The 57671-nt window shown below is 72.0% G+C and carries 52 protein-coding genes and 2 tRNA genes (1 of these 54 running past the window's edge); 34 read left to right on the top strand and 20 right to left on the bottom strand.

Annotation, left to right across the window (positions count from 1 at the left end; genetic code table 11):
- From AB0C78_RS24475 to AB0C78_RS24455, 5 genes are all read left to right on the top strand, one after another.
- Nucleotides 1–2618, top strand: partial view of a DUF6049 family protein gene (locus AB0C78_RS24475; protein ID WP_360751668.1) — the 3' portion only. 145 nt of this gene lie to the left of the window's left edge; the window shows 2618 of its 2763 coding nt (coding positions 146–2763); its start codon lies off the left edge, out of view; the stop codon is at nucleotides 2616–2618.
- Between the two features lie 43 nt (nucleotides 2619–2661).
- Nucleotides 2662–4335 carry a murein biosynthesis integral membrane protein MurJ gene (gene murJ, locus AB0C78_RS24470; RefSeq protein ID WP_360751666.1) on the top strand — a complete coding sequence of 558 codons (1674 nt, stop codon included), beginning with the start codon at nucleotides 2662–2664 and terminating at the stop codon, nucleotides 4333–4335.
- Between the two features lie 179 nt (nucleotides 4336–4514).
- Nucleotides 4515–6200, top strand: coding sequence for an AMP-binding protein (locus tag AB0C78_RS24465; protein ID WP_360751664.1), 1686 nt, complete (start codon nucleotides 4515–4517; stop codon nucleotides 6198–6200).
- Between the two features lie 208 nt (nucleotides 6201–6408).
- Nucleotides 6409–7032, top strand: coding sequence for an RNA polymerase sigma factor SigM (sigM, locus tag AB0C78_RS24460; RefSeq protein ID WP_190857618.1), 624 nt, complete (start codon nucleotides 6409–6411; stop codon nucleotides 7030–7032).
- Nucleotides 7029–7811 carry a hypothetical protein gene (locus AB0C78_RS24455; RefSeq protein WP_360751661.1) on the top strand — a complete coding sequence of 261 codons (783 nt, stop codon included), beginning with the start codon at nucleotides 7029–7031 and terminating at the stop codon, nucleotides 7809–7811. The genes sigM and AB0C78_RS24455 overlap by 4 nt, the downstream gene beginning before the upstream one ends.
- A 60-nt stretch (nucleotides 7812–7871) precedes the next feature.
- On the opposite strand, the gene AB0C78_RS24450 is transcribed toward AB0C78_RS24455, so the two are convergent.
- On the bottom strand, nucleotides 7872–8216 hold the full coding sequence (locus AB0C78_RS24450; RefSeq protein ID WP_360751659.1) for a TfoX/Sxy family protein: 345 nt from the start codon (nucleotides 8214–8216) through the stop codon (nucleotides 7872–7874).
- 49 nt (nucleotides 8217–8265) lie between these two features.
- The gene (locus AB0C78_RS24445; protein WP_360751657.1) at nucleotides 8266–8838 is read right to left on the bottom strand and encodes a dienelactone hydrolase family protein; all 573 of its coding nucleotides are present in this window, start codon (nucleotides 8836–8838) and stop codon (nucleotides 8266–8268) included.
- A 197-nt stretch (nucleotides 8839–9035) separates the two neighbouring features.
- Between AB0C78_RS24445 and trxB the strand changes: the two genes are divergently transcribed.
- Together trxB and trxA are read left to right on the top strand one after the other, a co-directional pair.
- Nucleotides 9036–9989 (top strand): thioredoxin-disulfide reductase, encoded by a 954-nt coding sequence (trxB, locus tag AB0C78_RS24440; protein ID WP_151542878.1) that lies wholly within the window; start codon nucleotides 9036–9038, stop codon nucleotides 9987–9989.
- Between the two features lie 89 nt (nucleotides 9990–10078).
- Nucleotides 10079–10393, top strand: a complete 315-nt coding sequence (trxA, locus tag AB0C78_RS24435; protein WP_360751654.1) for a thioredoxin — start codon at nucleotides 10079–10081, stop codon at nucleotides 10391–10393.
- 198 nt (nucleotides 10394–10591) lie between these two features.
- Here the strand turns inward: trxA and AB0C78_RS24430 are convergent, their stop codons facing one another.
- Nucleotides 10592–11209, bottom strand: coding sequence for a GNAT family N-acetyltransferase (locus AB0C78_RS24430; protein WP_151542874.1), 618 nt, complete (start codon nucleotides 11207–11209; stop codon nucleotides 10592–10594).
- A gap of 262 nt (nucleotides 11210–11471) precedes the next feature.
- Here AB0C78_RS24430 and AB0C78_RS24425 point away from each other — a divergent pair, with 262 nt between their 5' ends.
- Nucleotides 11472–12764, top strand: coding sequence for a PLP-dependent aminotransferase family protein (locus tag AB0C78_RS24425; RefSeq protein ID WP_360751651.1), 1293 nt, complete (start codon nucleotides 11472–11474; stop codon nucleotides 12762–12764).
- A 96-nt stretch (nucleotides 12765–12860) separates the two neighbouring features.
- A complete protein-coding gene (locus AB0C78_RS24420; RefSeq protein WP_360751649.1) occupies nucleotides 12861–13802 on the top strand; it encodes a D-alanine--D-alanine ligase in 942 nt (313 codons plus the stop codon).
- 1708 nt (nucleotides 13803–15510) lie between these two features.
- On the opposite strand, the gene AB0C78_RS24415 is transcribed toward AB0C78_RS24420, so the two are convergent.
- From AB0C78_RS24415 to rsmG, 3 genes are all read right to left on the bottom strand, one after another.
- A complete protein-coding gene (locus AB0C78_RS24415; RefSeq protein ID WP_360751647.1) occupies nucleotides 15511–16521 on the bottom strand; it encodes a ParB/RepB/Spo0J family partition protein in 1011 nt (336 codons plus the stop codon).
- On the bottom strand, nucleotides 16518–17333 hold the full coding sequence (locus AB0C78_RS24410; protein ID WP_151542893.1) for a ParA family protein: 816 nt from the start codon (nucleotides 17331–17333) through the stop codon (nucleotides 16518–16520). Before AB0C78_RS24410 ends, AB0C78_RS24415 begins: the two co-directional genes overlap by 4 nt.
- 371 nt (nucleotides 17334–17704) lie before the next feature.
- Nucleotides 17705–18394 (bottom strand): 16S rRNA (guanine(527)-N(7))-methyltransferase RsmG, encoded by a 690-nt coding sequence (rsmG, locus tag AB0C78_RS24405; protein ID WP_360751645.1) that lies wholly within the window; start codon nucleotides 18392–18394, stop codon nucleotides 17705–17707.
- 200 nt (nucleotides 18395–18594) lie between these two features.
- Here rsmG and AB0C78_RS24400 point away from each other — a divergent pair, with 200 nt between their 5' ends.
- Nucleotides 18595–19086 (top strand): DUF6458 family protein, encoded by a 492-nt coding sequence (locus tag AB0C78_RS24400; protein WP_360751643.1) that lies wholly within the window; start codon nucleotides 18595–18597, stop codon nucleotides 19084–19086.
- Nucleotides 19087–19707: 621 nt separating this feature from the next.
- Here the strand turns inward: AB0C78_RS24400 and AB0C78_RS24395 are convergent.
- From AB0C78_RS24395 to rpmH, 5 genes are read right to left on the bottom strand one after another with little or no spacing between them, the layout of a single operon-like run.
- Entirely contained in the window at nucleotides 19708–20193 is a 486-nt protein-coding gene (locus tag AB0C78_RS24395) for a R3H domain-containing nucleic acid-binding protein (protein WP_151542869.1), read from the bottom strand.
- Nucleotides 20194–20229: 36 nt separating this feature from the next.
- Entirely contained in the window at nucleotides 20230–21270 is a 1041-nt protein-coding gene (gene yidC, locus AB0C78_RS24390) for a membrane protein insertase YidC (RefSeq protein WP_360751640.1), read from the bottom strand.
- On the bottom strand, nucleotides 21263–21634 hold the full coding sequence (gene yidD, locus AB0C78_RS24385) for a membrane protein insertion efficiency factor YidD (RefSeq protein ID WP_360751638.1): 372 nt from the start codon (nucleotides 21632–21634) through the stop codon (nucleotides 21263–21265). Before yidD ends, yidC begins: the two co-directional genes overlap by 8 nt.
- Nucleotides 21631–21999, bottom strand: coding sequence for a ribonuclease P protein component (gene rnpA / locus AB0C78_RS24380; RefSeq protein ID WP_360751635.1), 369 nt, complete (start codon nucleotides 21997–21999; stop codon nucleotides 21631–21633). Before rnpA ends, yidD begins: the two co-directional genes overlap by 4 nt.
- Nucleotides 22000–22011: 12 nt before the next feature.
- Complete coding sequence (gene rpmH, locus AB0C78_RS24375; RefSeq protein WP_151542862.1) at nucleotides 22012–22149, bottom strand: 50S ribosomal protein L34; 138 nt, start codon at nucleotides 22147–22149, stop codon at nucleotides 22012–22014.
- 721 nt (nucleotides 22150–22870) lie between these two features.
- Here rpmH and dnaA point away from each other — a divergent pair.
- From dnaA to AB0C78_RS24330, 9 genes are all read left to right on the top strand, one after another.
- Entirely contained in the window at nucleotides 22871–25150 is a 2280-nt protein-coding gene (dnaA, locus tag AB0C78_RS24370; RefSeq protein WP_360751633.1) for a chromosomal replication initiator protein DnaA, read from the top strand.
- Nucleotides 25151–25802: 652 nt separating this feature from the next.
- Entirely contained in the window at nucleotides 25803–26945 is a 1143-nt protein-coding gene (dnaN, locus tag AB0C78_RS24365) for a DNA polymerase III subunit beta (protein WP_360751632.1), read from the top strand.
- Nucleotides 26946–27044: 99 nt separating this feature from the next.
- Nucleotides 27045–27965, top strand: a complete 921-nt coding sequence (gene gnd / locus AB0C78_RS24360; RefSeq protein ID WP_151542856.1) for a phosphogluconate dehydrogenase (NAD(+)-dependent, decarboxylating) — start codon at nucleotides 27045–27047, stop codon at nucleotides 27963–27965.
- A 73-nt stretch (nucleotides 27966–28038) separates the two neighbouring features.
- The gene (gene recF / locus AB0C78_RS24355; protein WP_151542854.1) at nucleotides 28039–29163 is read left to right on the top strand and encodes a DNA replication/repair protein RecF; all 1125 of its coding nucleotides are present in this window, start codon (nucleotides 28039–28041) and stop codon (nucleotides 29161–29163) included.
- Between the two features lie 162 nt (nucleotides 29164–29325).
- Nucleotides 29326–29838 (top strand): DciA family protein, encoded by a 513-nt coding sequence (locus AB0C78_RS24350; protein WP_360751628.1) that lies wholly within the window; start codon nucleotides 29326–29328, stop codon nucleotides 29836–29838.
- A gap of 468 nt (nucleotides 29839–30306) precedes the next feature.
- Entirely contained in the window at nucleotides 30307–32244 is a 1938-nt protein-coding gene (gyrB, locus tag AB0C78_RS24345; RefSeq protein WP_151542852.1) for a DNA topoisomerase (ATP-hydrolyzing) subunit B, read from the top strand.
- A gap of 88 nt (nucleotides 32245–32332) precedes the next feature.
- On the top strand, nucleotides 32333–34840 hold the full coding sequence (gene gyrA / locus AB0C78_RS24340) for a DNA gyrase subunit A (RefSeq protein WP_360751625.1): 2508 nt from the start codon (nucleotides 32333–32335) through the stop codon (nucleotides 34838–34840).
- Nucleotides 34841–34882: 42 nt separating this feature from the next.
- A complete protein-coding gene (locus tag AB0C78_RS24335; RefSeq protein ID WP_360751622.1) occupies nucleotides 34883–35833 on the top strand; it encodes a DUF3566 domain-containing protein in 951 nt (316 codons plus the stop codon).
- 88 nt (nucleotides 35834–35921) lie between these two features.
- Nucleotides 35922–35995, top strand: a tRNA-Ile gene (locus tag AB0C78_RS24330).
- 449 nt (nucleotides 35996–36444) lie between these two features.
- Here AB0C78_RS24330 and AB0C78_RS24325 read toward each other — a convergent pair.
- Nucleotides 36445–36741 (bottom strand): hypothetical protein, encoded by a 297-nt coding sequence (locus AB0C78_RS24325; RefSeq protein ID WP_360751620.1) that lies wholly within the window; start codon nucleotides 36739–36741, stop codon nucleotides 36445–36447.
- A gap of 157 nt (nucleotides 36742–36898) precedes the next feature.
- Here AB0C78_RS24325 and AB0C78_RS24320 point away from each other — a divergent pair, with 157 nt between their 5' ends.
- A complete protein-coding gene (locus tag AB0C78_RS24320; RefSeq protein WP_360751617.1) occupies nucleotides 36899–38134 on the top strand; it encodes a helix-turn-helix transcriptional regulator in 1236 nt (411 codons plus the stop codon).
- Between the two features lie 370 nt (nucleotides 38135–38504).
- Nucleotides 38505–39245 carry a hypothetical protein gene (locus AB0C78_RS24315; RefSeq protein ID WP_360751614.1) on the top strand — a complete coding sequence of 247 codons (741 nt, stop codon included), beginning with the start codon at nucleotides 38505–38507 and terminating at the stop codon, nucleotides 39243–39245.
- Nucleotides 39246–39316: 71 nt separating this feature from the next.
- Here the strand turns inward: AB0C78_RS24315 and AB0C78_RS24310 are convergent, their stop codons facing one another.
- The gene (locus tag AB0C78_RS24310) at nucleotides 39317–40018 is read right to left on the bottom strand and encodes a hypothetical protein (RefSeq protein WP_360751611.1); all 702 of its coding nucleotides are present in this window, start codon (nucleotides 40016–40018) and stop codon (nucleotides 39317–39319) included.
- Nucleotides 40019–40057: 39 nt separating this feature from the next.
- Nucleotides 40058–41368, bottom strand: a complete 1311-nt coding sequence (locus AB0C78_RS24305; protein WP_360751608.1) for an MFS transporter — start codon at nucleotides 41366–41368, stop codon at nucleotides 40058–40060.
- Between the two features lie 60 nt (nucleotides 41369–41428).
- Between AB0C78_RS24305 and AB0C78_RS24300 the strand changes: the two genes are divergently transcribed.
- Nucleotides 41429–41887 carry a helix-turn-helix domain-containing protein gene (locus tag AB0C78_RS24300; RefSeq protein ID WP_360751606.1) on the top strand — a complete coding sequence of 153 codons (459 nt, stop codon included), beginning with the start codon at nucleotides 41429–41431 and terminating at the stop codon, nucleotides 41885–41887.
- A 6-nt stretch (nucleotides 41888–41893) separates the two neighbouring features.
- On the opposite strand, the gene AB0C78_RS24295 is transcribed toward AB0C78_RS24300, so the two are convergent.
- A complete protein-coding gene (locus AB0C78_RS24295) occupies nucleotides 41894–43417 on the bottom strand; it encodes an MFS transporter (RefSeq protein ID WP_360751603.1) in 1524 nt (507 codons plus the stop codon).
- Nucleotides 43418–43667: 250 nt separating this feature from the next.
- Between AB0C78_RS24295 and sigJ the strand changes: the two genes are divergently transcribed.
- From sigJ to AB0C78_RS24270, 5 genes are all read left to right on the top strand, one after another.
- Entirely contained in the window at nucleotides 43668–44600 is a 933-nt protein-coding gene (gene sigJ / locus AB0C78_RS24290) for an RNA polymerase sigma factor SigJ (protein ID WP_360751600.1), read from the top strand.
- 202 nt (nucleotides 44601–44802) lie between these two features.
- Nucleotides 44803–45687 carry an alpha/beta hydrolase gene (locus AB0C78_RS24285; RefSeq protein WP_360751598.1) on the top strand — a complete coding sequence of 295 codons (885 nt, stop codon included), beginning with the start codon at nucleotides 44803–44805 and terminating at the stop codon, nucleotides 45685–45687.
- 306 nt (nucleotides 45688–45993) lie between these two features.
- The gene (locus AB0C78_RS24280) at nucleotides 45994–46854 is read left to right on the top strand and encodes a CPBP family intramembrane glutamic endopeptidase (protein ID WP_360751595.1); all 861 of its coding nucleotides are present in this window, start codon (nucleotides 45994–45996) and stop codon (nucleotides 46852–46854) included.
- 107 nt (nucleotides 46855–46961) lie between these two features.
- Nucleotides 46962–48050 carry a histidine kinase gene (locus AB0C78_RS24275; RefSeq protein ID WP_360751770.1) on the top strand — a complete coding sequence of 363 codons (1089 nt, stop codon included), beginning with the start codon at nucleotides 46962–46964 and terminating at the stop codon, nucleotides 48048–48050.
- Nucleotides 48047–48706: a response regulator transcription factor gene (locus AB0C78_RS24270; protein WP_151544804.1), complete on the top strand. Its 660-nt coding sequence runs from the start codon at nucleotides 48047–48049 to the stop codon at nucleotides 48704–48706. The genes AB0C78_RS24275 and AB0C78_RS24270 overlap by 4 nt, the downstream gene beginning before the upstream one ends.
- A 1014-nt stretch (nucleotides 48707–49720) precedes the next feature.
- Here AB0C78_RS24270 and AB0C78_RS24265 read toward each other — a convergent pair.
- Entirely contained in the window at nucleotides 49721–50071 is a 351-nt protein-coding gene (locus tag AB0C78_RS24265) for a VOC family protein (RefSeq protein WP_360751591.1), read from the bottom strand.
- Between the two features lie 236 nt (nucleotides 50072–50307).
- Between AB0C78_RS24265 and AB0C78_RS24260 the strand changes: the two genes are divergently transcribed.
- Genes AB0C78_RS24260 through AB0C78_RS24250 form a run of 3 tightly spaced genes read left to right on the top strand, consistent with a single transcriptional unit; the run spans nucleotide 50308 to nucleotide 52534 of the window.
- Nucleotides 50308–50541: a hypothetical protein gene (locus AB0C78_RS24260; protein ID WP_151544802.1), complete on the top strand. Its 234-nt coding sequence runs from the start codon at nucleotides 50308–50310 to the stop codon at nucleotides 50539–50541.
- Nucleotides 50498–51556 (top strand): AraC family transcriptional regulator, encoded by a 1059-nt coding sequence (locus tag AB0C78_RS24255; protein WP_360751588.1) that lies wholly within the window; start codon nucleotides 50498–50500, stop codon nucleotides 51554–51556. Before AB0C78_RS24260 ends, AB0C78_RS24255 begins: the two co-directional genes overlap by 44 nt.
- Nucleotides 51557–51607: 51 nt before the next feature.
- Nucleotides 51608–52534, top strand: coding sequence for a DMT family transporter (locus AB0C78_RS24250; RefSeq protein ID WP_360751585.1), 927 nt, complete (start codon nucleotides 51608–51610; stop codon nucleotides 52532–52534).
- Here AB0C78_RS24250 and AB0C78_RS24245 read toward each other — a convergent pair.
- The 3 genes from AB0C78_RS24245 to AB0C78_RS24235 form a co-directional block, all read right to left on the bottom strand.
- Nucleotides 52515–54305 carry a M64 family metallopeptidase gene (locus tag AB0C78_RS24245; protein WP_360751583.1) on the bottom strand — a complete coding sequence of 597 codons (1791 nt, stop codon included), beginning with the start codon at nucleotides 54303–54305 and terminating at the stop codon, nucleotides 52515–52517. The genes AB0C78_RS24250 and AB0C78_RS24245 overlap by 20 nt on opposite strands.
- A gap of 135 nt (nucleotides 54306–54440) precedes the next feature.
- Complete coding sequence (locus AB0C78_RS24240) at nucleotides 54441–55232, bottom strand: SDR family NAD(P)-dependent oxidoreductase (protein ID WP_360751581.1); 792 nt, start codon at nucleotides 55230–55232, stop codon at nucleotides 54441–54443.
- 18 nt (nucleotides 55233–55250) lie between these two features.
- On the bottom strand, nucleotides 55251–55460 hold the full coding sequence (locus tag AB0C78_RS24235; protein ID WP_151544798.1) for a hypothetical protein: 210 nt from the start codon (nucleotides 55458–55460) through the stop codon (nucleotides 55251–55253).
- 231 nt (nucleotides 55461–55691) lie between these two features.
- Between AB0C78_RS24235 and AB0C78_RS24230 the strand changes: the two genes are divergently transcribed.
- The 4 genes from AB0C78_RS24230 (at nucleotide 55692) to AB0C78_RS24215 (ending at nucleotide 56947) form a co-directional block, all read left to right on the top strand.
- On the top strand, nucleotides 55692–55811 hold the full coding sequence (locus AB0C78_RS24230) for a DLW-39 family protein (protein WP_211238580.1): 120 nt from the start codon (nucleotides 55692–55694) through the stop codon (nucleotides 55809–55811).
- A 25-nt stretch (nucleotides 55812–55836) separates the two neighbouring features.
- Complete coding sequence (locus AB0C78_RS24225) at nucleotides 55837–56520, top strand: HAD-IA family hydrolase (protein ID WP_360751577.1); 684 nt, start codon at nucleotides 55837–55839, stop codon at nucleotides 56518–56520.
- Between the two features lie 95 nt (nucleotides 56521–56615).
- Entirely contained in the window at nucleotides 56616–56777 is a 162-nt protein-coding gene (locus tag AB0C78_RS24220) for a hypothetical protein (RefSeq protein ID WP_360751574.1), read from the top strand.
- Nucleotides 56778–56874: 97 nt separating this feature from the next.
- A tRNA-Ala gene (locus tag AB0C78_RS24215) sits at nucleotides 56875–56947 on the top strand.
- A gap of 107 nt (nucleotides 56948–57054) precedes the next feature.
- Here AB0C78_RS24215 and AB0C78_RS24210 read toward each other — a convergent pair.
- On the bottom strand, nucleotides 57055–57471 hold the full coding sequence (locus tag AB0C78_RS24210; protein WP_360751571.1) for a hypothetical protein: 417 nt from the start codon (nucleotides 57469–57471) through the stop codon (nucleotides 57055–57057).
- Nucleotides 57472–57671: the final 200 nt, after the last annotated feature.

Raw genomic sequence — 57671 nt, 5'->3', positions numbered from 1 at the left:
CGGGCGCCACGGTCGCGCAACCCGAAGCGGCCGAACCCGACGCCGCCGAGCCCGACGCCGCCCAGCCCGGCTCCCCCGGCGCGCCGGAGACCCCCGACCAGGGGCGCAGCCGCAGCCAGGTCGGCATCGCGCTGACCAAGGTCAGCCCGAAGCCGCTGAAGGCGAACTCCACCCTCGACATCCGCGGCACGGCGCAGAACCGGTCCGGGCACGCGATCGGCGGGGTGACCGTCCGGCTGCGCTACGGCCGGCAGCCCGTCACCAGCCGCAGCCAGCTCGACCAGTACGCCGGGATGACCGCGAACCAGCTCCCCGTCCCCGGCCAGGCCAAGCAGATCCCTCAGGCCGACGCCTCCGGCGGGCGGCAGGACTGGCAGTTCAAGCTCCCCGTCTCGGCGCTGCACCTGGTCCCGCCGGGCGCCACGCCCGGCGTCTATCCCGTCGGCGTCGAGGTCCTCAACTCCGCGCAGCAGGTCGTCGGCGGCGTGACGACGTTCGTCACGTTCATGCCGAAGCAGACGCACTTCAAGCCCGTCGCGGTCGGCTGGGTGCTGCCCCTCGCCGACCAGCAGCACCGGGCCGGCGACTCGGTCTTCCTCGACGACCGGCTCGCCGGGGAGGTGGCCGGCACCGGGCGGCTGAACGACCTGGTCGGCGCGGCGGCGGCCAACCCGAAGACCCCCGTCACCTGGGCGATCGACCCGGCGCTCCTCGACGACGTCCAGCAGATCGCGCAGCACGACTACCACGTGCTGACGCCCGGCGCGAAGACGTCGACGAAGACGGTGAAGAAGAGCACCGCGGCGGGCGCCTGGCTGACGGCCCTGCGCAACGCCGCGAAGGGCGACCACCGCTACTTCACGCTCCCGTACGCCGACCCCGACGCCGTCGCGCTCGCCCGCAACAAGACGACCGGGCCGATCGCGACCGCGTTCGACCCCCGCAACACCCGCGTCGCGTCCGACGTCATCGGGCGCGCGCCCGACGCGCGCTACGCGTGGCCGCCGTACGGCGTCGCCGGCCCCGACACGCTCGACGCGCTCGCCAGGTACGGCCTCAAGGGCGGCGGCTCGTTCCTGATGAGCGACCTGCAGTTCGGCGACCTGCCGGCGGGCGAGGCGGCCAACGCCGCCAGCGCGATCCAGACGGCGCACCAGGGCACCCGCAAGACGCTGATCTACGACTCGGGCCTGAACGACATCGTCAGCGCGAACTCGCGGGCCCCCGGCGGCGCGGTGCTCACCGAGCAGCGGTTCCTCGCCGAGACCGCGGTGATCGCCGGCGAGGCGCCGAACGTCCAGCGCACCCTCGTCATCGCCCCCGACCGGAACTGGAACCCCGCCCCCGGCCTGGCCGGCGACCTGCTGAAGTTCACCAAGGGCGCGAGCTGGCTGCGCGCCACCGGCCTCGACAAGATCGAGCGGACCCGCGCGCAGCCCCGCGAGCTGCGCGCCTACAACGACGAGTACCAGAAGTACGAGCTCGGCGCCGCCTACCTCGACCAGGTCGCCGCCATCGCCCGCCGCGCCGCCCGGTTCCGCGCGATCATGACGGAGCCGATCGGCATCTCCTACGAGCGGGCCCTGCTGCGCGTCCAGTCGGCGTCGTGGCGGACGAGCCCGTCCCGCGCCCGCAACGCCAGGATCGAGCTGTCGGACGAGGTGGACCACGAGATGGCGCGGGTCCGCATCGTCACGACCAAGAACCGGCGGGCGAACATGGCGGGCAGCTCCGGCAAGCTGCCCGTCACCGTCAAGAACACGCTGCACGGCCAGGCGGTCCGGGTGCGGCTGGTCGCGACGTCGGTGAACACCGCCAAGCTGCAGCTCGGCAAGCTCGACAAGGGCGATGACGTCATCGACCTGCGGCCGGGGGAGCAGGTGCAGCGCTGGTTCCCGGCGCAGGCGGCGGGCAACGGCAACTTCGACGTCCGCCTCGAGTTGCGGGACCCGGGCTCGGGCAGGGTGTTCAGCAGCGCCACCATCACGGTCCGCACCACGGGTTACGGGCGGCTCTCCCTGCTCATCACCGGTGGCGGACTTGCCGTACTCTTCGTGGGCGTCGGAGTGCGGGCCATCAGAGCGAGGCGCCGCCGGAAAGCGGAGGCAGCCGGTGACGGGTCGACCGGAGTGGGACCAGCAGAGACCGGAGGACCGGGGAACGGATTCCCCGGTCCCGGGTTCCCCGGGTCCGGGTTCCCGGGGTCCGGCTTCCCAGGGTCCGGAGTACCGCCCGCAGGGGCCTCCGCCGCAGAGCCCTCCGCCGCAGGGTCCCCCGCCGGGCCCGCGGCAGGGCCCTCCGCAAGGCCCCCCTCCGGCGCGTCCGCCGCAGGGCCCGCCGCCGGGGCGGCCTCAGCCGGGATATCCGGCGCGGCCGGGTTCCCCGGGGCCGCAGGGCCATCCAGTCCGGCCGGAGCAGGCGCCTCAGGGGTACCCGGCGCCGGGCCGGCAGGCTCCGTACCCCCCTCAGCCTCCCCGGCAGCCGCGCCATCAGCGGCCCCCAGCGCCCCCGCAGGTCCCGGGGGGTCCGGCGGCGCAGAACCCGGCGGGCCGCCCGGTCCCGGAGCCGACGGGCCGGCCGCGCACCGCGGCGAACATCGCGGCCGAGACCGCGATTGACATCCCGCTCCCCGGCGGGGGCGGCCCCGTCGGCGAGACCGTCGTGGACGTCCCGCCCCCCGCGGAGGGCGGCGGCGAGGCCGCGTCCGGCGGCGTGCTGCGCTCCGGCGCGATCATGGCGATCGGGACGCTGGTGTCCCGCGTCACCGGGTTCCTGCGCACGGCCGTCATCGTCGCCGCGCTCAGCACCGGCCTGCTCGCGAACGCCTACAACACCGCGAACACGATCCCGAACCAGATCTACGACCTGCTGCTCGGCGGCATCCTGACCAGCGTCGTCGTGCCGCTGCTGGTCCGCGCGAAGGAGCGCGACCGCACCTACGGCGAGCAGTACGAGCAGCGCGTCTTCACGCTCGCGGTCATCGGCCTCGCGGCCCTGACGGTCGTCGCGGTGATCGCGGCGCCGCTGTTCATCGACGTCCTCGCGGGCAGCTACAAGGGCGACCAGCGGCACATCGCGATCATGTTCGCCCGGTTCTTCCTGCCGCAGATCTTCTTCTACGGCGTCGGCGCGTTCGCCGGCGCGATCCTCAACACCCGCAACAGCTTCGCCGCGCCGATGTGGGCGCCGATCCTGAACAACATCGTCGTGATCGGCGTCGGCGGCGTGTTCCTCGCGATGGCGTCCGGCAAGGTCGACCCGTCGAGCATCTCCGACACCGAGTTCCTGGTGCTGGCCGCCGGTACCACCGGCGGCATCGTGCTGCAGACGGTCGCGCTGTGGCCGTCGCTGCGCCGCGTCGGGTTCCGGTGGCGGCCCCGGCTGGACTTCAGGCGCGGCGAGGTCGGCCAGGTCGGCCGGATGGCGGGCTGGACGCTGCTGTACGTCGTCGCCACGCAGGCCGGGCTCGCCGTCGTCACCGCCCTCGCCAACCGGGCCGGCGACCTCGGCCACGCCAAGGGCCTCGGCGACGGCTACGGGTACACCCCGTACTTCACCGCCTACCAGATGTTCCAGCTGCCGTACGCGATCGTCGGCGTCTCGGTGATCACCGCGCTGCTGCCCCGGATGAGCCGGTTCGCCGCCGAGGGGAAGGTCGCCGACGTGCGGTCGGCGTTCTCCAGCGGGCTGCGCCTCTCCTCGGTGATCATCATGCCGGCGGCGGCGCTGATGCTGGTGCTCGGCCCGGAGATCACCACCGTGCTGTTCGCGCACGGCAACACGCACGCCTCCGACGCGCTGGTGATCGCCCGCGTCATGCAGATGTTCGCGGTCGCGCTGGTGCCGTTCTCCACCTACCAGCTGATGCTGCGGGTCTTCTACTCCTTCGGCGACACACGGACGCCCGCGCTGATCGGCGTCGTCTCCGTCACGGCCAACATCATCCTCGCGTTCGCCGCGTACAACGTGCTCAGCGTCAAGTGGATCGTGGTCGGCATGGCCGGCGGCTACGCCGTCACCAACGCCGTCGGCACCTTCGTGTGCTGGCTCGTGCTGCGCCGCAAGCTCGGCGGCATGGACGGCCGCCGCATCATCGGCGGCCACCTGAAGCTGCTGGTCGCGATCTGGCCGCTGATCGGGTTCGCGTACGCGGTGCACGCCGTCGCCGACGCCGCGCTCGGCACCGACACGCTGGGCCCCGCGCTGATCACGCTGGTCGTGGGCGCGGGCGGCGGCGGGCTGCTGTACCTGGTGTTCGCGAAGCTGCTGCGGGTCGACGAGGTCCAGGCGACGATCGCCACGTTCGCGCGCAGGTTGCCGGGCGGACGCCGGTAAGTCGTGGCAAAGTGAGGGGGACGCGCCCGGATCACGCCGCCATTCCCGTGTTCGAACCACTACCATGTGGGGGACTACGGCTTGCGGGCTGACACCCTGGGGAACGCAAAGAGGAGGGTCGGAGGCGTAAGCTGCCACGCCACGAACATGGGATCTGACCACCTGCGCAGGACGTTGCCGTGAGCACGTCAGTGATCGAACCCGGCACGCGTCTCGCCGGCCGCTACCGGCTCGAGGAGCGCATCAGCGACTCGGGCGGGTCCTCGCTCTGGAAGGCCATCGACGAGATCCTGGCCAGGGCCGTCGCCGTCCGCACCTTCGACCCCGAGTTCCCCCGCGTCGGCGAGGCCGTCACCTCCGCCCGCGCCGCCAGCCGCCTCACCGACCCCCGCGTCACCCAGGTCTTCGACGCCGACGACAGCGGCGAGAGCGCCTACGTCGTCAGCGAGTGGGTGGCCGGCGAGACGCTGGAGCAGATGCTCGCCAAGGCCCCGCTCGAACCGGGCCGCGCCGCGACCCTGCTGTACGAGGCCGCCGAGGCGATCTCCGCCGCGCACGCGGCCGGGCTCGCGCACCTCTGCCTGTCCCCGCGCGACCTGGTCTGGACGACCGGCGGCACTGTCAAGCTGCTCGGCGTCGCCACCGACGCCGTGCTCGGCGACCGCTACTCCGACGACCCCGCCGCCGAGGACGTCCGCGGCCTCGGCCGGATGCTGTACGCGGCGCTCACCGCGCACTGGCCCGGCGACGAGGAAGGCTCCGGCCTGCCCGCCGCGCCCACGGGGGACGACGGTGCCCCGCAGGCGCCCCGGCAGGTGCAGGCGGGCATCTCGCACGCGATCGACGCGATCGTCTGCCGCTGCCTCGGCATCGGCGCGGCCGAGCCGCTCACCGAGCCCGCCGAGCTGGCGAAGGCGCTGCGCGGCGTGCCGCGCACCCCGCTGCCGCTGTTCGCGGGCCTCGGCACCGCCGCGCCGTCACCGCGTCCGGCGGCGCCGAAGCGTCCCGCGACGCCCTCGACGGCCGCGACGACGCAGCCGCACCAGCCCCCCGTGCAGGACCCGACCCGTCCCGCCCAGCCCCAGGACGCGCGCGGACCGGGACGGCGCGGGCGCGGTGCGCACGCCCAGCACGGCCAGCACGCGCAGCAGCACGCCCAGCCGGCGCCGTCCGGGCAGGTCCCGCCGCCGCGCGGCCGGTACGACACGCCCCCGCCGGCGCCTCCGGGCAACGCTACGACGGTCGCGGCGCACGCCCGCAAGCCCGCGAACCGGGCCCTGCTGGGCATCGCCGCCGCCGCGCTCACCGTCATCGTCGGCCTCGGCGCCTGGGCGCTGTCCGGCGGCGGCTCCGACGGCGACAAGGGCGCCGCGGGCAAGAAGACCGACCAGGGCCACCAGAGCCAGCCCCCCAAGCCCGCGACCGTGAAGCTGAAGATCCAGGACGCGTCGGCCACCCAGAAGCCGGCCGACCAGCACCCCGACGGGACCAGCCGGAAGAACCCGTCGGCGGTCATCGACGGCGATCCCGGCACGGTGTGGGAGACGCAGACCTACACGTCCGAGCAGTTCGGCAACTACCTCAAGGCCCTCGGCGTCACGCTGACCCTGAGCGCCCCGGCCAAGGTGTCGACGATCAAGGTCGACTGCCCGGTGTCCGGCGGCACCCTCCAGGTCAGGATCGGCAACTCGCGCGCCCCGGGCGCCATGAAGGCGATCGGCGAGCAGTCCTGCAGCGGCGGCGAGCTGACCTTCGCGGCGAACCCGGCGGCGCAGGGCCAGTACGTGCTGGTCTGGTTCACCCGGCTGCCCGCCGGCCTCAAGGGCAAGCTCAACGAGATCTCCGTCAACGGGACGGCCGGCTGACCGCGCCGCGCGCGGGCCGGCGCCGGCCGTGCCCGCGGGCGGCCCGGAGCACCGCGACCTGTGACGTGAGCTGCCCGTTGTCTGTATCGTGCCTGTGAGCATCCATGTCCCCTCGCCCCCAGGAAACCGTGGTGACCACCCGAGCAGCCGCCGCCGGTCGCAGCCGCCCGGCACCGGCAGGGCGGCCCGTACGAGAAAGCGGTCGCTCATGACGTCGGTGAGCATGCGTCGAGTCGACGAGGTCCCCGACAAGGAGCTCCTCGCCCGCCACGCCCAGGGGGACCCGCACGCCTTCGCGGAGCTGGTGCACCGGCACCGGGACCGGATGTGGGCGGTCGCGCTGCGCACCCTCGGCGACCCGGAGGAGGCCGCCGACGCCCTGCAGGACGCCTGCCTGTCGGCGTTCCGCGCCGCCGGCCGGTTCCGCGGCGACGCCGCCGTCACCACCTGGCTGCACCGGATCGTGGTGAACGCCTGCCTCGACCGGATCCGCCGCAAGTCCGTCCGGCCCGCCACCCCGATGGGCGACGACGCGACCTTCGACGCCGTCGCGCCGAAGATGCCCGACCCGACCGACGCGCACGGCGTGTCGCTGGACGTCCGCACCGCCCTGGAGCAGCTGCCGTTCGAGCAGCGCGCCGCGCTCGTGCTGGTCGACATGATGGGCTACTCCGTCGACGACGCCGCCGAGGTGATGGAGGTCCCGCCCGGGACGATCAAGAGCCGGTGCGCGCGGGGCCGCGCGCGGCTCGCGCCACTTCTGACCCACCACCGGAACCGACGCGACTCCAAAAACGTCGGAGGTGTGGAAGGAGGTGGCATGCCCAAGTGAACCCCGCACATCTTGACTACGACATCCTGGCCGACCTGGCCGAAGGACTGCTCGAAGACGACCAGGCCGCCTCCGTCAACGCGCACCTCGAATCCTGCGCCGAGTGCCGGGACCGCTCCGCCGACCTTGCGGACGTCTCCCGGATCCTGGCGGAGGCGCCCGCGCCGTCCATGCCGCCCGAGCTGGCCGAGCGCATCGACACCGCCATCGCGGCGGAGTCGATGCACAACGCCACCGTGGTGAGCATGGAGCAGCGGCGCGGAAGGCGGCATTGGCGGATACTGTCCGCCGCGGCGGCGACGATCGTCGTCCTCGGCGGCGGAGCGACGGTCGGCAAGATCGCGCTGGACGGATCGGACGGCAGCGGCAGCCAGGCGTCGACCCCGCCGCAGGGCGACAACGCGCGGCGGCTGTCGGCCGGTGCGGCGCCGCACGGGGCCGCGCCGTCGGAGTCCGCGCTGGCCGCGGGTGCCTTCAAGGTCACCCGCAGCGGCACCGAGTACCGGGCCGGGAAGATCTCCGGCCAGATCGGCCGGCTGCTCGGCAAGGGGCAGGAGCTGCGGCTCCAGGGCGTCCCGCCGACCGCGCAGATGTCCGGCTGCGTCACCGGCGTCGCCCATGGCCGCACGCCCGCGCTGGTCGACCAGGCCAGGTACGACGGGCGGGCCGCGACGGTGATAGCGCTTCCGGGCGACCGGGACGGCAGCTGGGACGTCTGGGTCGTCGGCCCGGACTGCAGCGCGCAGGACCCGCACGTGCTCGAGCACGAGCCGGCCTGACCCGCCCGTCGCGGGAAGTCCAGGGGGCGGCTTGGGGACCCGCCCCCGCGGCGCCTGGGATCAGCGGCGCCGTTTCTTGACGGGAAGCGACCGCGCGTAGGAGACGCCGCGGGCCACCCACTGCCCGACGTCCCCGGCCTCGTCGGCGGCGTCGGCGTCGACGTGGAGCCAGCCGTGCATCTCCCGGCCGCCCATGACCATCGGGCGCACCCGGTCGCCGTCCTCCAGCTCCGCGGCCTCCCGCGGGTCCGTCCGGACCAGCAGGCCGCCCTGCCTGCTCGCGGCGACCGCCATGTTCCCGCCGACGAGGAAGGCCAGCCCGCCGAACATCGGCCGCTCCGTGACGCCTTCCTCGCCGGCCGTCAGCTCGCGGACGAGCTCGGCGAGATCCCGGTCATATCCCATGGCCGGATTATGCTCCGGGCCTCCGACGGTTCACCGCCGCTACCGCCCGCTACAGCGACGCCAGGAAGTCGAGGGCGATCGTCCAGGCGCGCTCGGCGGCCTCCGGCTCGTAGTCGGCCAGGTCCGGGTCGGTGAACAGGTGCCCGGCGCCGCGGTACCGGAAGACCTCCACGTCCGCGCCCGCCTTGCGCATCCGCAGGTACCAGGCGTTCAGCCAGTCGACCGGCTCGTAGGTGTCGGGGTCGGCGACGTGCAGTTGCACCGGGATGTCGGTGGACGCGTCGTCGGGCAGGTCGGACGTCCCGTGCATCAGCAGCAGGCCCCGCGCCCCCTCGTCGCCGAGGGCCAGGTTCTGCGCGATCGACCCGCCGAGCGAGAACCCCGCGTACACGAGCCCGTCCCCGCCCAGCAGCGGCGCCGCCGCCGCGACCGCCCGGCGCAGCAGCTCGTCCCGGCCGATCTCCTCCTTGATCTCGACGCCCTCGTCCGGCGTGTCGACGACCCGGCCGCCGTACAGGTCGGGGACGGTCACGTCGTGCCCCGCGGCGCGGAGCCGGTCCGCCGCCTGGTGCACGGCGGGACGCAGCCCGTACATCGAGTGGAGAAGCAGAATGCGTGCCATGGTCACCACCCTATGGCCGTCCCGCCCGCCCCACGGGCCGCCCGGGCGAGGCTCCGAAGAGGGGTCGGCGGCGCATTGCGGGGCAGGTCACGGGACGGGCCGCGCGTGCCGGGAATCCCCTGGCCCTAGGATCGGTTGACGCGACTGGCAGGCCGTGCGGTGAGGCCACCGAAGGCCAAGAGGAGAGGCGCACAACAGTGAGCGACGTCCGTAACGTCATCATCATCGGCTCGGGCCCCGCGGGCTACACGGCCGCGATCTACGCGGCCCGCGGCGACCTCAAGCCGCTGCTGTTCGAGGGGTCGGTGACCGCCGGCGGCGCGCTGATGAACACCACCGACGTGGAGAACTTCCCCGGCTTCCCCGACGGCGTCATGGGCCCCGACCTGATGGACAACCTGCGCAAGCAGGCCGAGCGGTTCGGCGCCGAGCTGGTCACCGACGACGTCACCGAGGTCGACCTCGCCGCCGACCCGAAGGTCGTCAAGGTCGGTGACGAGACGTACCTGGCCAAGTCGGTCATCGTCGCGACCGGGTCCGGCTACCGCGAGCTCGGCCTGCCCGACGAGAAGCGGCTCTCCGGACGCGGCGTCTCCTGGTGCGCTACCTGCGACGGCTTCTTCTTCCGCGAGCAGGACATCGCCGTCGTCGGCGGCGGCGACACCGCGATGGAGGAGGCGATCTTCCTGACCAAGTTCGCCCGCTCCGTCACCGTGATCCACCGCCGCAGCGAGCTCCGCGCCTCCAAGATCATGCAGGACCGGGCGTTCGCCAACGACAAGATCCGCTTCCTCTGGGACAGCGAGGTCGTGAAGATCGACGGCGAGGACCGCGTCACCGGCGTGCAGGTCCGCAACGTCACGACCGGCGAGCAGAGCCCGCTGGAGATCACCGGCCTGTTCATCGCGATCGGCCACGACCCGCGCAGCGAGCTGTTCACCGGCCAGCTCGAGACCGACGCCGACGGCTACCTCCTCGTGGACGCCCCGACCACCCGGACGAAGATTCCCGGCGTGTTCGCCTGTGGCGACGTGGTCGACCACATCTACCGTCAAGCCATCACCGCGGCCGGCAGCGGCTGCTCGGCGGCCATCGACGCCGAGCGCTGGCTCCAGGACCAGGACGCCGCGGAGACCGTCCCGCAGGCCTGACCGTGGCCCGCGGACGACCCGACCGCACGGCCCGCACACCCGGTCCGGCGCCCGTGACCGCGCCGGACCCGCTCACCGAAGGAGACACCATGAAAGCCGTGACCGACGCCGACTTCGCCTCCGAGGTCCTGGACAGCGACAAGCCCGTCCTGGTCGACTTCTGGGCCGAGTGGTGCGGCCCGTGCCGGATGGTGGCGCCGATCCTGGAGGAGATCTCCCAGACGCACGGCGACAAGCTCGACATCGTCAAGCTGAACATCGACGAGAACCCGAAGGTGCCGGCCGAGTACGGCGTCCTGCAGATCCCGACGATGAACGTCTACAAGAACGGCGAGGTCGTCAAGCAGATCATGGGCGCCAAGCCGAAGGCCGCCCTGCTGCGCGACCTCGCCGAGTTCATCTGACCGGCCCGGCACTCGTCGTCGCTCCCGCCTCCCGCGGTGGCGCGAAGGAGAACGGCCCGCATCCCGTCCGACGGGATGCGGGCCGTTCCACGTTTTCCATGGGCGCGCAGTGTGTGTGCGGGGGCCTGTTCGTGTGCGCGCGGGGCGGGCCGTGTGTGCGCGGGGCGGGCCGTGTGTGCGCGGGGCGCTCAGACGGTCTCAGACGGGACGCAGCGCGCCCTCCGGGGTCATGGAGCCCAGCAGCCGTTCCAGGGCGACCTCGACGTCCTCACGCCACGACAGGGCCGACTTCAGCTCCAGCCGCAGCCGCGGGTACCGGTGGTGCGGCCGGATCGTCTTGAACCCGACCGACAGCAGGTAGTCGGCCGGCACCATGCAGCCGCCCTCCTCGTCCTTCAGGTCCCCGAACGCCTCGATCGCCTTCACCGCCCGCCGCGTCAGGTCCTTCGCGACGCCCTGCACGAGCATCCGGCCGAGCCCGCCGCCCGCGAACTCCGGCAGGATGTGCGCCGTCATCAGCAGCACCGCGTCCGCGCTCACCGGGCTCGTCGGGAACGCCACCGACCGCGGCACGTACAGCGGCGGCGCGAACATCACGAACCCCGCCGGCACGTCGTCCACGTACGCGATCTTGCCGCAGGAGCCCCACTCCAGCAGCGTGGAGGAGATCCACGCCTCCTTCTCCAGCGCCGCGCCGCCGCTCGCCTCCGCCCGGTCGCGGCTCACCGGATCCAGCTCCCAGAACACGCAGCCGCGGCAGCGGTGCGGGAGATCGTCCAGATTGTCCAGCGTGATGTTGACGAGACGACGCGACACCGGGCCGGCACCCCCTGCTGGCATCCTCGTCCGCCGGGCGAAGCCCCCGGCACCGCCGGGACCTTCGGGGCGGAACGCCCACTTGCGCGGAAGTTCCCGGCAACAATCCGGGATCCTCGGGCATCGTATCGGACGGGGGACGAGCGGCCGGGCGGCGCGCCAGGTGCGGGAACCGCCGATCCGCGAGGTGCGGGGTTCGCCCGATCCCCCCGGAGCCGATGCCGTAACTTTGCGGTCAAGCCAGCCCCACCGGAGGTGCCTCGTGGAACAGCACTCGCGAACCGATGCCTACACCGACCGCTACGCCGCCCGCGCCGCCGGCATGGTGCCGTCGGAGATCCGGGCTCTGTTCGCGATGGTCGCCCGCCCCGAGGTCGTCTCCCTCGCCGGCGGCGCACCCTACGTGTCCGCGCTGCCCCTCGACGCCGTCGGCACCATGATCGGCGAGCTCGTCGCCGGCAAGGGCGCCGAGGTCCTCCAGTACGGCTCCGCGCAGGGCGACGAGACCCTCCGCGAACTCATCTGCGAGGTCATGGCACTCGAAGGCGTCCAGGGCTCCGCCGACGACGTCGTCGTCACCGTCGGCGCCCAGCAGGCCCTCGACCTCATCACCAAGATCTTCGTCGACCCCGGCGACGTCGTCCTCGCCGAGGCCCCCTCCTACGTCGGCGCGCTCGGCACCTTCGCCGCCTACCAGGCCGACGTCGTGCACGTCCCCCTCGACGAGGGCGGCCTGATCCCGTCCGCGCTCCGCGAGACCCTCGACCGGCTCCGCCGCGAGGGCCGCCGCGTCAAGTTCCTCTACACCGTCCCCACGTTCCAGAACCCCGCCGGCGTCACCCTCACCACCGCCCGCCGCGCCCAGATCCTGGAGATCTGCGCCGAACACGACGTCCTGATCGTCGAGGACAACCCGTACGGCCTCCTCGGCTTCGAAGGCGACCCGATGCGGGCGCTGCGCGCCGACGACCCCGACCGCGTCATCTACCTCGGCTCGTTCTCCAAGACGATCGCGTCCGGCCTGCGCGTCGGCTGGGTCCTCGCGCCCCACGCGGTGCGCGCCAAGCTCGTCCTCGCCGCCGAGTCCGCGATCCTCTGCCCGTCGAACTTCTCCCAGCTCGCCGTCCGCGAGTACCTGCTGACGCAGCCCTGGCGCGAGCAGATCAAGGCGTTCCGCGAGATGTACCGGGAGCGCCGCGACGCCATGCTCGACGCCCTCGACCAGCTCATGCCGGACGGCTGCACCTGGACGCGCCCCGCCGGTGGCTTCTTCGTCTGGGTCACCCTCCCCGACGGCCTCGACGCCAAGGCGATGGCCCCCCGCGCGATCGCCGACCGCGTCGCCTACGTCCCCGGCACCGGCTTCTACGCCGACGGCGGCGGCCGCCGCAACATGCGCCTCTCGTACTGCTTCCCCGAACCGCACCGCATCCGCGAAGGCGTCCGCCGCCTCGCCGCGGTGGTGGAGAAGGAGATCAGGCTGCGGGACACTTTTGGGGGAGTCGAGCACGACGGCCCCGGCGGTGTCCACACCCCGGGCCCGGGCATCGTCTAGCGGATACCACCCGGTTTCGCGTAACCGCGCCGGCTCCCCCATGCTGGGAGCCGGCGCGTTTTCGTAGCCGCTCCTACCGCCAGAAGGGCACCTGCTGTGGAACTCGGGCACGTCGTCGTCCTCGCCGGGGGACTGTCCTACGAGCGAGAGGTCTCGCTCCGCTCCGGACGCCGCGTCACCGACGCGCTGCGCGCCCTCGACATCCCGGTCGAGCTGCGCGACGCCGACGCCACCCTCCTGGACTCCCTCGCCGACGACCCGCCGGACGCCGTGTTCCCCGTCCTGCACGGCGCCGCGGGGGAGGACGGCTCGATCCGCGACGTCCTCGACCTCCTCGACGTCCGCTACGTCGGCGCCCGTGCCGACGCCTGCCGCGTCGCCTGGGACAAGCCGACCGCCAAGTCCGTCGTGCGCCAGGCGGGCCTGCGCACCCCCGACTCCGTCGCCCTCCCCAAGGAGGTCTTCCACGACCTCGGCGCCGCGTCCGTCCTCGACCAGATCATCCGCGGGCTCGGCCTCCCCCTGTTCGTCAAGCCCACCCGCGGCGGCTCCGCGCTCGGCGCGTCCGTCGTGCACGAGCCGTCCGAGCTCTCCGCCGCCATGGTCGGCTGCTTCGCCTACGGCGACGCCGCCCTCGTCGAGCGCTACATCGAGGGCACCGAGATCGCCGTCAGCGTCATCGAGCGCCACGGCCACCCCCAGGCGCTCCCCGCCGTCGAGATCGTCGCGCCGGACGGCCGCTACGACTACACCGCCCGCTACGACGCCGGCGACACCGAGTTCGTCACCCCCGCCCGCCTCACCGCCGACGCCGCCGAGCGCGCCACCGCCGCCGCCGTCACCGCGCACCGCGCCCTCGGCCTCCGCGACCTCTCCCGCACCGACCTCATCGTCGACCCCGACGGCGAGGTCCACTTCCTCGAAGTGAACGTCGCGCCCGGCATGACCGAGACGAGCCTCCTCCCCCGCGCCGTCAGCAACGCCGGCCTCGACCTCGGCGAGGTCTGCCGCGACCTCCTCCTCGCCCAGTTCGCCTGACCGATGTTTCACGGGAAACCCTCACCCCTCCCAACCCCGCCCCAACGTTTCCCGTGAAACATCCCCAACCCCGCCACCGCACCAGCCGACCCCACCGGACCCACGCCCCCGGACAACGAAAAGACTCGCCCGAGCGCCCCCCAACGATCGACCGCCGACAACCAACCCCCGCCCAAACACCGCCCCACCCATCAACAAGGCACGCCTGAGTCGCGCGGGCAGACACCAAACCTCAGCGCAGCACGCACCACCGCCCCCACTGCGTAGACACCCGCGACCGCCGACGTCCGCTGTCCATCGGTCAAAAGACCGCGCCGACTCATGCCCGGTGCTTGCCGCCGAGCGCCGTGGACATGGCACGCCTTGCTGACGCTGCCGCCGACCCCCGCAGTCCCCTCGCCGGCATCACGCATGACGCTCGGGCGGCGTGCAGCGGTCGCCGATGAGCGAGTCCCCCGCGCAGCGTTCAGGGGAGGTAGGCGAGGGCGTCGGCGGCGGCATGTCGCGGCCGGGCGCGACGACGGAGGCCCGCAGCGCGCCCCAGGGTCGCGGCTCTCATGCGAACGACCAGGCTGGCTGATGTGGCGACGGCACCGCTCTGCGCGTCCACGCCAGCGCGCGGCAGGCAGCCACCGATCACTGGACGCCCACGCGGAAGGCAGGCGCCGCCACGCACTAGCTCGGCCACAGACGTAGGCAACGATCGCCGGGCGGCGGTGTGTTCACGCCGGGCGCGACGACCGAGTTCGGCAGCGCGCCCCAGGAGCGCTGGCTCTCGTGCGAACGACCAAGCCGGCTGATGCGGCGACGGCATCGCTCTGCGCGTCCACGTCAGCGCGCGCCAGGCAGCCACCGATCACTGGACGCGCACCCGGAAGGCAGGCGCCGCCGCGCGCCAGCTCGGCCACAAACCTGGGCAACGATCGCCGGGCGGCGGCATCCCGCGTGCCTCCCAGAAAGAAGCGCGCGCCGCCTGCTCGAGACGCTGGGCCGCCTGTTTGTGACACCGCAGCAACGGTGCGGACTCGGTGCGCGCCCAACGTGTTCCTGGGCCACAGGCGGCATGGCCGGAGGTTGACGCGAAGGCACTCGCGATCGGCGACCAGCGGAGCGCGGGGCGATGCTCGCCCGGCAGTGCGAGGCGTGGGCGGGCATCGACGTGGTCTGTGACCCCTGCTGGCGTTTGGGGGATGGTCAGCGCCAAGCAGTGGAGGGGCGCGCATCGCCCGCAGGCCTCACTGGGTGGCCTGCGATCACCTCACAAAGCCGACCCGCGCGCCGAAGCCTCCCACTGCCGCGCCCACTGCCACGCGCGTCCGCAGCCCAGAAGGCGCCGCACCGCTCTGGGACACCCGCGGCTGCCACCAAGCCAATGGCCCTGGGTGAGCATCAGCCAGCCTGCTACTCGCGGGCGTCCGAGCTACGCCTAGCGTCGTCCAGGCCCATCGGCACGAGCCGCGCGGCGGGGGTGATGTTTCACGGGAAACATTGCTGGGGCGGCTGCGGTCGTCTTCCGGCGTGAGTGGTTCAGGCGGGAGCTCGCGACGGGCCAGCGGGGGAGATGGTCGGCTGGGGGCGCGTCCGGAGACGAAGGGGCGGTGAGCAGGTGGGCCGGGCAGTCGATGTTTCACGGGAAACGTCGGTGGCCGGGAAAGCGAAGCGCCCCGGAAAGCTTCCGGGGCGCTGGAGGTGGGAAGGAGCGGGAAGCCTACGGCTCGTCCGGGCCGTCGTCGGGTGCCATCGACTTGATGATGCGGTCGAGGTCTTCGAGCGTGGCGAACTCGACCACGATCTTGCCCTTGTTGCGGCCCATGTCGACGCGGACCTTGGTCTCGTAGCGGTCGGAGAGGCGGTCGGCGAGCTCCTGGAGTCCAGGGGCGACGGGCTTCTTGCGGCGGCCCTGGCGCGGGGCCTTCGGAGCGTCGTCCACCTCGCGGAGCGCGATCATCTCCTCGACCGCGCGGACGGAGAGGCCCTCCTGGACGATCCGCTGCGCCATGTGCTCCTGCGCCTCGACGCTGTCGAGGGAGAGGAGCGCCCGGGCGTGGCCCGCCGAGAGCACGCCGGCGGCGACGCGGCGCTGGACGGCGGGCGGCAGGTTCAGCAGGCGGAGCGTGTTCGTGATGTGCGGGCGGGACCGGCCGATCCGTGTGGCGAGCTGCTCGTGGGTGGCACCGAAGTCCTGCAGCAGCTGCTGGTAGGCGGCCGCCTCCTCCAGCGGGTTCAGCTGCTGGCGGTGCAGGTTCTCCATGAGGGCGTCACGGAGCAGATCGTTGTCGCCGGTGTCGCGGACGATCGCGGGGATGACGTCCAGCCCGGCCATCTGGGAGGCGCGCAGCCGGCGCTCGCCCATGATCAGTTCGTAGTCGTGCTCACCGGACTCGGCGCGGCGCACGACGATGGGCTGCAGGAGCCCGACGATGCCGATGGACTCGGCGAGCTCCTCGAGGGCCTGCTCGTCGAAGTGCTCGCGCGGCTGGCGCGGGTTGGGGGTGATGGACGTGACGGGCAGCTCGGCGAAGTGCGCTCCGGCGACCGGCTGGACGTCCGGGGTCGCGGCGCCGTCCTGGCCGGTGCCGTTCGGGCCGCCGGGGAAGCCCGGCCCGCCCAGGGCGCCGGTTCCGCCCGCGCCGGACGGGTCGTCCGCCGGCGGCGGGGGCGGGGCGGTGGGGATGAGGGCGCCGAGCCCCTTGCCCAGACCGCGTCGCTGCTGGCTCACTTCCTCGCCCCTCCATGGGCCATTTCCGAGGCCGCCTCGCTGTAGGCGAGGGCGCCGCTGGAACCCGGGTCGTACGTCATGACGGACTGCCCGTAGCTCGGCGCCTCGGAGACGCGGACGCTGCGGGGGATCACCGTGTTGAGGACGACGTCGCCGAAGTGGTTGCGGACGTCGTCCGCGACCTGCGCGGCGAGCCGCGTCCGGGCGTCGTACATGGTGAGCAGGATGGTGGACACCCTGAGCTTCTGGTTGAGGTGCGCCTTGACGAGGTCGACGGTGCGGATGAGCTGCCCGAGGCCCTCCAGCGCGTAGTACTCGCACTGGATCGGGATGAGCAGTTCGTCGCCGCCGACGAGGGCGTTGACGGTGAGCAGGCCGAGCGACGGCGGGCAGTCGATCAGCACGTAGTCGAACTTGTCGGTGTCGTAGGCGTCGAGCGCGCGGCGCAGCCGGGACTCGCGGGCGACCTTGGAGACGAGTTCGATCTCGGCGCCGGCGAGGTTGAGCGTCGCGGGCGCGCAGTACAGGTTCGGGATCTCGGGCGCGGCGACGACGATGTCGGCGAGCGCCATGTCCTCGATGAGGACGTCGTAGATGGACGGGATCTCGGCGTGGTGCTCGACGCCGAGGGCGGTGGACGCGTTGCCCTGCGGGTCGAGGTCGACGACGAGCACCTGCGCGCCGTGCATGGCGAGCGACGCGGCGAGGTTGACCGAGCTGGTGGTCTTGCCGACGCCGCCCTTCTGGTTGGCGATGGTGATGATGCGGCAGCGGTCCGGCCGCGGCCATTCGCGTTCCCTGCGGCCGGACATCGCCTTGAGGGCGGTGACCGCTGTTTCATGTGAAACCTTGGCGTCCTTGAGCGCCTCGCGCACGAGTTCTGACTCCCCCTGAGATGGTCCCTGGCGCGGACCCGCCTGCTGTGTGCCGGCGCTGGTCGGCACATAGCCGACGTTCTCCGCGGTACCGGACGTCGTGTTACCCCACATTGCGTGCCCGGAGGGCGCGGCCGCCGGCGGTGTCGCGGCACCGGCGTCCCCCCGCGTCCCCTCGTCGGCCTGCGCGGCCTGGCCCGCGGCGGTCTCCCGCGCGGGCTCCGCGGCGCCGGTCCCGCCCGGGCCGGGCGGCTGTTCGTCGGGGGATTCGTCGGCGCGGTCAGGCCGTCCCAGTCCTGGTCCCGTGCTCATGAAGACCTCTTCCTCGACCTTCCAGCGCGTCGGGGCGCGCTCTGTCGTCGCCCGGCCGCTGCACTCCGGTCCGCCGGCCTGCCGGCGACCACACGGACAAGCGTTGTCGGCGGGTCGACCATACCGCGCCCGACTTGGAGCAGTTCGGTCTGCCGCACCCCGAAACGCTGCAGAACGGGCGCGGCCTCGTCGAGTTCGGCGGCGGCCCGCTCGCCCTTGAGCGCGAGCAGTTCACCGCCGGGGCGCAGCAGCGGCAGCGCCCACTTGGCGAGACGTTCGAGGGGGGCCACCGCGCGCGCCGTCGCCACGTCCACCGAGAACTCCTTGGTGACGTCCTCGGCCCGGGCCCGGCGGACCTCGACGTTCCGCAGGTCGAGCATCTCGACGCACTCGTCGAGGAACGTGGTCCGCCGGAGCAGCGGTTCGAGGAGCGTGATCCGCAGGTCGGGCCGGACGATCGCGAGGACGATGCCGGGCAGTCCGGCACCGGAACCGATGTCGACGACCTGGGCGTCCGCCGGGATCGCCTCGGCCACCACCGCGCAGTTGATCAGGTGGCGTTCCCACAGCCGGTCGGCCTCGCGCGGGCCGATCAGCCCGCGTTCGACGCCCGCGTCGGCGAGGAACGCCGCGTAGCGTTCCGCGACCGGCAGTGTTTCCCCGAAAACCTCGCGTGCAATCCCCACCGTACGAATCGTTCCATAAAACGGCGTGGCGGCGTACACACGCAACGTCCGCGGAGGCGACCGCATGACGCTTTTGGGGGTGGAGCCCGCCGGGGAGGGGCCGCTCCTTGCGATATGGCAAGAACCACATGTCCTGCCGCATATTCGGCGACCGCCGGGTAGAGGGACGGTGTCGCCCCCCTTGGAAGGAGCTCCGAGACATGGGAATCGGAGTCAGTCTCGCGTTCATCGCCATCGGAGCGATCCTCGCGTTCGCCCTCCGCGTGGATCTCGCCGGCGTCGACATTCATCTCGTCGGCTGGATCCTGATCGTGGTCGGGGCCGTGAGCATGGCCTTCACCCTCAAATACACCCGTCCACGGCGCCAGGCCGGCCGGGTGGTCGGAGCAGACCCCGCATACGGGGACGAGCCGGGCACCGTGGTCCGTGAGGAGCACATCATCGAGGACCCGCCCCCGGCGGGACGTCCGGCCGAGCGGGTCGAACGCGTCGTCGAGCACCCTGCGGACGAAGGGGTGGCGCCGCACGGGCACGTGGCCCAGGACCCCGCGTTCGCGCAGGACCCCTCGCGGGCCCAGGACCCGGCCGAGGAGAACAACCCGGCCGTCGATTCCGATCCCGTCGACCCGCTCCATGATCCCGCGCCCCGCGAGCGGAGCGTGTATGGACGGACACCGCGCGGACGTCGCTGATCGCGTTCTCGTTCGGCGGCGCCGCCGCGGTCACCGCCTCGGACTCGTCCGGCCGATAGACCAACCCGGTGTGCTTTGGGCGGCGGTGCACGCCGGGTCCCCAGGGGCCCCGCGCCGGTCAGGGCGCGGGGCCCCGCCCCGTCCACACGCACCCGGTTTCCCCGACTGTGGATAACCACCCGCTTTATCCACAGGGCCCCACCGTCAGCCGAGCAGCGCCGGATCTAGCCGAGCACCCCGCCAAACCGCCTCAGCCTGCGGCGATGAGCCACCGTCCACCGCTCTCAGAGGAGCCTCCCAGGCAGGGGAAACCCTGGGGAGGAACCGCGCTCGCAGCGCGAGTTATCCACAGAACGATGTTCTGGTTCTCTGGAGGGTGGCGAGCCTTGACCATGGAGGTAGCGGGTCCGCCCCCGGGCGGGAGGGGCCTCTCTTTTAGGCAGCGAACTCGCAGAGGAACCACCCTGCCCCGCGCCCTGCCCCGCGCCCTGCCCCGCGCCAGGGGCCGGGCATGCGAACGGCCCCGGCGGTCAGGTGCTGCCGGGGCCGTTCGGTGGACTGGCTGTCGGTCGGGGAAACCGCGTCCCGCCGGGAAACTGCGTCCCGCCGGGCGGAGGAACGTCAGGACGGGTGGACGACCACGTAGCGGTCGGGCTCCTCGCCCTCGGACTCGCTGCGCAGGCCGGCCGCCGCCACCGCGTCGTGGACGATCTTGCGCTCGAACGGGGTCATCGGCGCGAGCGGCTTGGACTCGCCGCTCTGCTTCACCTCGTCGGCGACGTCGGTGCCGAGCTTGGTCAGCTCGGCGCGGCGGCGCTCGCGGTAGCCGCCGATGTCGAGCATCAGCCGGGTGCGGTTGCCGGTCTGCCGGTGCACGGCCAGCCGGGTCAGCTCCTGCAGTGCCTCCAGGACCTCGCCGCGCTTGCCGACCAGCTCGTCCAGCGATCCGCCGACCACCGCGACGATGGCGCGCTCGCCCTCGACGTCCATGTCGATGTCGCCGTCGTAGTCACCGATGTCCAGCAGGCCCTCGATGTAGTCGGCGGCGATCTCGCCTTCCTGCTCGAGGGCCTGGACGTCGACCTCGGTGGTGTCGGTCTGGCTCAACGGGGTCTCCTTCTTCGGCGAGGACAGGGGTCCAAACTAGCGCTTCTGGCTGCCGCTGCGCTTGCTGCGCGACTTGCGGGTCGGCTGGTTGCGGACGACCTTCGGCTTGGTGTCCTCCGGCTCGGGCGCGGGCTCCGGCTCCTTCTTGAGCTTGGCCCGGATCCCGGACGGCGCCTGGCCGTTCTTCCCGGCGGCGGCCTTGCTCCCGGCGCTCTTCGAACCCGCGGCCTTCGAGCCCGCGGTCTTCGTGCCCGCCTTGGTGCCGGCGGTCTTGCCGCCCGCCGTGGTCTTCGCGGTGGCGGTGTCGTCCGCCTTCTCACCGGGCGGAGGGAACCGCTTGTAGATGTAGTGCTGCTGCGCGAGCGTCCAGCTGTTCGACGTCACCCAGTACATGAGGACGCCCAGCGGGAAGCCGAGGCCGAACAGGCCGAACAGCGGCGCGAGGAAGACCATCATCTTCTGCGCCTGCATCATCGGGTTGGCGTCGGCCGCCGCGGCGGGCTGGCGCTTCATGCTGGCCCGGACGGTGAAGAACGTCGTGCAGGAGCTGATCACCACGGCGATGCCGGTGACGACGATCGCGCTCCAGGTCTTGTCGCTCCACGCGTTCAGGAAGGTGTCGGGGATGTGCGCGCCGAAGATGTTGGCGTGCTGGGCGCTCTGCACCAGGTCCGCCGACATCGCGAACACGCCGTGCCCCGGCTTGGCGTCCGAGATCCGCTTGAGGGTCTGGAACAGGCCGATGAAGACCGGCATCTGCACGACCAGGGGAAGGCAGCCCGACAGCGGGTTCGCGCCGTTCTCCTGGTAGAGCTTCATGACCTCCTGGTTGAGGCGCTGCTTGTCGTTCTTGTACTTCTTGCGCAGCGCCTGAACCTTCGGGTTCAGCTCCTGCATCTTCCGTGAGGCGTGGATCTGCTTCACGAACAGCGGGACGAGGATGAGCCGCAGCATGACGGTCAGCAGGATGATCGAGCCGCCCCACGCCCATCCGCTGTCCTTGGGGAAGACGACACTCAGCCCCGCGTGAATCCACACGATGAGCTGAGAGACGATCTGGTATAGCCAGTCAAGCACCGGGCAGCTCCTTGGGCTCTGCTAGGGCGGGGCCGCTCTCCTTGCGGCCGGAGTTCGAAGAAGCCGCCTTCGCCTTCGCGTTCGGCGTCTTCTTCGGCGGCACCGGGTCGTAGCCGCCGGGGTGGAACGGGTGGCACCGCGCGATCCGGCGGACCGTCAGCCATGTGCCGCGCGCCGCCCCGTGCACCTGGAGGGCCTTGAGGCCATAGGTGCTGCAGGACGGGGTGAAGCGGCACTGCTGCCCGAGCAGGGGACTCAAGAAGCGGCGGTAGGCGCGGACGAGAAGGATCAACACCGCGGCGACCGGACCAGGGGTGGTCGCCGGGCGCTGGTCGGTGAACGGTTCCCCGTGCCGGTTCCTCATCTCCGCCCCTTGGACGCGGGCCGCAGCAGCCGGTCGAGCGCCGACTCCAGATCCGCGGCCAGCTCGTCTGGGCGCGCCTCGCCCGCGCGGGGGTTGGCGCGCACTACGAGCAGGCTACCCGGTGGAAGCCGGTCCACGTGCCCGCGCGTGAGGTGCCGGAGCCGGCGCCGCACCGCGTTGCGGGTGACGGCGTTGCCGACGTTGCGCGCGACGATGAACCCGACCAGCGCCGGGCCGGCGGCGTCCGCGTCCCCTTCCCTGCGGAGCAGGTGGACGACGACGTTAGGCCGTCCGGCGCGTCGCCCGCGCCGGACGGCCAACGAGAAGTCGTCCCGCCGCCGCATCCGGTGCCCGGACGGCAGCATGAGAGGGGTCGGTCAGACCGCGACGCGGGCGCGGCCCTTGCCGCGCCGCGAGGAGAGGATGGCGCGCCCGGCGCGCGTGCGCATCCGCAGCCGGAAGCCGTGCTTCTTGTGGCGGCGGCGGTTGTTCGGCTGGAATGTACGCTTGCTCACTTTGAGGCTCCAGTGCTGCGGTCGGTTCGACTAGAAAGGCGCGATAGCTCGCATCGAGGGCCCGCGTTCGGTCCCCCGCAGCGGGGGCCCACCCGTGCCGTCCGGACGGACGACCGGCGGGCACGCGTCACCTCCGTCGATGCGACTCGACCTCAGCACGTTACGGGCTACCCGGCCGCCGGGTCAAACGGATCACCGCTCCCAGCGGCGAAGCCCGCGCGTCCGGGCCCGTCCGCGGCCGTCCCGCGCGGCGGTCGGGCTGCGGTCGGGCGGCGGTCGGGCTGCGGTCGGGCTGCGGTCGGGCTGCGGTCGGGCTGCGGTCGGGCGGGGGTCGGGTGGCGGCCGTGGTCGGGGGCGGCTTCGTGTTGCGGGGGCGATCGGCAGGGGTTAAGGTCGTCCTTCCGGGCACGCCGACATTCCTGTGACGATCTGGGATCGCGGTCGGTGTTCCGCCCGCCGAACCCCCGTTGGACAACCGCACGCGCACCGGCCGCCGAGGTGGCCGGAGACCTCCCGTTCCCGCCTTCGCCGAACCTCGCGGCGGAGTTTTGCACAGGGTCCCTCATGCCTATGCACAGCATGTGGACAACTCTGTGGACAACTCGTGAGAGAGTAAGGCTTCCGCGTCGCGGCCGAGCCCCCTGAGGCGGGTCGTGACCCGTGGGAGAGCCGGGCGGTCAGGTACTCCGTTGACCGGAGTTGTGGGGAGGGGACCTTGCGCATGGACGGTCAGGATCTCGGATCGGTCTGGGCCCGGACCCTCACCGCGCTGTCTGAGAGCGATCTGTCCCCGAGCTACCGCGCATGGCTGCCGATGGTCCGCCCGCTGGCCCTGGTGGAGGGGACGGCGCTGCTCGCGGCGCCGAACGAGTTCGCCAAGGACGCGCTGGAGACCCGGCTGCGCAACCTCATCACGCAGGCGCTCTCCCATGAGCTGGGCAGGGAGATCCGCGTCGCGGTGACGGTCCAGCCGGAGCCGCCCGCGGTACCCGGGCCGGGTCCGGGCGGCGGTTCCCGCGCCGGGTCGGGCGAGCCGCTGCCGGCGCCGGTGCCGGGCGGGGGCCCGCACGAGTCCGCGCCTTCTTCTTATGGCGAACGGCCCCTCGATGACCGCGAGCGCGACCGTGACCGCGACCGGCCCTTCGCGGATCAGCAGCAGTACGGGGACTCTCCTTACTCGGAGCGTCAGGATTACGGCGACCGTTCGTACCCGGAGCAGCCGTACGGCGACCCGGGGTACCGCGCGCCGTCCGAAGTTACCCACAGGCCCGGCCTTCCCGGTGGATATCCACAGGACGACGATGATCGTGGATGGCCGCAGCGTGACAACGACCACGGCGCGCCGTTCCCGCCGGCGCCGCGTCCGCCGGCGTACGGCGCCGGGCCGGGCGGGCGGGGGCCGTCCTCGTACGACCGGGGGAACGTCCCGGGCTTTCCGGGGCGCGGTCGTCCGCAGGAGGGGTTCGGCGGTTCGGAGGGCTACGGGGGCGAGCCTCCTGGAAGGCCCCCCCATGCGCCTTCGCATCTCAACGATCGGACGCTCGGCCCGCTTCGTCCGGGGGGGCGCGGCGAACCGCTCGGGCGGGAGTCGCAGCACGGTCCGGGTGAGGCTTCGCTAGGGCGCGACGAGGAGTCGTACAAGACGGAGTTCCCTGGCGCGGAGCAGTCGTACACGGGGCCGGAGCAGTATCCGGCGTCCGAGCAGTACCGGGGAGAAGAGACCTATAGGGGTGAGGAGCCGCCGTACCGGGGTGAAGGCGGTTTCCGCGACGACGAGGCGTCCGACTCGCGTGGACCGGTCCCGGCACCCGGCGGCCCGTCCGGCCCCGGAGGCCCCGGCCCAGGCCCAGGCCCGGGCGGTCCAGGCGGACCCGGAGGTCCCGGAAGCCCCGCCGGCTCGGGTGCCCCCGGGGGCGCGCGCGGTGAGGGCGGCGGAGGCCAGGGCGGTGCCGGTGCGTCCGAGCACGCCCGCCTGAACCCGAAGTACACGTTCGAGACGTTCGTCATCGGCTCCTCGAACCGGTTCGCGCACGCGGCGGCCGTCGCCGTCGCCGAGCAGCCCGCCAAGGCGTACAACCCGCTGTTCATCTACGGCGACTCGGGCCTCGGCAAGACGCACCTGCTGCACGCGATCGGCCACTACGCGCAGAGCCTGTTCAACGGCGCGCGGGTCCGGTACGTCAGCTCCGAGGAGTTCACGAACGACTTCATCAACTCGATCCGGGACGGCAAGGCGGACGGGTTCCGCCGCCGCTACCGGGACGTGGACATCCTCCTCGTCGACGACATCCAGTTCCTGGAGGGCAAGGAGCAGACGCAGGAGGAGTTCTTCCACACCTTCAACACGCTCCACAACGCCAGCAAGCAGATCGTGATCTCCAGCGACCGGCCGCCGAAGGAGCTGGTCACGCTGGAGGACCGGCTGCGCAACCGGTTCGAGTGGGGCCTGACGACCGACGTCCAGCCGCCCGAGCTGGAGACCCGGATCGCGATCCTGCAGAAGAAGGCCCGCCAGGAGGGCCTCGCCGCGCCGCCGGACGTGCTGGAGTTCATCGCCTCGCAGATCGCGACGAACATCCGGGAGCTGGAGGGCGCGCTGATCCGGGTGACGGCGTTCGCGAGCCTGAACCGGCAGTCGGTCGACATGAAGCTGGCGGAGATCGTCCTGAAGGACCTGATCCCCAATGACTCCGGCCCGGAGATCACCGCCGCGATGATCATGGCGCAGACGGTGGAGTACTTCGGCACCACGATCGAGGACCTGTGCGGGCCGTCGCGGTCCCGGATGCTGGTGACGGCCCGGCAGATCGCGATGTACCTGTGCCGGGAGCTGACGGACCTGTCGCTGCCGAAGATCGGCCAGCAGTTCGGGGGCCGCGACCACACCACGGTGATGCACGCCGAGCGGAAGATCCGGTCGCTGATGGCGGAGCGCCGCGCGATCTACAACCAGGTCACCGAGCTGACCGGGCGGATCAAGCACCAGGCTCGGAAGCGCTGAGCAAAAGCCTGGGGACGGGCCCCGCCGGGCCGTCCCGGGCTGTGGACGAGTACCGTGCACAGGCCTGTTCGAACGCCCGATCGAAGCGCGCCGGACGGCGGCCGAAACCAAGATCGACACGCACAGCCTGGGGATAACCCTGGGGATCCCGGCGGGAAGGCCGGGGAAAACCTGCGGACAACATGGGGACGACTCGTGGACCGATTGTGGAAGCCCTGAGGACGGCCACCCGGCATCATGGGGACGAACCCGTGGACAAGCTGGGGACGCCTTGGGGACGTCCTGGGGACGGACCCGGCCGGTTCCCGCCACGACGGCCGGCCGCCGCGCCGGCCAGGGAGAACCTGCGGAAAACTCGTGGACAACCGGGGGATGACGTGAGGATGACGTGTGGGGACGGATTCGCCGTCCCCAGCGCGGCCCGCGGCGTCCACCGCCGATGCACAGCCCCCGTGGACAGAGATTCGCGGCCTCACCTGCGAGAACACGGTCTGTCCACACTATCCACGGCCCCTATTACTGGTACTGCACTAGTTCTCTACCCAAGAAAAGATCCGACTCAAGCTAGGGCCTGGGGACAACGCGCCCCGAGCGCCCGAGCCGAGGCCGGACCACCTCACCCTTGTCCGACACCTGCAGGAGGCGGGTCCCCTTGAAGTTCCGCATCGACAGAGACGCCCTGGCCGACGCCGTGGCCTGGACGGCGCGCACGCTGCCGGTCCGGCCCCCGGTGCCGGTGCTCGCGGGCATGCACATCGTCGCCGGAGGCGAAGGCAACGACGACCGCCTGAAGCTGTCGGCGTTCGACTACGAGGTCTCCGCGCAGGTCTCCACGGAGATCGACGTGGAGGAGGCGGGGACGGCGCTGGTGTCCGGGCGGCTGCTCGCCGAGATCTCGCGCAGCCTCCCTCCCCACCCTGTGGAGGTGACGACCGACGGCGCGAAGGTGATGCTGCGCTGCGGGAGCGCGAAGTTCACCCTCCTCACCATGCCTGTGGAGGACTACCCGTCGCTGCCGGAGATGCCGCCGGCGGCGGGCGCGGTGGGCAGCGACGAGTTCGCGGCGGCCGTCGCGCAGGTCGCGATCGCGGCGGGCAAGGACGACACGATCCCGATGCTCACCGGCGTGCGGGTGGAGATCGAGGGCGAGACGGTCACGCTCGCGTCGACCGACCGGTACCGGCTGGCCGTCCGGGAGCTGCACTGGAAGCCGGAGCGGCCGGACTTCTCCGCGGTGGCGCTCGTCCCGGCGAAGACGCTCGCCGACACCGCCAAGTCGCTGACGGCGGGCGCCGAGGTGTCGATGGCGCTGGCCGGGACGGGCGGCACCGGCGAGGGCATGATCGGCTTCGAGGGCGGCGGGCGGCGCACCACGTCGCGGCTGCTGGACGGGGACTTCGTCAAGTACCGGTCGCTGCTGCCGAGCGAGTACGCGGGCCTGGCGGAGGTGCAGACGGCGCAGTTCATCGAGGCGGTGAAGCGCGTGTCGCTGGTCGCCGAGCGCAACACCCCGGTGCGGCTGTCGTTCAGCCAGGGCGAGGTCGTCCTGGAGGCGGGGACGGGCGACGAGGCGCAGGCCGTGGAGGCCCTGGAGGCGACGCTGGAGGGCGAGGACATCGACATCGCCTTCAACCCCGGGTTCCTGCTCGACGGGCTCTCCGCGATCGGCTCGGACGTCGCGCGGCTGTCGTTCACGACGCCGACGAAGCCGGCGGTGCTGACCGGCAAGCCGCCGCAGGACGGTGAAAACCCGAACTACCGTTATCTGATCATGCCGGTGCGGTTGTCTGGGTAAAGACCGGTCCTGGGGCATACCTGGGGGAGACGACCGGTCCGCGGGGGAGCCGCCCCCGCGGACGGGGCACGGGCAGCTACGCACAGGGGAGAAGTGAGCATGGAGCTGGGCATCATCGGCCTGGGCAAGATGGGCGCGAACATGGCCGAGCGGCTGCGGCGCGGCGGTCACACGATCGTCGGCTACGACCGCAACCCCGACATCAGCGACGTCGGCTCGGTCGAGGAGCTGGTCGAGCGGCTCTCCCCGCCGCGCGCCGTGTGGGTGATGGTGCCCGCGGGCGGCCCGACGCAGGACACCGTCAACAGGCTGGGGGAGCTGCTGTCGCCGGGCGACCTCGTCGTGGACGGCGGTAATTCACACTATGTGGACGACCAGAAGCACGGCGAGGAGCTGGCGGCGAAGGGCATCGGGTTCCTCGACTGCGGTGTCAGCGGCGGCGTGTGGGGCCTGCAGAACGGCTACGCGCTCATGGTCGGCGGCGACGACGACAACGTGAAGCGGATGATGCCGATCTTCGAGACGCTCAAGCCGGAGGGCGAGTACGGCTTCGTGCACTCCGGGAAGATCGGCGCGGGCCACTACGTGAAGATGGTCCACAACGGCATCGAGTACGCGATGATGCAGGCGTTCGGCGAGGGCTACGAGCTGATCGAGGCGAGCCCGCTGGTCACCCGCGTGCCGGAGACGTTCCTCAGCTGGCAGGAGGGCACGGTCATCCGGTCCTGGCTGCTGGACCTGCTGAACCGCGCGCTGAAGGACGACCCGGAGCTGGACGACCTGCGCGGCTACGCCAACGACTCCGGCGAGGGCCGCTGGACGGTGCAGGCCGCGGTGGAGCACGCGGTGCCGCTGCCGGCGATCAGCGCGTCGCTGTTCGCGCGGTTCGCGTCCCGGCAGGACGACTCCCCCGCGATGCGGGTCGTCGCGGCGCTGCGGAACCAGTTCGGCGGGCACGCGATCGAGTCCGCGAAGGGCGCCGACTCCCCCGGCGCCGACGTGAACCCGCCGAAGGTCTGACCCTCCGGAGGAGTTATCCACAGAACGCGCCGGGTGTGTGGGCGGCGCGCGAAAGGCTCTACGCTCGTGTCCCGTGCACGTCGCCCACCTCTCGCTCCAGGACTTCCGGTCGTACGCCACCGCGGAGGTGGCGCTCGGGCCGGGCGTGACCGCGTTCGTGGGGCCGAACGGGCAGGGCAAGACGAACCTGGTCGAGGCGATCGGGTACGTCGCGTCGCACGGCAGCCACCGCGCCGCGACGGACGCGCCGCTCGTCCGGCAGGGCGCGCCGCGCGCGATCGTCCGCGCGGGGGTGGTGAAGGACGACCGCAAGGCGCTGATCGAGCTCGAGATCAACCCGGGGAAGGCGAACCGGGCGCGGCTGAACCGGTCCCCCGTCCCCAGGCCGCGGGAGATCCTGGGGATGCTGCGGACGGTGCTGTTCGCCCCGGAGGACCTCGCCCTGGTGAAGGGCGATCCGGGGGAGCGCCGCCGGTTCATGGACGAGCTGCTGACGGCGCGGGCCCCCCGGTTCGCGGCGGTCCGGTCCGACTACGACCGGGTCCTCAAGCAGCGCAACGCGCTGCTGAAGTCGGCGGCGGCGCACCGCCGGTCCCCCGGGCCCGAGGTGCTCGCGACGCTGGACGTGTGGGACGCGCACCTCGCGCGGACCGGCGCGGAGCTGCTGGCCGGGCGGGTCGAGCTGGTGGAGGCGCTGCGTCCGCTGGTCGCGCGCGCGTACGCGGCGCTCGCCCCGTCGAGCGGCGCGGCCGATCTGCACTACAAGAGCTCGCTGGGCGCGGAGGAGTTGTCCACAGACCGTGGACGGCTGGGCGAGCAGCTGCTCGCCGGCGTGGCCGAGGCCCGCAAGCAGGAGCTGGAGCGCGGGGTGAGCCTGGTCGGGCCGCACCGCGACGAGCTCGTCCTGCGGCTGGGGGAGCTGCCCGCGCGCGGCTACGCCAGCCACGGCGAGTCGTGGTCGTTCGCGCTGGGGCTGCGGCTCGCGGCGTTCGACCTGCTGCGCGCGGACGGCGACGACCCGGTGCTGATCCTCGACGACGTGTTCGCCGAGCTGGACACGGGGCGCCGCAGCCGGCTGGCGGAGATGGTCGCGCCCGCCGAGCAGGTGCTGATCACGGCGGCGGTGCCGGCGGACGTCCCGGCGGAACTGACGGGCGGTTCCTATACCGTCGCAGGCGGCCGGGTCGTCCGGGACTGACCGGGAAGGGGCGGGCAGGTGACCAGTGATCCCCAGGGGCCGGGAGATGGGGGAGGCCGTCCCGGCTCGGGCGCGATTGATCCACAGGATGTGCACAACTCCCCCGGTCCGGTGAATTCTCCGGAACCCGGGGGTGTGGACGGGCCCGGTGATCCCCAGGCTGTGGACGGCGGAGCGGCCGGCACGGGCGGGGGGCCGGAGGCTCCGGCGAAGTCGGGGATCGAGCTGGCGCGGGAGGCCCTCGCGCAGGCGAAGGCGGACGCGCTGAAGCGCGGCACGCTGCCCGGGCAGGGCGGCAGGCGCAAGGGCGCGGCGAAGCCCGTCCGCACCAGGGACCCGGGCCGCGGCGGCGACCCGAAGGCGTTCGGCGCGGCGATCCGGGAGCTGCTGGCCACGCGCGGGTGGGAGCAGCGCGCGGCGGTCGGCGGCGTGTTCGGCAACTGGGCGGGGATCGTCGGGCCGGAGCTGGCCGAGCACACCCGTCCGGAGCGGTTCGAGGACGGGGAGCTGACGGTCGCCGCCGACTCCACGACGTGGGCGACGCAGCTGCGGCTGCTGTCGTCGACGCTGGTGCGCCGGCTGAACGAGGAGCTCGGGCACGGGACGGTCCGCCGGGTGAAGGTGGTCGGGCCGGCGTCGGGCCCCCGCCGCACCGGCGGCTGGCGCGTACGCTGAAGTGACCGCCGGGTACGGCGAACGGCCGCGGCGAGCGGCCGCTGGGGGCCGGCCGCCGCGGAGCGGCTCGTCGCGAAGTGACAAGGCGGCGGGGCCGCCGGGCGGGTGCGGGGCGGCGGTTGCGCGGCGTGACGGGATGTCGGTGGCGGGTGGGAACATCTGTTCGGGAAGCCCGGTGACGAGTTCAGCAACGAGGGCGCCGTAGGCCAGAGAACCCCCCCAGGGCTATGGGGGGATGCATCTCCAGGCCCGCTCGGCCGCCACACGCGCACACAGCGCTCGGGAGTGCCACTTTTCGCCGTGTGACCCGGTAGAATGAAAACGGGTTCAGGATGTTGCACCGCCATGGGGTGCCCGGAGCTCTACCGAACACGTACAGAGCACTAGGGCGCCCTCATGTGTGTTACGGGGCACACCGCGCTCCCCTGGGCGCGGGGCGGCTCACCATCCCCGGCAGGAGGATCTCCTTTGGCGTACGACGCTAGTTCGATCACTGTCCTTGAAGGCCTGGAAGCGGTCCGCAAGCGTCCGGGCATGTACATCGGGTCGACCGGTGAGCGCGGCCTCCACCACCTGGTCTACGAGATCGTGGACAACGCCGTCGACGAGGCCCTCGCGGGCTACGCCGACGACATCGTGGTGACGCTGCTCGCGGACGGCGGCGTCAGCGTGCTCGACAACGGCCGCGGCATCCCGGTCGGCGAGCACCCGGTGGAGAAGCGGCCGGCGATCGAGCTGGTGCTGACGACGCTGCACGCCGGGGGCAAGTTCGACGGGAAGTCCTACGCCGTCTCCGGCGGCCTGCACGGGGTCGGCTCGGCGGTGGTGAACGCGCTGTCGACCCGGCTGGAGGCCGAGGTCAAGGTGGACGGCCACGTGTGGCGGCAGTCCTACACCTGGCAGGGCCCGGAGACGGAGCTGCGCAAGGGCGAGGAGACCGCCGAGACGGGCACCCGCATCACCTTCTGGCCCGACGGCGACATCTTCGAGACCCTCGAGTGGAACTTCGAGACGCTGTCGCGCCGCATGCAGGAGATGGCGTTCCTGAACCGCGGCCTTTCGATCACCCTGTGCGACGAGCGGCCGGACCACTCCAACGGCGAGCCGCACGTGGTGAAGTACCACTACGAGGGCGGCATCGAGGACTTCGTCCGCTACATCAACGCGCGCAAGGACGCCGTCCACGAGTCGACGATCTACTTCGGCGACGACACCGAGGGCATGTCGGTCGAGATCGCCATGCAGTGGAACTCCTCGTACGCCGAGTCGGTCCACACGTTCGCGAACACGATCAACACGGCGGAGGGCGGCACCCACGAGGAGGGGTTCCGCGCGGCGCTGACGACGATCGTCAACCGGTACGCGCGCGACAAGGGGCTGCTGCGCGACAAGGACGACAACCTGACCGGTGAGGACGTCCGCGAGGGCCTGACCGCGATCATCTCGATCAAGCTGGCCGACCCGCAGTTCGAGGGGCAGACGAAGACCAAGCTCGGCAACACCGAGGCGAAGTCGTTCGTGCAGCGGGCCTGCAACGAGCACCTGCGCGACTGGTTCGAGGAGAACCCGGGCGAGGCCAAGGAGATCATCAACAAGGCGTCGCAGGCCGCGCGCGCGCGTGTGGCGGCGCGGCAGGCGCGCGATCTGACCCGGCGCAAGAGCCTGCTGGAGTCGACGTCGCTGCCCGGCAAGCTGTCGGACTGCCAGTCGACCGACCCGTCCAAGTCCGAGCTGTACATCGTCGAGGGCGACTCGGCGGGCGGCTCGGCGAAGGGCGGCCGCAACCCGCACTTCCAGGCCATCCTGCCGATCCGCGGCAAGATCCTGAACGTGGAGAAGGCGCGGATCGACAAGATCCTCAAGAACAACGAGGTCCAGGCGATCATCACCGCGCTCGGCACCGGGGTGCACGACGAGTTCGACATCTCCAAGCTGCGGTACCACAAGATCATCCTGATGTCGGACGCCGACGTTGACGGCCACCACATCAACACGCTGCTGATGACGCTGCTGTTCCGGTTCATGAAGCCGCTGATCGAGGCCGGGCACGTGTACCTGTCGCAGCCCCCGCTGTACAAGATCAAGTGGGACGCGCGCGGCAACGAGGCCGACTACGCCTTCTCCGACGCCGAGCGCGACGCGATCATCGAGGCCGGGATCGCGGCCGGGCGGCGCGACCCGCGCCCCCGCGACCAGGTGCAGCGCTTCAAGGGCCTCGGCGAGATGAACGCCAACGAGCTGTGGGACACCACGATGGACCCCGACAACCGGGTCCTGCTGCAGGTGCAGCTCGACGACGCCGCGCAGGCCGACGAGCTGTTCAGCGTGCTCATGGGCGAGGAGGTCGAACCCCGCCGGGAGTTCATCCAGCGCAACGCCAAGGACGTGCGCTTCCTCGACATCTAGGTGCGCGCGCCCCCGCCGACCCTGACCGGCGGCGGGGCTCCCATCGGGCGTCGTACTTCCTTCCCACTTAGCAGAAGAGGTCTTGAGAGTGACGGACGTGACCACAGAGGGTGGACACCCGGGCGAGCGGATCGAACCGGTCGACATCCAGGTCGAGATGCAGAAGAGCTACCTCGACTACGCGATGTCGGTCATCGTCGCGCGCGCGCTGCCCGAGGTCCGCGACGGGCTCAAGCCGGTCCACCGCCGCGTCCTGTACGCGATGTACGACGGCGGCTACCGGCCCGACCGCGGCTACTTCAAGTGCGCCCGCGTCGTCGGCGACGTCATGGGGAACTACCACCCCCACGGCGACTCGGCGATCTACGACGCGCTGGTCCGGCTGGCGCAGCCGTGGTCGATGCGGTACCCGCTGGTCGACGGCAACGGCAACTTCGGGTCCCGCGGCAACGACCCCGCGGCGGCGATGCGGTACACCGAGTGCCGCATGGCGCCGCTGGCGATGGAGCTGCTGCGCGACATCGACAAGGAGACCGTCGACTTCTCCCCGAACTACGACGGCCGCTCCCAGGAGCCGGACGTCCTGCCGTCGCGGTACCCGAACCTGCTGGTCAACGGGTCCGCCGGCATCGCGGTCGGGATGGCCACCAACATCCCGCCGCACAACCTGCGCGAGGTCGCCGACGGCGTCCGCTGGTACCTGGAGAACTACGGCGCGTCCGACGACGAGCTGCTCGAGGCGCTGATCGAGCGGATCAAGGGCCCCGACTTCCCGACCGCCGGCCTGATCGTCGGCCGCAAGGGGATCGAGGAGGCCTACCGCACCGGCCGCGGCTCGATCACGATGCGCGCCGTCGTCGAGGTCGAGGAGATCCAGGGCCGCACCTGCCTGGTCGTCACGGAACTCCCCTACCAGGTCAACCCGGACAACCTCGCGCTGAAGATCGCCGAGTCGGTCAAGGACGGCAAGCTCGACGGCATCGCCGACGTCCGCGACGAGACGTCCGGCCGCACCGGCCAGCGCCTGGTGATCGTCCTCAAGCGGGACGCGGTCGCCAAGGTCGTCCTGAACAACCTGTACAAGCACACCCAGCTGCAGGAGACGTTCGGCGCGAACATGCTCGCGCTGGTCGACGGCGTGCCGCGCACGCTGCGCATCGACCAGTTCGTCCGGCACTGGGTGGCGCACCAGATCGACGTCATCGTCCGCCGCACCCGGTTCCTGCTCCGCAAGGCCGAGGAGCGCGCCCACATCCTGCGCGCGCTGCTGAAGGCGCTCGACCGGATCGACGAGGTCATCGCGCTGATCCGGCGGTCGCCGTCCGCGTCGGAGGCGCAGCAGGGCCTGATGAACCTGCTGGAGATCGACGAGATCCAGGCGCAGGCGATCCTGGACATGCAGCTGCGCAAGCTCGCCGCCCTGGAGCGCCAGCAGATCACCGACGAGTACGACAAGCTGATGGCGGAGATCGCCGACTACAACGAGATCCTCGCCTCGCCGGAGCGGCAGCGCCAGATCGTCGGCGACGAGCTGGCCCCGATCGTCGAGAAGTTCGGCGACGACCGCCGCACCGAGATCATCCCGTTCGACGGGGACGTGTCGTACGAGGACCTCATCGCCGAAGAGGACGTCGTCGTCACCATCACTCGTGGCGGCTACGCCAAGCGCACCAAGACGGACCTGTACCGGGCGCAGCGGCGCGGCGGCAAGGGCATCCGCGGCGCGCAGCTGAAGCAGGACGACATCGTCGACCAGTTCTTCGTCACCACGACGCACCACTGGATCCTGTTCTTCACGAACAAGGGCCGGGTGTACCGGGCGAAGGCGTACGAGCTGCCGGACGCCGGCCGCGACTCGCGCGGCCAGCACGTCGCGAACCTCCTCGCGTTCCAGCCGGACGAGCACATCGCCCAGGTGATGGACCTCCGCGACTACGAGGTCGCGCCGTACCTCGTCCTCGCGACGAAGCGGGGCCGGGTCAAGAAGACCGCGCTGAGCGACTTCGACTCGCCCCGCACCGGCGGCATCATCGCGATCAACCTGGTCGACGACGACGAGGTGATCGCCGCGCGGCTCGTGTCCGCCGACAACGACCTGCTGATGGTGTCCACCGGCGCGCAGGCGATCCGGTTCCACGCCGACGACGAGTCGCTGCGGCCGATGGGCCGCGCCACCTCCGGCGTGATCGGGATGCGCTTCGAGGAGGACCAGGAAGTCCTGAACATGCTGGTCGTGAAGGACTCCGACCACGACGTCCTGGTCGCGACCGAGGGCGGCTACGCCAAGCGGACGCCCGTCGACCAGTACCCGGTCCAAGGACGGGGGGGTAAGGGTGTTCTCACCGCTAAGATCGTGGAATCTCGCGGCAGGTTGGTAGGGGCTCTCATGGTCCGCCCGGACTACGAGGTGTTCGGCATGACGTCGAACGGGGGCGTCATCCGCACCAGCGCCGCGGAGATCAAGCAGTCCGGCAGGCAGACCATGGGCGTCCGCCTGATGAACCTCGCGGAGGGGGACAGCGTGGTCGCCATCGCGAGGAACGTAGAGTCCACGATTGAGGACTCAGTCGACGCCGAGGGGGGCGATGGTGAGTGACGCATCCGTTCGCCTCACCGAGCCGCTAGGCCAGGAGGACACGTGAGCACGGAGCCCGGCAAGAGCAAGGGCGGGCCCGGCGGGGGCCGCAGCGGCAAGGGCACGGCCGGCAAGCCCGCCGGCCGCCCGGCCGCGTCCGGGACGTCCGGGGACAAGCCCGGCGGCAAGACCGTCGCCGCCGCGTCCGCGAAGCCGGCCCGGGACGAGACCACCGTCGAGATCGACTCCGACGCCCCGGACAGCGCCTCGAGCTCCGCGCCCGCCTCCTCCGGTCCGGACGAGACCCGGGTCGACCTCGCCCACCTGAAGGACGAGCCGGAGAAGTCCGACACGCCGGAGATCGCGCCGGTCCGGGACACCGCGGAGCCGGCCAAGCCCGCGAAGGGCGCCGCGAAGCCGTGGACCAAGCCCGCCGAACCGTCCGGCTCCGTCTCCACGGGCCGGACGGAGAAGCCGCCGGCGCCCGGCCCGTCCCCGTCTCCCGCTTCCGCCGCCGCCGCGTCGGGCGGCGGCTCGGGGAGCCGGACGAGCTCCGGTTTCGCCGGGACCGTCCTGAAGGACCGCCCGTCCTCCGCCGTCGCCCCGGTGAACTCCAAGTCCCCCGCGCAGGCGAAGCCGGCGCGCAAGGCCCAGCTGCAGCTGGCCCGGCTGGAGCCGTGGTCGGTGATGAAGTTCAGCTTCGTGATGTCGCTGGTCTGCTTCGTCGTGCTGCTGGTCGCCGTGATCGTGCTGTACGTGATCCTGTCCGGCCTCGGCGTCTTCGACGCCATCAGCGACACCGTGAACAGCCTCACCAAGCAGCAGGGCGAGACCACCGGCGGCGTCGACGCCGGCAACTGGTTCTCCTTCGCCCGCGTGTTCGGCTACACCGTCCTCGTCGGCGCCCTGAACGTCCTGCTGATCACGGCCCTGTCCACGGTCGGGTCCGTCATCTACAACCTGGCGGCCGACCTCGTCGGCGGCGTCGAGGTCACCCTCAAGGAGGCCGAGTAGCGCGATCCCGCCGCCGCCCGGCAATCGATTTCCGGTTGCCCTTCCACATGGGGTAATCTCTGGGTGCGCCGCAAGGCGGCGGCAGTACGGGCCTATAGCTCAGTCGGTTAGAGCGCATCCCTGATAAGGATGAGGCCGGTGGTTCAAGTCCACCTAGGCCCACAACAAAAGCGCAGGTCAGAGGCCGGTTCCGAATATTTCGGAACCGGCCTCTCGATCGTTCGACACTCCCCTGGCACTCGAACCCCGTGCCACCACCCGGCACGTCACAACATCCGAAAGTCCCCGCCGAGCCTTTCCCCTCGTGGGCGGAGCCGTGCGCTCGCGCTCGGCGGGGGGAGAACATCCTGCTCATCTACCGGCACCGGTTCGCTCGGCCCCAGCCCTGTCAGCGCGAAGGGGAAGCCGCGGCTCTCATGTCGTCACGAGCATGGGGAGTGGGCAGGAACTTGCGTTGTGGCCACGGCCAGGCCGCAGGATGCTCGATCGCTTCGCGAAGCTCACGAGGGTTGGCCGCCTCTACCAGCCGTGCGCCGCCAGGCCCCGGAACCAGCGCCCACCATGCCCCGGTAGCGTGCCCGTACCAGATGACGGCCTCGGCCCCGGGGCGCCTACCCATCGGCCTGCGCGGCGAGCTTGCCCTTCACGGCGACGACGACGTCATGCAAGTGTGCGTCGTCGGCCGGAGCGACAGCGGCACCGCCCGGGAAGCTGAACCACAGTTCCCCACCGCAGACCGCTCGCCGGTCACACCGCAGCAGCACCGGCGAACCGAACGCGGCCGGAACAGCGAGCAGCGGCTCGGACTCCGCCATCTCCACCGCATACCCATGCGACTTGAGCGCCTGCGCCAACGCCCAAACCCGCAGCCGCCGCGCCTCCGTCAACTCCGAAGCTTCTGTTGCCATGGGGAGCCGTCCTCTCTTCGAGGCGGAGGACGGGGATTGACCGTTGTCACCTGCCGCCTCTTCCATGAGCTTGAGCCTGTCTTTCAGGCTGTCTCCGCAGAGGCGCCTTCCAGGGGGCCACGGAGGGGCCAGACTGAGGAGTGAGGGAGGGGCCGGCGTGATCAACGAAAGACGTCAGCGGTTCGGGCTGTATCTCGCGGGCTTGCGGCGGGACGCACGCAAGAGCCAGCGGCAGCTCGCCGAGGCGTTGTGCCGCATCTCGGGAACGGCGTCCGTAACACGCCACGAGATCAGCCGCTGGGAGCGAGGCGAGCGAATCCCCGCCGTGTGGCTTCCCGCCCTCGCTGTAGCGCTGGACGTCCCGTTGCAGACGCTTGAACGGGCAGCAGCCCACGCCCGCGGGGAGGACATCGGCACCGGGACGCCCAGCCCGGCCGAAGCACTCGCCTACTTCCTGCCCGAAGACGTCGAGCTTGGACCAATGGCCAGCAGCACAGGCCGCCGGGTTGGAGCTTCCACGGCGGTCGCGCTCGCCGATCGCGCCCACGGACTCCGGCTTGCAGACGACGTCGTCGCCAGCAGTGATCTACTCGCGCCCGCATTCCGAGAGCTGGACGCAGCCGTCCGGCTCTACCGGGAGACGACGCATTCCGAGGAGACCGGCCGCTCGCTTCTCAGCAGCATCGGCGAGATCGCCCAGATCGCCGGATGGATCGCCAGCGATGCGGGCGAGCACGACCAAGCGGCACGCGCCTACCGACTCGGCGTCTCGGCAGCCAGGGAAGCCGGAGACCTGGCGCTCGTCGGCAACCTCGCGGGGAGTTTGGCCTACCAGCTCTCCAATACCGGCCATGAGGACGACGGGCTGAGTCTCGCCCGCGCCGCACTGGAGGAGGCTGGGCAAGAAGCACCGGCTAAAGCCCGCGCGCTCTACCTTGACCGGGTCGCATGGGCGCAGACCAAGGCGGGCAACCCGCAGCTGGCGATGCGCGCACTCGCGGAAGCCCACGAGGCCATGGCCGACGAGGACTCGCAGGAGGCACCCGACTGGGCTTACTGGGTCTCGCCCGAAGAACTCGACGTGATGGACGCCCGTGTCTACACCGAACTCCGGCGACCGCTACGAGCCGTCCCGCTCCTGCGAGAAGTCCTCAGCCGGTACGACTCCACGCACACGCGGGAACTCGCCCTCTACCTCTCATGGCTCGCCGTCGCCCTGGTGGATGCCAACGAGCCTGAAGAGGGTGCCAAGATCGCGCGACACATGCTCGACCTCGCAGCCGACTTCCCGAGCGACCGGACGGCTCGGCGTGGCCGCGTCGTCCTCGCCAAGCTGGAGCCGTACCGAGACGTCCCCGAGGTGCGCGAGATACTCGATACCTACGCCGCCTAACGACTGCGCAGCAGGTCAGGCGCTCCAGCCGGGGCAACACCGACCGGGCAGGACAGGGCCCGTTCTGCGCGTCGAGCTGGACCGTTCGATCTCCAACGTCGGGCTGGCCTCGATCTTCCCCATCGCCTGCAAGGTCATCTAGGGCCTCGACCACGAGGAAGCGCGACTCGTCGACGAGTTCGTACCACGGCACCTGGTTCGACGAGGCCCGGCGGGTGGAGGCGAACAAGGGGCCCAGGTGACAACGTCACGCTGACTTCTACGCCGAACGTCGCCGACCTCGACCGGGGCCCTGTCGTATCAGGCTGTGTCGTATTCGAGCCGCATGGCTGACGGCCAGGTTGGGGGGATCTTCCGGCATGATCTGGGCGTGGACCTGATCACGTGGGGCGAGGACCTGGTAGGCCCGCTGGTAGGCGCCCATCGACCGGCAGATGTTCTTCAGGCGGCGGCGTCGTGCATGGCCGAGGAGTTCAGGTCGGACGGGTTTCGATGGATCAAGTCCCGGCGCTGCTTCGAGAGACGGGGCCAGGGTGGACGCGTCGAACGGATGACGCTGGAGCCAAGCCGTCACAACAGGTCCGGCTCGTTCGTTCGGTTCGCGGTGGCGCAACTGCATGTCGACGAACCCGACCTGGGGGACTGGCGCGCGGCCAACCACCTTCTGACGGTGATCCGCCCGGACGGTGCGCTGGATGTCTTGTGCGCCACCAGTTGCCATGACCTGGTGCGAGTCGGATTCCGCAACACGGTTGGGCTGACCCGCCCGGAGACCCGTGCAGCCCACCTGAGGGTACTGTGCGACCAAATCAGGCAGATCGTTCTTCCCTGGTTCGCGAGCACAAGAGACCCTCGGCAGCTTGCGGCCATCGTGCCCGAAGCGCTCTTGGGGCCCTTCGACTTTGCCCCCGACCTCGTCGAGTACCTGGTCCTGCGCGGAGAGCGCGAGCAGGCCCGGTTGCTGATCGAACGCGTGTTGGAGGTCGACCGGAAGCAGCGAGAGGCATTTCCGGAGGGGCGCCATCTTGCCGGTCAGGGCCTTGTCGGTCGGCCCCACTGGCATACTCCTCAGGCCCTCGGCTGGACCAGTGCCGTCCTGGGGTTGTGCTGAGAATGCCGGGCGCGCAGCTTGGCGCCTGAAGGTGTCGCTTCGGTGTTAAGCCGGGAGCCGCTGCCAGAGGGCTAGGGCTGCGGGGTGTTCGGAGTCAGGCCGGCGTGGCGGGCGGTGGCGAGGGCGGCGGAGAGGTCCGGCTCCCAGCCGTTGCTCAGCCACGCGAAGCTCTCCGCCGACAGCGCGCCCTCGCGTGCCTGCCGCAGCGTCTCCTCCAGGGCGCCTTCCCGCGCCGCTCGCACCGTCTCCTCCAGCGCCGCCATCAGCCCGTCGTCCTCCTCGACCTCGTCACCGCCCCACCTGGCGCCGATGACGTCATTGGCCACGTGATCGAGGAGCTGTGCCAGGTCGGCGGTACCGCCCACCGTGGACGCGAGGCCGTCGTCGCGGAGGTCGTCCGGATACTCGACCCGATGCCACGTGCCGTCGTACCAGTACACGAACCCCAGTTCCTTGGCCGCCTGCATGTCGGCGAGCATTTCCAGCGGGAGCCAGCCGGGCGCCCCGGCCAGCAGGTCGAGGGGCGGTTCGTGGAACCGGGTCCAGCTCATCTCGTGATCGCACCCGTACAGGACGGCCCGTCCGCCCTCCAGCGGTTCCAAGGCCCAGTCGTTGCCGCCGCCGTCCTGGTGCCCGACACCGTCATCGTTCACCGTGAAGAACGCCGAGTACGACTCGTGCGGCACCGCGGCCTCGACCGCCGCCATCGTCGCGGCGCGCACGAGCAGTTCACGGGGGCTCGGCAGGTCCTCTGGGGTACCCGGCTTGTTCATCAACGCATCTCCTCACCCTCCATTGACCAACGACGAGAGTCAGATGATCTGCCCGTCCCGCCGGTTCCGTTCGAGATCAACCTCGACGGGCCCCTCGGCGTGGATCGTGAGTTTGGGGCCTTTTCCTCGGTGCCATCGAAGGTCGCGCTGCGTAGGGGCGGTACGCCGTTCCGGGAGTGTGGGCGGGGTGGGGGTGATGGACCAGGTGGTTAGGGCGCAGAGGGTTAGGGTCGCGCCTAGGACGGTCGGGCCGAGCCATCCGGCGGCGTCGAATAGGGCGGTGGTCGCGGCGGCGCCCAGGGCGGAACCGAGCGAGTAGAAGACCATGTAGGCGCCGATGGCGGTGCTGGTGCGGTCGGGGTAGGCGGTCGTAAGCGTGTGCTGGTTGCTGACGTGCACCGCCTGGACGGCGAAGTCGAGCAGGACCACGCCGAGCGTCAGCAGCGGCAGTGACCACGGGAGCTGGCCGATCCCGGCCCATGAGACGAGCAGGAGCACGAGGGCGAGGCCGGTGACGCGGCGCGCGTGCCCGGCGTCGCCCCAGCGTCCGGAGCGGGCGGCGCCGAGGGCGCCGGCGAGCCCGGCGATGCCGAAGAGCCCGATCTGCGTCTCGTCGAGGTGCCACGGTGCGCGCGCCAGCGGCAGCGCCATGCCGCTCCACAGGGTGCCGAACGAGGCGAACAGGAAGAACGCGATCAGGCCCCGGCTGAGGAACATCGGCTGGGTGAACAGCGCGCCGAAGGAGCGGACGACCTGCCCGTACCGGGCTGTGGACGGCCGGTCGTCCGCGGGCAGAAGGACGAGGGTGAGCGGCGCGAGGACGGCGGCGAGGGCCGCCAGCGTCAGGTAGATGCCGCGCCATCCCCACAGGTCGGCGAGGACGCCCGCGGCGACGCGCGCGCCGAGGATGCCGATCACCACGCCCGAGGTGACGGCGCCGAGGTTGCGGCCGCGTTCGGACGGCGGGGAGACCGAGGCGGTGTACGCGACGGTGGTCTGCACCACGACCGCGAACGCGCCCGCCACGGCCAGCCCGGCGAAGGCCGTCCACGGGCCCGGGGCTGCCGCGGTGAGGCCGGTTCCCGCCGCCACCAGGGCGAGGTGCGCGGCGATCAGGCGCCTGCGGTCGAGCATGTCGCCCAGCGGCACCAGCAGCACCAGTCCCGCGAGGTAGCCGAGCTGGGCGGCGGCCACGAACCAGCCGAGCGAGCCGACGGGGACGCCGAGGTCGTGCCCCATCGGCCCGAGCACCGGCTGCCCGGCGTAGACGCTCCCCACCGCGACGCCGCACACCACCGCCAGGAGCAGCCTCGTCCACCGGTCCACAGGCCCGCCTCCGATCAGTTTCATTTTGCAACTGATCGGAGGCTAGGCCAGAATGGTTTCAATCCGCAACTCATGGGAGGCGTGATGGCGGGCGACGACACCGGCGGGCCGGACCCGGCGTGGACGGACCCGAGCTGCCCGGTCGCGCGCACCGTCGACCTGGTCGGCGACCGCTGGAGCCTGCTGATCGTCCGCGACGCGATGGACGGCGCCCGCTCGTTCACCGACTTCCAGCAGCGCACCGGCATCGCCCGCAACATCCTCACCGACCGGCTTCGCAAGCTCACCGCGCGCGGGCTGCTCGCCCAGGTCGACGCCCCGTCCGGCAGGCGCAGGCTGTACACGCTCACCGACGCCGGCAAGGACCTCTTCCCGGTCATCGTCACGCTCCGCCAGTGGGGCGAGCGCCACGCCTTCGACCAGGACGAACCGCGCTCCGTCCTGGTCGACGACGAGGGCGCCCCGGTGCCGGAACTCCTCCCGGCGGCGGCGAACGGATCCCCGCTGACGGCCGACACGACGACGGTGCGCCGTCCCGGCTGACCCGCTTCACACGGTGGACGGCTCGTCAGCGCGTGTCGCCGCGGGCTCGGAGACGGTCTCGGAACGGGCCAGGGGGCCGCTGCGGAGCAGGGCGCCGCAGATCACGGCGCCTGCGGCGAAGATGCCGGCGCACCACCAGAACACCGTCGTGTAACCGTGCACGGCGGCCAGCTGCAGCAGCTGCGGCGTCGGACGTCCGTGCAGGTGGTCGGACAGGTAGCCGCTGGTGGCGCCCGCGGCGATGGTGTTGAGCAGCGCCGTGCCGATCGAGCCGCCGAGCTGCTGCCCGGTGTTGATGCTCGCCGACGCGACCCCCGCGTCCTGCGGGGCCACACCGAAGGTGCCGGTGGCGGCCGCCATCCCGAAGATGAGGCCCATGCCCGCGCCGGTCACCACGAGCGGGCCGAGCAGGGCGGACGCGTAACCCGAGTGCACATCGATCCTCGTCAGCCAGACCATGCCGGCCGTGTTGAGCAGCATGCCGGCGACGACCATCGGCCTCGGGCCGAACCGCGGCAGCAGCCTGGTGTTGCCGAGCGTGGCCGTCGTCCCGCTGAACAGCACCATCGGCAGCATGGCGACGCCCGACCTGACGGCCGAGTACCCCAGCGTCACCTGCATGTAGTAGACGAGGAACAGGAAGACGCCGAAGGTGCCGGCGCCGCTGATCAGGATGGTGAGGTAGGCGCCGGCGCGGTTGCGGTCGAGGACGATGCGGGGCGGCAGCAGCGGGTGCGCGGTCCGGGACTGCCAGGCGGCGAAGACGGCCAGGAGCGCGCCGCCGGCCGCGAGGAAGCCCCAGGCCGAGGGCGTGCCCCAGCTGTGCGACGCGGCGTTGGAGAAGCCGTAGACCAGGCAGAACATCCCGCCGGAGACCGCCACGACGCCCGGGACGTCGAGCCGGCCGCCCACCGCCCTCGCCTGCCGGGGCACGAGGAGCGCGCCGCCGATGATCGCGACCGCCGCGAAGATCACGTTGACGTACATGCACCAGCGCCAGGACAGCGAGGACGTCAGCGCGCCGCCGAGCAGCAGCCCCAGGCCGCCGCCCGCGGCGGCGACCATGCCGTAGACGCCGAACGCCTTGGCCCGCTCCTTCGGGTCCTTGAACGTCGTGGCGAGCAGCGACAGGGCGGACGGTGCGAGCAGCGCGCCGAAGACGCCCTGGCAGGCGCGCGCCGTCACGAGCATGGGGAAGCCGGTCGCGGCGCCGCCGGCGGCGGACGCGGCCGCGAAGCCGATGAGGCCGGTGAGGAAGGTCGCCTTGCGGCCGATGAGGTCGGCGAGCCGGCCGCAGAACAGCAGCAGGCTGCCGAACGACAGCGCGTACGCGGTCACGACCCACTGCCGGTCGGCGGCCGAGAAGTGCAGGGCGCGCTGCGCGGACGGCAGCGCGAGGTTCATCACGGTCAGGTCGAGGACGACCATGAGCTGGGCGACGGCGATGACGGCGAGGACCAGCCACCGTCTCGGGTCGGGGGCGGCCGCGCCGGCCGGGCCGGCCGCCGGGGATGTGCTGGGTGCTGCCACGATGATCTCCTTGTCGTGTCGGACGGGCCGGGCCGTCCGCGGCGGGCGCCGCGGGGCCGTGTCAGTGGTCCGACGAGACGGCCCGCCGGAATGTCAGGGCGGCCCGCCGGAAGGACGGCCGGGGAGGGCGGCCGGGGAGGGCGGCCGGGAGGAGGACCGGGAGGGTGGCCGGTGGCGGCACCTCACAATCCGGCGCGGTATCTCGTCGGAAGGGTGAAGGCGGATCCGACGCAGCGAGCCTGGGGGAACCATGACCGACCATTCGGGGCACGACCGGTCCGACGCCGAACTGGGCGCGATCGTGAGCGAGCGGCGCCGGCTGATCAACCTCGCCTACCGGCTTCTCGGCTCCCTGGCGGACGCCGAGGACGTCGTGCAGGAGACCTACGCCCGCTGGTACGCGATGTCGCGGGCGCAGCAGGACGCCATCGAGTCCCCGGGCGCCTGGCTGTCGAAGGTCGCGGGCCGCATCTGCCTGGACCTGCTCGGCTCGGCGCGCGCGCGGCGGGAACGCTATGTGGGCGAGTGGATCCCCGAGCCGGTGCCCGAGCCCGGGCAGTGGGCCAACGGGCGTCTCGGCGCCGCACCGGCCGACCCCGCGGACCGGATCACCCTGGACGAGTCGGTCAGCATGGCCTTCCTCGTCGTGCTCGAGTCGATGACGCCGGCCGAGCGCGTCGCGCTCGTCCTGCACGACGTGTTCCGCTACCCGTTCGCCGAGATCGCCGAGATCACCGGACGCACCCCGGCGGCGTGCCGGCAGCTCGCGTCCTCGGCCCGCCGCCGCATCCGCGACGCGGCCCCGCCCGCGGTCCCGCCGGCCCGGCAGGCCGGGGTCGTCCGGAACTTCAAGGAGGCGCTGGAGGCCGGCGACGTCGGCGCGCTCGTCGGCCTCCTCGACCCCGGCGCGACCCTGACCGTCGACGGCGGCGGCCTGGTCAGCGCCACGCTGCACCCGATCGTCGGCGGCGAGCAGATCGCCCGCTACTGCGCCGACCTCGCCGTCCGGGCCCGGGGCCTGACGCGGCTCCTGGAACGCACCGTCAACGGCCAGCCCGGCCTGGTCGCCCAGTACGAGGGCGTCACCTCGACGGTCTACGCGTTCGAGATCACGGACGGCCGGATCACGCACATCTGGGCGGTGCGCAATCCCGAGAAGCTGAAGTCCTGGACCGGCGGCTGAGCCCCATCAGAGACCGCCCGGAACCCCGCACGGGGGACTCGTCCCCCGTGCGAGCTACCCGGGAATGTCCTCCGCGCGGTGATGATCAGGCACTGGCCCGATCCCTAGCGTTCTCGGCGTGAGCGCGGCCCATTGCGGCCGACGAAATCCCGGACGCCGGCAATTCCGCCGCTGCCGCCGGTCTCTTTCGCTGGAGGACACGATGATTCGCAAGTTCAGGACGCTCGCCGTTGCCGCGATCTGCTGCGCGGTGGCCGGTGCGGGACTGACCGGGTGCACGGACGACTCGGATTCCTTCCCGTTCCTCTCCTCGCACAAGGCCAGCACGTTCACCGGGACGAAGAAGATAGAGGTCGACGGGAAAACGGTGAACGTCTCCTGCTCGGGCAAGCGGGAGAAGGACGGGCCCGTCGTCGTCCTGCTGCACGGCGGGGGCGACGGGCTCGACAAGATGGCCGCGTTCCAGAAGACCCTCAGCAAGAAGAACCGGGTCTGCTCCTATGACCGGCTCGGTGCGGGCGGCAGCGCCAAGCCGGACGGCCCGCAGAGCTTCGCCACCACCGGGAAGGTGCTCACCGGGGTCCTGGACGAGCTCGCCGGGGACGCGCCGGTCGTCCTGGCCGGGCACTCGATGGGCGGGCTGATCGCCGCCCGGTACGCGCCCGACCACAAGGGCCGGGTGAAGGGGCTGGTCCTGATGGACGCGACGCCGCCGACCATGCTCGCCGACCTGACCGGCGCGATCCCCGCGTCCGCGAAGGGCCCGGCCGCCCAGCTGCGGGCGCAGAACCTCGCGGTCTTCAAGGGTGAGAACCCCGAGCGGCTCGCCATGCCGGACGGGAAGGTGCGTTCGGCCGGGAACATCCCGGTCGAGGTCATCAAGCACGGGAAGCCGTACCTGGCGGCCGTCCCCGGGTCCGGCCCGCGCCTGGAGCAGGCGTGGACGGCCGGCGAGCGCAAGTGGCTGGCGCTGTCCGGCCGCAGCCGGTTCACGGTCGCGGAGAAGAGCGGCCACTACATCTACCTGGAGCAGCCCGCGGTCGCCGTCCGGGCCGTCGAGCGCGTCGCCGCGCAGGTCGCGGGCTGAAGTCCCGCCCTTCGGCCGGTCGGTCTGTCCGGCCGTTCGGAAGGCCGCCCCGCCCCCGCCATTCGGCCGGCCGCCGGGTCCCGCCATTCGGACGGCCACCTCGTCCCGCCATTCGGAAGGCCCCTGCGTCCCGCCATTCGGACGGACGCGGCGTCCCTGCCATTCGGAAGGACGCCCCGGAAAGGCTTGTCCCCCGTGCGAGCTACCCGGGATTGTCCACCGCGCGGTGACGTTTCCGAACCGGCCGTTTCCATAGCGTTCTTCCAGCCGCGGTGCTCGGGCCGCGGATCTCGCAAAGGAGTCGGAATGCGTTTGGTGAAGCAGCTGGTGGCCGTCGCGGCGGTCGCCTTCGTCGGAGGCCAGGCGGTCGCCGCGGTGGACGGGAACACACTCCTCACCCTCCTGTTCGGGGCGGCGACGGCGATCCTGGCGCCGATCGTGTACGCCTGGGTGGTGCGGCGCACCGAACACCGCGCGCCGGCCGAGGTCGCGCGGAAGGGCGCCGCCGCCGCGGTCGGGCGCGGCATGCTGATCGGTTTCGCGATGTTCGCGGCCGTGATCGCGAACATCGCGTTCCTCGGCGACTACCGGGTCGACGGCTTCGGCTCGGTCCCCGGCGCGCTCGCCCTGCTCGGCTTCATGGCCGCTGCGGCGGTGACGGAGGAACTGCTGTTCCGCGGCGTGCTGTTCCGGATCGTCGAGGGACGCATCGGGACGTGGGCGGCGCTGGCGCTCACCGGCCTGCTGTTCGGGCTGTCGCACCTCACCAACGAGCACGCCACCCTGTGGGGCGCGATCGCGATCGCGGTGGAGGCCGGGGGCATGCTGGCCGCCGCGTACGCCGCGACCCGGACCCTGTGGGTGCCGATCGGGCTGCACTTCGCCTGGAACTTCGCCGAGTCGGGCATCTTCGGCACCGAGGTGTCGGGCAACGGCGCGAACAAGGGGCTGCTGGACTCCACGATGTCCGGTTCGTCGCTGGCGACCGGCGGCGAGTTCGGCCCGGAGGCGAGCCTGTACGCGGTCGGGGCCGGGCTGGCGCTGACGGTCGCGTTCATGTGGCTGGCCCGCCGCCGCGGCCACCTCGTGCCCGCCCGCCGGCGGACCGCCGAGGCTTCGCAGAGCCCCGCCGTCCAGGCGGCCGCGACCGCTACGCTCTCCCGGTGATCGATCTTCGGCGGCTCCCGGCGGTGGATCTCGGCCGGTTCCCGGACGCGTGGCGGCGGTGCGACGTCACGGTCCGGGACCTCCCGCTGGCGCTGGTGCTGGTCGCCATGTCGTTCGTGCCGGCCTTCCACGGCGCGGGGACGCGGATCGGCGAGATGGCGACCCGCCCGTTCGACGCGCTCGCGGTCCTGGTCGTCCTCCTGGAGTGCCTCCCGCTGGCGGTGCGGCGGCGGTGGCCGGCGGTGTGCCTCGTGCTGGTGTCGCTCGGGTTCGCCGCCGACCAGATGCGCGGATACCACCTGGTCGCGGGCACCGCGCTGCCCTTCGCGCTGCTGAGCGCGGGCGCCTACCTGGAACGCCACCGGCGCATCACCATGGCCGCCGGGACGGCGCTGTACGTGGTGTTCGCGGTCGCGCTGAACCGGGTGGGCGCGAACGAGCGGACCGACGAGTACGTGACGTTCTACCTCGCGCTCGCCCTGATCTGGGGGGTCGGGGCGTGGCTGCGGTCGACGCGGGCCGCCGAGGCCGAGCGCCGGCTCCGCGTCGCCGAGGCCACCCGGACCGCCGAGCGCACCCGCATCGCCCGCGAGCTCCACGACGTGGTGACCCATCACGTGACGGCGATGGTGGTGCAGGCGGAGGCGGCCCGCTACCTCGTGGCGGCCCCCGACCGGCTGGACGCGACGCTGAGCACGGTCACCGACACCGGCCGCCGCGCCATCACCGACCTGCGGCACCTGCTCGACCTGCTCAACCCCGACCACGGCACCGGCGGCGAGGACGGGACCGGCCCGGGCCGGGCGCCGTCGGCCGGCGACCTGGACGCGCTGGTGGAGCAGACGCGGCGGGCCGGGCAGCCGGTGGAGTTCACGCGGGTCGGCGAGGCGGCGGTGGCGGCGGGCAGCGCCGAGTCCGTCGCCTACCGGGTCGTGCAGGAAGCCCTGACGAACGTGTTGAAGTACGCCCACGGGAGCCGCGCCGAGGTCCAGGTGCGGTACGGCGAGAAGGAGATCACGGTGGAGGTCGGCAACGACGGCTCGGGGTCGCGGGCCGCGGCCGTCGGCGGCGGAGGGCGGGGCCTGACCGGTCTGAGCGAGCGGGTGGCGGCGCTGGGCGGGGAGTTCAGCGCGGACCCGCGGCCCGGCGGCGGCTTCCTGGTGCGGGCGCGGATCCCGTCGGGGAGCGCGTCGTGACCGCGCCGGTCCGGGTCCTGGTCTGCGACGACCAGGCGCTGATCCGCACCGGGTTCGCGACGATCATCGACGCCCAGCCGGACCTGGAGGTCGTGGGCGAGTGCGGCGACGGCCGCGCCGCGGTCGACCTCGCCCGCCGGCTCGACCCCGACATGGTGGTGATGGACGTCCGGATGCCGGTGCTCGACGGCATCGAGGCGACCCGCCTGCTCGCCGGCGCCGGGGTGGAGCATCCCGTGAAGGTGCTGGTGGTGACGACGTTCAACCTCGACGAGTACGTCTACGAGGCGCTGCGGGCGGGCGCCAGCGGATTCCTGCTCAAGGACGCGCCGCCCGCGCAGCTGCTGCACGGGATCCGCACCGTCGCGTCCGGCGCGGCGCTGCTGGCGCCCGAGGTGACGCGGCAGCTCGTCGGCAAGTACGCGGCGCGGATCCGGCCGGCGCCGGGGACGGCGGAGGGCACCGCGCTGGCCCCGCGCGAGCTGGAAGTGCTGCGGCTGATCGCCAACGGCCTGTCCAACAGCGAGATCGCCGCGACGCTCGTGATCAGCCAGGAGACCGTCAAGACCTACGTGTCGCGCATCCTCACGAAGCTGGACCTGCGGGACCGTGTGCAGGCGGTCGTCTACGCCTACCGCAACGGGTTGGTGACCTGAGCTTCGCCGGGCCCGTCGTCCCGGCTGGGGACAGCCGGCGCACAGGGGTGTGAACAGAGTTATCCACAGGATGTGGATTGCTGGGCACCTGGGGGCCGGAAGCGCTCGTGGCCTGGGAAGACGCGGATATCCCCAGGATGCCGGGGTGGGGACGACCGGTGGACGGCGGTGGGTACGACGCCGGGGGCCGCGCTGGGGACGGTGTTATCCACAGGCGCCGCGCGGCGGGGTGGAAGTCGTGGACGACCTCTATCGGGGCGATGAGGTGCGCTGGTCGGGCGGGCGCGGGGGTCACGCCTGCCGGACCACGGCGCGAGGTCAGCCAGATCCGCCAGGTCTGCCAGGTCCGCCGGGCCGACCGGATCCGCCGAGTCGGCCGGGGTCGGCCGGGGTCGGCCGGGGTCGGCCGGGGTCGGCCGGTCGACGGAGGCTGAGGGTGGCCATGCGCGCGGTCTGCCCGCGCCGGCGGCGGCGGGGATCTCGCGAGGAAACCGCTGCCCGACGGATCGGTCCGGTTTGTCGCACCGCTCTGACCTGCGAAGGGATTCCGGATTTCCACAGGCGGCCGGTCGGGTGGCGGCTGGGGACGCGGTTGGGGATTCTTGGTGGGCGGAGCCGTCCACCGGTCGCGGGCGGTTGTGGAGGGCGGCTGCCCACAGGCTGTGAACGCGTTGTGCGCGGGCGGGCACCGGAGGCCGTCTCGTTGCTGGTCAGCGGGTTATCCACGACGTGGACAACGGTCCTGCACATTGGGGACCGGGTGGGGAAGAATGGTGGACGGTGCGGCTCGGCGGTCATGCCCAGGGTGTGCACGGGAGTTATCCACAGGCTGTGGACACTGTGCATGACCGGATGCCGGTGTGGACGGGACGGCGCCACGCCCGCACAGACCGATCGGATGTTCGAAAGCCCCTGTCGCCTGGGGATTCCGCTGTGGAGCCGGCGCCCGGAACGCCTGCTCAGCAACGTCGGAGGATGTGCGGAACGTTGCCCCCAGCCTGTGGACGACGGGCCTCAGGCGTCCTTGGCCAGCGGATGGCGGGGCTGGTAGATCGGCAGCTCGCCCCCGCTCGGCAGCCGGATCGCGGCGAGCAGTCCCCAGCCCCGGTCCTGCACCGGCCCGTCCACCTGGACGCCGCGCCCGGCGAGGTCGTCGAGGGTGGCGTGGATGTCGTCGCACATCAGGTAGAACTCGTGCCGGGGCGCGCCCTCGGTCGGGTGGGCGGCGAGCTCGGCCGGCGGCAGCTTGAAGATCAGCCAGCCGGCTCCGGCGTCGACGTCCGGGAGGCCGAGCACGTCCCGGAGGAACGCGCGGTCGGCGTCCGCGTCGCGGCTGTAGATGATGACATGCGCACCGTTGATCATGGTTTCCCCTCCGGGACCGTCCTACCCGCCTGGGCCGCGGTCATTTCGGGTGGTCTGGACATGGCCGGGCGGGCTGCGTCTTAATGGCGGGATGGAGCAGGGGCCGGTCGCCGCGACGCCGCACGGGCGCCCGCCGCGGCCTGCCCGGCGGCGCCTCGCCTCGCGCTTCGCACGACTCCCCGAACGGCCCACCACCTGCGAACATTTGTTCGAGCGCGTGCTAGGCTCCCGGACTCATGGGGCACCTTCTGAACGAGCCGGTCCGCGCCGAGCACGACCCCGCGGGACGGCTCACCGCGTACGAGTGGCGGGGGTCGCGCTACGCCGTCGAGGAGGTCCTGAAGACCTACGGGACGCCCCAGGACGGCCGGGTCTACCGGGTCCGCGTCGTCGGCGCGGAGGGCGTGGCCGTCGCGGAGCTCGGCCGTGACCGGGACCGCTGGCGGCTCCGGCACGTCTTCTCCGCCTGACGCCCCCGGCGCCCCGCGCGGCACCGGCGGCACCAGCGGCGGCGTCATGCGCGGCACCGGCGGCACGCGCGGCGGCGGCGGCACGAGCGGCGGCGGCGGCACCGGCGGCACGCGCGGTGCCGACGTCTCCGATTTCCCCGGCGGCGCGGGCGGCGGGCGAGGCGGCGGGCGGCGTCCCGACAGGGCGGTGTGGACCCGCGTCGACGGCATCCAGGGCGCCTCGCTCGACCTGCTCAACGCGCGGATCGGCCGCCGCCACTACGCGCCGCACGCGCACGACGAGTATGCGGTCGGCGTGTGCGTCGACGGCCTGGAGACCATGCGGTATCGCGGCGAGCGGCTGTACTCGGCGGCCGGCAGCATCGTGGTGATCGAGCCCGGCGAGGCGCACACGGGCGGTCCCGCCGACCAGGACGGCTTCGCCTACATGTGCCTCTACCCCACGGCCGAGCTGGTGGGGGCGGCGTCGGGGTGGGACGGCGGGCTCCCGCACTTCCGCGAGCCGATCGTCGACGATCCCGGGCTGGCCCGCCGGCTGCGCCTCGCGCACCGGTCGCTGCGGACGGCCGACGACCCGCTGGAGGGCGAGAGCCGGCTGCTCGAGGTGCTCGGCGCGATCGTCCGGCGTCACGCCGTCCGCGTCCCGCCGGGCGGCTCCGCGCAGCGGGGCGCGTCGGGGATCGCCCGTGCCGTCGCGGCGCGGCTGTCGGACGAGCTGGTGGGGCCGCCTACCCTTGCGGAGGTCGCCGCTGACCTCGGCCTGTCGCGCTACCAGTTGCTGCGCGCCTTCCGCGATTCGATGGGGATGCCACCGTACGCATGGCTCGCCCAGCATCGGGTGGCGCGCGCGCGGACGCTCCTTGACGCGGGGCTTAAGCCGGCCGAGGCCGCGGCGCTCGTCGGGTTCGCCGACCAGGCGCACCTCACCCGCTGGTTCCGGCGCGTCCTCGGCGTGACGCCCGGCGCGTACCGCAACAGCGTTCAAGACCGCGCCCGCCACCGCCCCGCATCCTGAACCGGTGCCCGGCGCCGAGCGCCGGGCGGCCGATCCGGAACGGAGGACGTGGTGAGTCGCCGCGGCTGGTTGCTGTTCGCGCTGATGAGCGTGCTGTGGGGGATCCCCTACCTGATGATCAAGGTGGCGGTCGGGGGCGTGTCGGTGCCCGTGCTGGTGTTCGCGCGGACCGCGCTCGGCGCGCTCGTGCTGGTGCCGCTCGCCGCCCGGTCGGGCGGCCTCGCGCCGGTCCGCCGGCACTGGCGGCCGCTGCTGGCGTTCACCGCGGTGGAGATCCTCGGCCCGTGGGCGCTGCTGTCGGACGCCGAGCACCGGCTGACCAGCTCGATGACCGGGCTGCTGATCGCCGCGGTGCCGATCATCGGGGTGCTGCTGGCGCGGCTGACCGGCGACGCCGAGCGGCTCGGCCCGGTCCGCTGGGCGGGGCTGCTGGTCGGCCTCGCGGGCGTCGGCGTGCTGGCCGGGCCGCATCTCGGCGGCGGCAGCGCGTGGGCGATCGGCGAGGTCATGCTGGTGGCGGTCGGGTACTCGATCGCGCCGATGATCGCGACGCGCCGGCTGCAGGACCTGCCGAGCCTGCACATGGCCGCGGGGTCGCTGACGATCGCGGCCGCGGTGTACGCGGTCCCGGCGGCGCTGACCTGGCCGGACGCGGTGCCGCGCGGGCGCGTGCTGGCCGCGCTCGGCGGCCTCGGCCTGGTCTGCACCGCGCTCGCGTTCATGGTGTTCTTCGAGCTCATCCGGGAGGCGGGCACGTCGCGGGCGATGGTGTTCACGTACGTGAACCCGGCGGTGGCGGTCGTCGCGGGCGTGCTGCTGCTCGGCGAGCCGCTCACCGGGACGATCCTCGCCTCGTTCGTGCTGATCCTCGGCGGTTCGGTGCTCGCGACCGTCCGCCGCGGCCCGTCCGCGGCCGCCGAGCCGCCTGCCGTGGACGTGCCGCCCGTGGACGTGCCGGTCAGCGAAGAGTCACGATGAACTTTCCGGGCCGGGCGACGTTGCCCGCCGGGTCGATCGCCCGGTACTCGACGGTGTGCCGGCCCTTGGGGAGCTTGCCGTAGGTCAGCGAGTCGATGACGGTGCCGTCCTCGGAGAACCGCCACGGCGCGGACGAGTCGGTCGGCCAGCCGAAGTAGTTGAACCAGCCGTCGCCGTCCACGCGGAACTCGGACACGACCACGCCGGGCCGGTCGTCCGCGCCCGTCAGCTTCATGGTGAAGGGACCGTCGAAGACGTACTCGGGCGTGCGCCCGGGACGGGGACGTGCCTGTGCCGCCGCGGACAGCTCGAACTTCACCGTCGGACGCTGCGCGTCGATCGTCCATGTACGCGTCTTAGAGCCGACCCTGGCGACGAGCGTGTGCGTGCCACTGCGAAGGTGCAAGCGTCCTAGAGCGATGTCGCGTTCGCTGCCCTGCACGCGCCGTCCGTCGAGTTCCCAACGGACGGTAGGGGCGCTCTTAGCAGGGTGGGTCGTTTCCGCGTACACGACGGATTCGGCGCCCACAGCCTGGTCGGTGGGCGTGGACGAGGTGAAGTCGAGGGGCACGTTGTCGGCAGGCGTCTTCAGTTGCGTATCGACCGTCCAGGTGCGGACCTGGGTGAGTGCCGAGGACGCCCGTACAGCGGGGTCCCGCACGAACCCGGTCGGATCGGTGACGGTCGCCTTGACGGTGTGCGTGCCCTTCTTAAGGTGAAGGCTCTTGAGGTCCAGGTTCGGCGACTTCCCTACGACCTTGCCGTCGGCCGTCCACGTGACCGACAGCTGGTGCCCTGTCGGATGCATGGTCTCGACCCACAGGACACGGTCCGCGCCCACGGGGGCGTCCGTGGGGGTCTGCGCCTGGACGATGTCGACTTTCCCGGAGATGCGCTGCGTCATCCGCTCACGCGCGACCTGGTCGTAGTAGTAGCCGAGCGTCTTCATCATGGAGTGCTGGCTCGGCCTCCACACGCCCTTACTGAAGTAGAGGCCGCCCTCATAGCGCCCTATGACGCCCCCCGCTTCGCTGCGCTCACCGAGCCACCGCCACCACTTCTTCTTCTGCGCCTTCATCTCGTCGACGGTGAGCAGCGTGTGATGGAGGGACGTGGGCTCCGGACCGGTGTACGTACCGCCCGGCACACCCCGCTGGTAGTAGTCGTACTCGTCGTCCAGCCCGCCTAGCGAATGCCCGAGTTCGTGCGGCGCGATGAGGGCAGACATGGCGTTCCCGCCGGACGACGTGGCGTACGTACCGCCCGCGCCCCCGTAGGTGTCGCTGTTGGCCATCGCGAGGATCTGCCGGTTGCTCGCGTTGGTGCCGGGCACCATGTCCGCGTACTTCTTGGCGGCGGCGGAGTCCATGACGAGCAGGCGCTGCAGGCCGTCCTGCCTGCACCCGCTCCAGAACGCCATGCTGAGCGGCGTCGTACGGCGCGGCGCGGACAGATCGGGGTCGCAGCTCACCCCCGACTCCGCCGACGGGATCTCGACCGCGTACACGTTGACGTAGCTGCGATACGACTTGAACGGCTCGATCGTCCACAGGTCGTTGAGGTGCTTGTCGAGGTCGGCGCGGAACTTCGGCATGTCCGCCGCGGTATAGCCGTCGCCCATCACCACCAGGTTGAAGCGCTTGGCCGGATCGCCCGTCACCTGGATCGGCACCACCGTCGCGTCGGCCGCGTCCGCGCGCGCGGGAACCGTCGCCAGGGCCGTCGCAGTGAGCGCCGCCGCGCCGATGATGCACGTCCTACCCGTCCACATGCACGGACCTCCTCGCGTGGGCGCGCGCGGGCCACAGCGGCCCGGGGAGCGGCGCGCCGGCCCCGCCGATCAAGCGGCACTGCCCGGATTATCACCTCAAGATCCGCGTTTGTCGCCCATGCGTGCCGGGCGGTGTCAGCGTTTGCCGCGCTGCCCCTCCGCCAGGCCCTCCGAGATCCTCTGGCCGCCCGCGCGCCGCTGCACCGCCGCCGACAGCGCCGGCGCGACGCCGCCGAGCCGGGCGCCGAGCCGCAGCGCGAACGGCGCCACGTCCACCTCGGCGGCGTTCCGCTCGACGGCCCGCACCGTCGCCTTCGCGACGTCCTGCGGCGACCGCGTCCCGACGCCCCGCGGCAGCGCGACGCCCGCGTCCGCGAACATCCCGGCATCCCGGATGAACCCCGGGAAGACGGTCGACACGCCGACGCCGTGCGGCCGCATGTCCTCCCGCAACGCCAGGGCGAATCCCCGCATACCGAACTTCGTCGCGTTGTAGAGCGACGCGTGGCCGGACGCCGTCTTCCCGGACAGCGACGCGATGAACACCAGATGCCCGCGGCCACGATCGGCCATCCGCGCGCCTGCGAGCTTCGCCATCACGATCGGCGCGCGCAGGTTCACGTCCAGGACCCGGTCGACCTGCTCCACCGTGTAGTCCGCCAGCAGCCCCGACGCGGGCAGCGCCGCGTTCGCCACCAGCACGTCCACCGGGCCCGCCTCGTCCAGCAGCCGCTCCACGTCGGCGCGGTCGGCGAGGTCGGCGACCACCGCCCGGCCGCCGAGCCGCTCGGCCAGCGGCTCCAGCACGCCGGCCCGCCGTCCCGACAGCACCACCGTCGCGCCGCGCCCGGCGAACCCCTCCGCCAGCGCCCGCCCGATCCCGCCCGTCGCCCCGGTCACCAGGACGTTCGCTCCGCGCAGTTCCATGGCCGCGATGATGGCCGATCAGAACCCGATCCGCCACAGCAGCAGGATGATCGACGACAGCGCCAGCCCCACCGCGCCGAGCCGCACGTCGCCCACCACGATGAGCAGCGCGCACCCCACCGCCGTGGCCGCCGCCATCAGCACCAGCCCCCGGCCCCCCGACGCCTCCTTCTCCGGCGCGCCCGGGTCGAGCTCGCGCTCCCAGCGCCGGAAGTCGTCCTCAGCCATCGGCACTCCCGAGGGTCGTCCCCCGGATTATGCGGCCGCCCGCCCCGTTCGGCGAGAGGGCGCGGGCGTGACAGCGGCGGCACCCGGGATTGGACGATCGGTCCGATACCGGTGAGTGGGTGCGGACCGCCCGGGATCGGTTGCTAGGCTGCGGAGAGCCTGGGGGAGCAGACACTGATCCGTATCTTTCCCCGGGTTCGGACTCATAGTCGAGGTGAAGGGGTCCCCACCGTGAAGAAGCTGCTGATTCTCGCCGTCGTCGCCCTCGGCGGCTTCGCCGTCTGGCGCCGCCTCCAGCAGGACCGCGCCGAGCTGGACCTGTGGACCGAGGCCACGTCGTCCGACAGCTGAGACGCCGGCGACACCGGGCCCCGGCGTGAGCGGCGCAGAGCCGATCACCGTCGCCTGCATCGATCTCGCCGGGACCACCGTCGCGGACGGCGGCGCCGTCGAGACCGCCTTCGCCGAGGCGATCGCCGCCCTGGGGATCGTCTCCGGCACGGCGGCGCACGACCGCGCCATGGCCCGCGTCCGCGAGTCACGCGGCGGCTCGAAGATCGAGATCTTCCGCTCGCTGTTCGACGAGCCCCGCGCCCAGGCCGCGCACCTGGCCTTCGAGCGGTCCTATGACCAGCTCGTCGACCGGCATGGCCTGCAACCCGTACCCGGCGCCGAGCGCGCTCTCGAGCGCATCCGCGGCGCCGGGGTACGCGTGTGCCTGCTCACCGGCTTCGGCCGCCGCACCCAGGCCCGCGTCCTGGACGCGCTCGGCTGGTGGGACCGCGTCGACCTCACCCTGTGCCCCGAGGACGCCGGCCGCGGCCGTCCGTGGCCCGACCTCGTCCTCACCGCCGCGCTCCGCCTCGGCGCCGACGACGTCCGGCACATCGCCGTCTGCGGCGACACCGCGAACGACATGCTGACCGGCCGCCGCTCCGGCGCGTCCATCGTCGCGGGCGTCCTCACCGGCGCCCACGACCGCGACCGCCTCCTCGCCGCCGGCGCCACCCACGTCCTCCCCAGCGTCGCCGCGCTCCCCGACCTCGTCCTCGCCTCCTGACCGGCCCGCGGCCGGATCTTGACACGGAGTGAACGCCGCGCCGCACCGCCACGTCGCAGAGATGTCCCCCGCCGCCCTCGACGACGGGACCCGGCATGCCCAAGCGACGCGTCTACCCGCCCCGCTTCCTCTTCTACTACGACTTCGAAGACCGGCCGAGCCGGCCAGGCCGGGGCCTCCTCCGCGACGTCGGAGCGGTCGTCTGCGGCTGCGCCGCCCTGCCGGCCCTCGCCTGGCTCGCAGGCCTCCTCTGGTGACCGTCCCGCGTGGGAAAGCCTGTACTCTGCTAACGGTGTACGATCGATGCTCGTTGCGCCGAATCGGCGTAACCGCAGGTCAGACCCAGTAAACCGAGGGGCCTTAGCTCAGTTGGTAGAGCACCGGCTTTGCAAGCCGGGTGTCAGGGGTTCGAATCCCCTAGGCTCCACCTGTGGAAACGCCCCCATTCCAGATTCCGGACCGGGGGCGTTTGTGTTCTCGGGGCGGGTCGGGCGGGCGTTGATGACGGCGGTGTAGAGGACGGCCTCGTAACGGTCAGAGGCGTTCGTTCAGGCGGGCTTGAAAGGGAGCGTAGTCGTGCTCGGGGAACAGCTCCGGGAGGACGTCGAGCATGTGCTCCATGTTGTGCCGGGCATGGCCGAACTCCGGGCTTGAGAGATCGACGTCGGCGAAGAGGTACTGCCAGCCGGACACGCTCTTGGTAACGGTCAGGGCATCGAGGTAGCCGCAGTAGTCGATGTCCGCCGGTTCCCTTTTGAAGTGGTGGAACCAGATCTCGGGTGAGGGCGAGTCGGCGCTCAGGCGGAGGGTCGCGAAAGCGCCGTTGCCCATGCCGGGATACTCGTCGATGACGGGCAGGTGGGAGTGCAGCGTGCGTTCGTCGTCGGTCTCGCTTGATGCCTGCCCTTGCGGATGCGGGGCTTGTCGCGGCCCGGCGGGTGCAGGTCCCATGGTGGCCGCGCCTGGAGCGACGGTGACGCCCAGTGTCGTTGCGGGCGTTGGTTTATCGGCGGCTCTGTCAGGTTAGCCTCGATCTTTCGTGAGGTGGGGGGGGGGGGGGGGGGCCCCCGCCCCCCCCCCCCCGCCGGGGGGGGGGGGGGGGGGTTTGGGCGCGGGGGGGGGCGGGGGTGAGGTGTTGACACAGAGAAAAA

The organism is Actinomadura sp. NPDC048394, assembly GCF_040651755.1.
GTDB lineage: Bacteria > Actinomycetota > Actinomycetes > Streptosporangiales > Streptosporangiaceae > Spirillospora > Spirillospora montaniterrae.
The sequence above is the reverse complement of the archived record's forward strand: the minus strand, read 5'-3'. Positions and strand labels throughout refer to the sequence as shown.

Coding starts and splice junctions, on each gene's coding strand:
- AB0C78_RS24285 (WP_360751598.1), top strand. CDS start 44,803: ATGATTCGCAAGTTCAGGACGCTCGCCGTTGCCGCGATCTGCTGCGCG.
- AB0C78_RS24325 (WP_360751620.1), bottom strand. CDS start 36,741: ATGGCAACAGAAGCTTCGGAGTTGACGGAGGCGCGGCGGCTGCGGGTT.
- rnpA (WP_360751635.1), bottom strand. CDS start 21,999: ATGCTGCCGTCCGGGCACCGGATGCGGCGGCGGGACGACTTCTCGTTG.
- yidD (WP_360751638.1), bottom strand. CDS start 21,634: ATGAGGAACCGGCACGGGGAACCGTTCACCGACCAGCGCCCGGCGACC.
- AB0C78_RS24410 (WP_151542893.1), bottom strand. CDS start 17,333: ATGTCCGGCCGCAGGGAACGCGAATGGCCGCGGCCGGACCGCTGCCGC.
- AB0C78_RS24260 (WP_151544802.1), top strand. CDS start 50,308: ATGGGGCACCTTCTGAACGAGCCGGTCCGCGCCGAGCACGACCCCGCG.
- dnaA (WP_360751633.1), top strand. CDS start 22,871: ATGGACGGTCAGGATCTCGGATCGGTCTGGGCCCGGACCCTCACCGCG.
- AB0C78_RS24450 (WP_360751659.1), bottom strand. CDS start 8,216: ATGGGATATGACCGGGATCTCGCCGAGCTCGTCCGCGAGCTGACGGCC.
- AB0C78_RS24240 (WP_360751581.1), bottom strand. CDS start 55,232: ATGGAACTGCGCGGAGCGAACGTCCTGGTGACCGGGGCGACGGGCGGG.
- AB0C78_RS24245 (WP_360751583.1), bottom strand. CDS start 54,305: ATGTGGACGGGTAGGACGTGCATCATCGGCGCGGCGGCGCTCACTGCG.
- sigJ (WP_360751600.1), top strand. CDS start 43,668: ATGACCGACCATTCGGGGCACGACCGGTCCGACGCCGAACTGGGCGCG.
- AB0C78_RS24275 (WP_360751770.1), top strand. CDS start 46,962: ATGTCGTTCGTGCCGGCCTTCCACGGCGCGGGGACGCGGATCGGCGAG.
- AB0C78_RS24445 (WP_360751657.1), bottom strand. CDS start 8,838: ATGGCACGCATTCTGCTTCTCCACTCGATGTACGGGCTGCGTCCCGCC.
- sigM (WP_190857618.1), top strand. CDS start 6,409: ATGACGTCGGTGAGCATGCGTCGAGTCGACGAGGTCCCCGACAAGGAG.
- AB0C78_RS24300 (WP_360751606.1), top strand. CDS start 41,429: ATGGCGGGCGACGACACCGGCGGGCCGGACCCGGCGTGGACGGACCCG.
- AB0C78_RS24265 (WP_360751591.1), bottom strand. CDS start 50,071: ATGATCAACGGTGCGCATGTCATCATCTACAGCCGCGACGCGGACGCC.
- trxA (WP_360751654.1), top strand. CDS start 10,079: ATGAAAGCCGTGACCGACGCCGACTTCGCCTCCGAGGTCCTGGACAGC.
- AB0C78_RS24220 (WP_360751574.1), top strand. CDS start 56,616: ATGCCCAAGCGACGCGTCTACCCGCCCCGCTTCCTCTTCTACTACGAC.
- gnd (WP_151542856.1), top strand. CDS start 27,045: ATGGAGCTGGGCATCATCGGCCTGGGCAAGATGGGCGCGAACATGGCC.
- AB0C78_RS24210 (WP_360751571.1), bottom strand. CDS start 57,471: ATGGGACCTGCACCCGCCGGGCCGCGACAAGCCCCGCATCCGCAAGGG.
- AB0C78_RS24400 (WP_360751643.1), top strand. CDS start 18,595: ATGGGAATCGGAGTCAGTCTCGCGTTCATCGCCATCGGAGCGATCCTC.
- AB0C78_RS24280 (WP_360751595.1), top strand. CDS start 45,994: ATGCGTTTGGTGAAGCAGCTGGTGGCCGTCGCGGCGGTCGCCTTCGTC.
- AB0C78_RS24235 (WP_151544798.1), bottom strand. CDS start 55,460: ATGGCTGAGGACGACTTCCGGCGCTGGGAGCGCGAGCTCGACCCGGGC.
- AB0C78_RS24305 (WP_360751608.1), bottom strand. CDS start 41,368: ATGAAACTGATCGGAGGCGGGCCTGTGGACCGGTGGACGAGGCTGCTC.
- AB0C78_RS24310 (WP_360751611.1), bottom strand. CDS start 40,018: ATGAACAAGCCGGGTACCCCAGAGGACCTGCCGAGCCCCCGTGAACTG.